Here is a 54,597-nt window from a genome sequence, read left to right as displayed (position 1 = left end):
TCGAACCAGATCGAGCTGACCCGCATCGCGGATTTGCCTTCGCTGAAGGACAGGTACTCGAACAGGTTGTGCACGCCGTCAAGGTAATCGTCATCCAGCGGCAGCGTCTCGCGGGAAATTGCGTCGCCCACGGTGAAAGCCGCCTTCTGGTTGATCCCGTACATGCGGAACGCGTCAAAGATCGAGAACATGGCAAGGAAAGACCAGAACATCACCGGCAGGACGATCATCGCCTCGATGGAGATCGAACCGTCCTGTTTGCGCAGGAAATCGCAGCGCAGGAGTGATTGCAGGCGGAGTTTGAGCAAGGTGGCACGCATCATTTCGGCTCCTGTACAAAGGCGGAGACCGCGATCAGTCGGGCCCGTCCGCTGCCGTCTTTCTCAAGCTCCTTGCCCAGACCTGTGGTGGCGAAGACCGGCTTGAACTTGACGCAGGCCCGCAGGATCATGATCTCGTGCTCGCGGCCCAGGATGAACCCCCGGACCGGCGTGGCCGGAGCAGAGGTGTCCACGCAGTCGGGCGTCTGGTCGAAAGTGGCGAAGGCGCGGGGCAGCAGCGGGATCATTTCCAGCCGCAGGGTGCTTTCGCAATCCTCGATAAAGCCCGCGTTGTCGCAGACGATCTGCTTGATCTGATTGTGCGCGATCGGTGTGTTCGTGCTCAGCCGGATATAGCGGACCGCGATGTCCACGCCCCGGTCGAGATACATCTGGCGCATGGAGTAGAGGCCCATTTCGACCGCCATCATGAACGCGCCGAACAGGATGGGCACCAGGATGCAGAACTCGACCAGAAAGATCCCGCCCTCTTCGTCCCGGCGGAACCGGAACAGGCGTCTGAAGAAAGGCGTCTTCATTGTGTGAGCCTCAGCTGGTTGATCTGGCGTGCGATGGCTTCAAAGGCATCCTCGATCTCCACACCTTCGACCCTGAAGAAGTGGCTGGGCGAGGAGGCGCAGTTGCGCATCACGTCCGCACCGTGATCGGTGACTTCGAAGCCGATGGACCAGATCACGATCCGCGCTTCCTTGGCGGCGTCACAGATGCTGTCCAGCAGGTTGTCGCCCTGGGATGCGTTGTACTTTTCGTAGTAGAAGTCGCTGCGGTAGTAGTAGTTCACGTAGCGGTTCATGTAGTACTGGAGGTTATAGCGGCTCCAGTGCATGATTTCGCTGTCGGAGTTGTAATACCAGTCCGGGATACGCATGGAGCGGTCGTTCTGCCCGTCGGTCATCAGGATCACGGTCTTGAGCGTTTCGGGATCGTTCGTGGCGGACGGCCGGTTGGAAAATGCAGCGTCGACCTTGCCAGAGTTGGACAATGTGGTGATGATCGGGCGGAAGTTCGGCTGCAGCATCCCCACGCCCCATTTCATGCCGAGGAAGATCGACGTACCCGACCGGGGCTTGAACTTGTTGATCTGGGCCTTGAGGGCGGCGGCATTCTGGCTGAAGGCGGTGATCGCCTCGTAATTTTCGTAGGTGTGGCTGTTAAGGTTGCCGTTTTGCGGGCAGACCGTGTCGTGGAGTGTGTTCTGTTGGTTGCCGCTCTCGATCGAGTAGGAGTTCCACTGGAAATGCTGCATCTGATCGTAGCTGCGGTTGATATCGAAGTTGGCACTGCTGAATTCACTGTCCGGAATTTCCACACAATGGGACCAGGGGTGAACCTGGTTGACGTTGAGCTGGTCGAAGATGCCCGGTCCTGCGTTCACATGTTCCGAATAGGGTATGAGCGAGACCGATATCAGGTCTTCGTTCTCCGGCTTCAGCACGGTATCCACAAAGACGCCCGCGGCGTTCTTGAGGTTCTGCATCTTGTTGTTGTTGTTCATCGAGCCGGAGATATCGACCACAAGCGAAATCTCGACCTTCTGGATTTTCTCTTCGGCCTTGGCGTAGGCGGGCACCGAGAGGTTTTCCACCCCGAGGGTATCCATGAACTGTGTCTTGATCGTGTTGGTGGCGTCCACCGTCACGGTGCGGTAGTTCAGCCCCTCGTCGACATTGACCGCCGAGACATAATCGGCCATGCCGGATTTGGCAAAGTAGTCCCGCACCACCGCTTCGGGGTCCAGGGTCTGGTCCAGGTCGGCGGCGGCCAGCACGGCGCGGTCTGACACGGCCTGAAGGCGCGTGCGTTCCATTTCGTGGCGCATCATGTCCACACCGATCCCGCCGATCATCATCATGATCACGACCATGAAGCAGGCGAAGATGGTGATTGAGCCGTCTTCCGTCTTTGAGAAATGGCGAGAGAGTGCCAACAGGTCCCCGGCTGTCAGGCGATTTTCACGTGTCATACGTTTCATATTTGTTAACCTTTTCTACCGAGACACATTTTGCGTGCCGGACTTCGGGCAGACTTTGCCGTTGTCCCGTTGTGATCGGCCAACGTGGCGGAAATTAGGCGGGAAAGTGCCTAAAAACTGCTTATTATTCATGAATTTATGATCAATTGGAGGGGATTTCGGTGTTTGTTTCCGATCCGTAGACGCTGAGCCATTTGAGGTGGCGAATCGCACATTCCGGCAGGGATTCGGGCAGATGTGCTCAATCTGGTCGCACTTTGAAAAAACCGGCCTTAGGGTGGGATTGCCGGGATGCGGCCGTGATGAGTCGCTCTTGAGGCCAGACTGAAATGACTGGAGATGACGATGACCCCATCCAATGAGCCAAGCTTTCGCGAAAGCGTTGATTTGATGTACACCCGCGCGGTGGCGCTGATGGACCTTTCGCCGGGGCTTGAGGAGAAGATCAGGGTTTGCAATGCGACCTACACAGTCCGCTTCGGCGTGCGGCTGCGGGGCAAGATCCATACCTTTACCGGCTACCGCTCCGTCCATTCCGAACATATGGAGCCGGTCAAGGGTGGCATTCGATATTCGCTGGGCGTCAACCAGGACGAGGTCGAGGCGCTGGCGGCGCTGATGACCTATAAATGCTCGCTGGTCGAGGCACCGTTTGGCGGATCCAAGGGCGGGTTGTGCATCGACCCGCGCGAATACGACGAACACGAGCTTGAGCTGATCACACGCCGCTTTGCCTATGAGCTGATCAAACGCGACCTGATCAACCCGGCGCAGAACGTGCCGGCCCCCGACATGGGCACGGGCGAGCGCGAGATGGCCTGGATCGCGGACCAGTACAAGCGGATGAACACCACCGATATCAACGGCGTGGCCTGCGTGACCGGCAAACCGACCCATGCGGGCGGTATCCAGGGCCGGACAGAGGCCACGGGGCGCGGCGTGCAATATGCCTTGCACGCGTTTTTCCGCGATCCCAAGGGCATGAAGCTGGCCGGTCTGACCGGCGAGCTGGATGGCAAGCGCGTGGTGGTGCAGGGTCTGGGCAACGTGGGGTATCACGCGGCCAAGTTCCTGAGCGAGGAGGATGGCTGTCTGATCACCGCGATCATCGAACGCGATGGTGCGCTGTTCGACGACAAGGGGCTGGACGTGGAGCAGGTGCATCAGTGGATCACCAAACATGGCACGATCAAGGGCTACCCCAAAGCGCCGCTTGATCCTGACGGTGCCAAGCTGCTGGAGGCGGAATGCGAAGTTCTGATCCCGGCGGCAATGGAAGGGGTGATCAACCTGTCCAACGCAGACCGGATCCGCGCGCCTCTGATCGTGGAAGCGGCGAACGGACCGGTCACGGCGGGCGCGGATGAGATCCTGCGCAAGAAGGGAACGGTCATCATTCCCGACATGTATGCCAACGCGGGCGGTGTGACGGTGTCCTACTTCGAATGGGTCAAGAACCTCAGCCATATCCGGTTTGGCCGGATGCAGCGCCGCCAGGAAGAAGCGCGTCACCAGCTGGTTGTGGACGAGCTGGAGCGGCTGAGCGCGGACAGCGGCATCGGCTGGCAGTTGAGCCCGAATTTCAAGGACAAGTACCTGCGCGGCGCAGGCGAGCTTGAACTTGTCCGTTCCGGCCTCGATGACACGATGCAGACCGCCTATCAGTCCATGGCGGAGGTCTGGCATGGCCGCGACGACGTGGATGACCTGCGCACGGCGGCCTATATCTGTGCAATCGGCAAGGTCGCGGCCAGTTACCGGGCCAAGGGCATCTGACGGCCGCGCCGCCTCGGGGCGACCATATGGCCCGTAACTTGGCCATATGGTCGCCCCTGAAACACTTTCTGTCGAAAAGCACCGTGCATCTGGTCGGAGGGCATTGCACCTCTGGACGGGACTTGGTTCACTCCGGTCCAGGCAAGGGGAGTTTTCGATGCGGTTTTCAGGATGGCGCGTGCTGCGCGAGGGGCTGACCGGCAACAAGGGCTGGACGCCGCACTGGCGCGATCCGGAACCCAAGCCGGAATATGATGCCGTGATCATTGGTGGCGGCGGGCACGGCCTGTCGACCGCCTATTACCTGGCCAAGAACCACGGCATGACCAATATCGCGGTGCTTGAAAAGGGCTACCTCGGCGGCGGCAACGTGGGCCGCAACACCACAATCGTGCGCGCCAACTACTTTCTGCAGGGCAATTCGGAGTTCTATTCCCATTCGCTGAAGCTGTGGGAGGGGATGGAGAAAGACCTGAACTACAACGCGATGCATTCGCAGCGCGGGCTGATCAACCTGTTTCATTCCGACGGTCAGCGCGATGCCTTTGCCCGGCGCGGCAATGCGATGATCAACCAGGGCGATGACGCGGTGCTGCTGGACCGCGAGGGCGTGCGCCGGTATCTGCCCTATCTCGACTTCGACAATGGCCGCTTTCCGATCTACGGCGGGCTGCTGCATCCGCGCGGGGGGACGGCGCGACATGACGCGGTGGCCTGGGGCTTTGCGCGCGGTGCAGACCAGCGCGGGGTGGACCTGATCCAGCAATGTGAAGTCACCGGAATCGACATCGAGAACGGCAAGGTGCGCGGCGTGCAGACCACGCGCGGGCCGATCCGGGCCAGGAAGGTCGGCATCGTGGTGGCGGGCCGCTCGGGCCAGGTGGCCGCGATGGCCGGCATGCGCCTGCCGATCGAAAGCCATGTCCTGCAGGCCTTTGTCAGCGAAGGGGTGAAACCGGTGATCGACCATGTGGTCAGCTTTGGCATGGGCCATTTCTATATCAGTCAGTCCGACAAGGGCGGGCTGGTCTTTGGCGGCGATCTGGATTTCTACGCCTCCTACGCGCAGCGCGGCAACATGCCGATGATGGAACATGTGATGGAGGCGGGGATGACCCTGATGCCGATGATCGGCAAGGCCAGGGTGTTGCGGTCCTGGGGCGGGATCATGGACATGACACCCGATGGCAGCCCGATCATCGACAAGACCGATACCGAGGGTTTGTTCATAGATTGCGGCTGGTGTTACGGCGGCTTCAAGGCGGTGCCGGGCTCGGGCTTTTCCTTTGCGCATCTGATGGCAACGGGAGAGCACCACGCGCCGGCGGCGAAGTTCCGGCTGGACCGGTTTCGCACCGGCGCCGGGTTGATGGACGAGGAGGGCACCGGTGCGCAGCATAACCTTCACTGAGCCCCACGCCGGCCGCGCGCCCGTGGTGGGCGTTGTGGCGTGTATTTTGGGAACAATGAAACGGGGTGTTGGCACCCTGTCGGAGAGGACGACATGAGGATCGACTGCCCCTTGTGCGGATCACGCGACATGCGTGAATTCTACTATCAGGGCGCTGCGGTGGCCCTTGCGCGACCTGCGCCGGACGCCGGTGAGGCGGCCTGGGACGATTATGTGCATCTGCGCGACAATCCGGCGGGACAGACAAGGGAGCTGTGGCATCACGAGGCGGGATGTTCGGCCTGGCTGGTGGTGACGCGGGACACGGTCAGCCACGAGATATCCAAGGTGGCGCTGGCCGCCGACGTCAAGGAGGCGGGCGCATGAGGATCGCGGGCAAGGGGCTGATCGACCGGGCCAGGCCGGTCACCTTTCGTTTTGACGGGCGGTCCTATGATGGATTCGAGGGCGATACCGTTGCCTCTGCCCTGCTGGCCAATGATCAGAAGCTGATGGGGCGGTCGTTCAAGTACCACCGCCCGCGTGGCGTGCTGACGGCAGGTTCGGAGGAGCCGAATGCGCTGATCACCGTCGGCAGGGGCGCGCAGGCGGACCCCAATCTGCGTGCAACCGTGCAGGAGATTTATGACGGGCTGGAGGTGCGCAGCCAGAATGCCTGGCCCTCGCTCGACTTCGACGTGATGGCGGTGAACGATCTGGCCGCGCCTTTTCTGGGGGCGGGGTTCTATTACAAGACCTTCATGTGGCCCGCGAAGTTCTGGGAAGCGGTCTATGAGCCGATCATCCGGCGCGCGGCCGGTCTGGGGGCGCTGAGTGGCAAGCATGATCCCGACCGGTACGAGCGCGCCTATGCGTTCTGCGATCTGCTGGTAATCGGGGCCGGGCCCACGGGCCTGATGGCGGCGCTGACGGCGGCACGCGCCGGGGCGGATGTGATCCTGGCGGATGAGGATGCGCGTATGGGCGGGCGGCTGAACGCCGAGACCGGGGTGATCGGCGATCAGCCGGGTCATGCCTGGGCCATGGGCATTGTGGCGGAGCTTTCTGCCATGCCGAATGTGCGGCTGATGACGCGTACCACTGTCACCGGAGCCTATGACGGCGGCATGTATGGCGCGCTGGAGCGGGTGAACCACCATGCCGCGCGGCGCGAGGGAGTGCCGCTGGAGACCTTCTGGCGCATCCACGCGCGCCGCAGCATTCTGGCGGCAGGGGCGCTGGAACGACCCGTGGCCTTCCAGAACAACGACCGCCCCGGTGTGATGACCGCCGGAGCGGTGCGGGCCTATCTGAACCGCTGGGGGGTGAGCCCCGGCAAACATGTGACGGTCTTTGGCAACAACGACGATGCCCACCGCACCGCGCGCGATCTGGCGGCGGCGGGGGTGCATGTCGCGGCCCTGATCGACAGCCGCGCCGATGTGCTGGTCGAGGGGGCGGAGTTTCCGTTCTACACCGGCGCGCAGGTCTGCAATGCGGCGGGTCGCAAGGAGCTGGAGGCGATCACCATTCGGACGGCCAGCGGCGAGCAGGCGATCCAGACCGATTGTCTGGCGATGTCGGGGGGGTGGAACCCCACCGTGCATCTGACCTGCCACATGAATGGGCGGCCCCGGTGGGACGCCGCGATTCAGGCTTTTGTGCCGGTGCCGGATGCGGTGCCGGGGATGATCGCGGCGGGGGCCTGCAATGGCGTGTTCTCGACCCATGCCTGTCTGAAGGCTGGCGTCGATGCGGCGGGCGAGGCGCTGTCGGCGCTGGGCAAGAAGGCCGGTTCAGTGGATGTGCCGCGCGCCGAGGATGGAGCTTACGCAATGGAGCCGCTTTGGGCGGTGGCGGGCAAGGGGCGTGCCTGGCTCGATTTCCAGAACGACGTGTCGGTCAAGGATGTGAAACAGGCGGCGGTGGAGAACTTCCGCTCGGTCGAGCATATGAAGCGGTACACGACGCAGGGCATGGCGACGGATCAGGGCAAGAATTCGAACGTGGCCGCGCTGGCGGTCCTGGCGGATGCCACCGGGCGAGGGATACCTGAGACGGGGACCACGACGTTTCGGCCGCCCTATGTGCCGGTGGCGATTGCCGCGATGGGGGCAGGGGCGCAGGGCAAGGGGTTTGCGCCGCAGCGTTTTACCACCTCGCACAGGGCGTCAGTGGCGATGGGGGCACCGATGATCGAAGCGGGGCTGTGGTATCGGCCCAGCTATTTTCCCAAAGCGGGGGAGACCAACTGGCGACAATCCTGTGACCGGGAGGTGGGCTATGTCCGCAAGGCGGTGGGGGTTTGCGATGTCTCCACCCTGGGCAAGATCGACATTCAGGGGCCGGATGCGGCGAAGCTGCTGGATTTCGTCTATACCAACATGTTTTCGACGCTGCCGGTCGGGCGGGTGCGCTATGGTCTGATGCTGCGCGAGGATGGCCATGTGATGGATGATGGCACCACCGCGCGGCTGGGGGAGACGCATTATGTGATGACCACCACCACGGCAGCGGCGGGGCAGGTGATGCGGCATCTGGACTTCGTGAGCCAGTGTCTGCACCCCGAATGGCAGGTCGCCTTTACCTCGGTCACCGAACAATGGGCGCAGTTTGCCGTGGCCGGGCCAAAGTCGCGCGAACTGCTGAATGGCCTGCTGGGTGCCGAAATCGACGGCGAAAGCTGGCCTTTCATGGCCTGCGGCCCGGTCGAGGTTTCCGGGGTTCAAGGGCGGCTCTTTCGCATCTCTTTCTCGGGCGAACATGCCTATGAGGTGGCGGTGCCTGCGCGTTTCGGGGCGAGCCTGTTCGACCTGCTGGTCAAGCGCGCCGAGGCGTTGGGCGGCGGGGCTTACGGAATGGAGGCGTTGAACGTGCTGAGGATCGAGAAGGGGTTCATTACCCATTCGGAAATCCACGGGCGCACCACGGCATTTGACATCGGCATGGGGCGGATGGTGTCGGCCAAAAAGGATTGCATCGGCAAGACCATGGCAGCGCGGCCCGGTCTGGTGGAGGAGGCGCGCGAGCAACTGGTGGGGCTGAAGCCTGTGGGCGCGGTCAGGCAGATCAGCGCGGGCGCGCATCTGTTCGATGCTGGCGCAGAGGCGGTGCGCGAGAACGATCAGGGCTATGTCACCTCGGTCGGGTTCTCGCCCGATCTGGGGCATATGGTCGGGCTGGGTTTCGTCAGGCGCGGCATGGCCCGTGAAGGCGAGGTGATCCGCATGGTGGATCATCTGCGCGGGCTGGAGGCGGATGTGGAGATCTGCCATCCGGTGTTTCTTGATCGTGAAGGGGAGCGGGTGCGTGGTTGAATTGACAGCGAAAACCCCCTGTGACGGGCTGCTGCCGCTGAGCATCGGAGAGGCGCAGCTTACGGAGGTGGCGGCGGGGGTGCTGACCTCGCTGACACCTTTGGGCGATGCGGCGGCATTGGGCGCGGCACTGGAAAAGGCGCATGGGCTGGGCTGGCCCGCGCCGTTGCGGGCGCGTGGCAAGGAAGGCGCGCGTTGCATCTGGTTCGGGCGCGACACGGCGCTGCTGATGGGCCCTGCGCCCGATCCGGCGCTTGGCCGTCATGCCGCTGTTGTGGACCAGTCCGACGCCTGGGCCGTGGTGCAGTTGAAAGGGCCAGGCGCCGTGGCCGTGCTGGCGCGGCTGGTCCCGGTGGACCTGCGCGACGGGACGTTCAAACGCGGCCATACCTCGCGCACGCAGCTTTACCACATGTCGGCGTCGATCACGAAAACCGGGGCGGATAGCTTCATGATCCTTGTCTTTCGGTCGATGGCAGCCACATTGGTGCATGATATGAAAACAGCGATGGAAGCGGTGGCCGCGCGCGGTTAAGGCGGGGCGGCACATGAGTGGAGTAGCCCAATGGTAAAGTATTTCGTGGTTTCAGCGGTTGTTGCAGCGCTCTGCGGCCCGGCGATGGCGGCCAGCAAGAAGGAAACCGATTGCGGGCATCAGGCCGCGGTGGTGGCCGCTGTTCAGAAGGCGCGGATTGACCGGGTGGGCGAACGCAAGGTGCCTGCGCATGTGGCTGCCAATGCGACATGGCCCGACCGCTACAATACCGCCATCACGCTGGTGACCCCCTGGGTCTATGAGATGAAGATGCGTGAGGTGAAGGCAAAGGACCTGTCGGCGGCATGGAAAGAGATGTGCCTGGCACAGTGACTTCCGACCGGTCAGCCTGAATGGCGAGCCTGAACGGGCTGCCGAAATGTGAACCTGTTAATGTGCTGCCACTGCGCCCGCTGGACGATGCCGGGCGCGCCCCGAAGGGGTTTCGCCAAAATTGCCCATTTCTGCGTTAAGAGAGCTTGAAATAGCTGGCTATTCCTGCGTTCTCTTGCCTGGAACTGAGCAATTTTGGACTGAAACGGGTGGTCGACAATGAGTGTCAACACGACCTAGGATATGGTATGAGCCTGCCACCCGGATTCCTGGACGAATTGCGCAGCCGAGCGAGCCTGTCTCAGGTCGTCGGCCGCAAAGTCATGTGGGATCAGCGCAAGTCCAATCAGGGCAAGGGCGACATGTGGGCACCTTGCCCGTTCCATCAGGAAAAATCCGCCAGCTTTCACGTCGATGACCGCAAGGGGTTTTATTACTGCTTTGGCTGTCACGCCAAGGGGGATGCGATCTCTTTCGTGCGCGAGACGGAGAATGTCGGCTTCATGGAGGCGGTGGAGATCCTCGCGCGGGAGGCGGGCATGCCGATGCCTGCACGCGACCCCAGAGCCGCCGAAAAGGCGGACAAGCGCAGCGATCTGGCCGAGGTCATGGAACTGGCGGTGCGCTGGTTCCGCCTGCAATTGCAGACCGGTGCTGCGGCGGAGGCGCGGACCTATCTGGCGCGGCGGGGGCTGGAGGAAAAGGCGCTCGACCATTGGGAAATCGGCTTTGCGCCGGACAGCTGGCAAGGGCTGTGGGACGCGCTGACCGGCAAGGGCGTGTCGGACCAGATGATCCTGGATGCGGGGCTGGCCAAGCCATCGTCCAAGGGCGGCAAACCCTATGACACCTTTCGCGGGCGCATCATGTTCCCGATCCGCGATGCGCGGGGGCGTGCGATTGCCTTTGGCGGCCGCGCGATGGACCCGAACGACAATGCCAAATACCTCAATTCGCCCGAGACCGAATTGTTCGACAAGGGCCGCAGCCTTTACAACGTGCGCGATGCGCGGACGGCGGCGGGCAAGGGGCAGCCGCTGCTGGTGGCCGAAGGCTATATGGATGTGATTGCCCTGCATGGCGCGGGGTTCGAGGCGGCAGTGGCCCCCCTGGGCACCGCGATCACGGAAAACCAGTTGCAGATGCTCTGGCGGATCGACCCGGAACCGATCATCACGCTGGACGGCGATACCGCGGGCCAGCGCGCGGCGCTGCGCCTGATCGACCTTGCGCTGCCCTTGCTTGAGGCGGGCCAGTCGCTGCGCTTTGCCATGATGCCGGAGGGGCAGGACCCGGATGATTTGCTGAAATCAGCCGGAGCGGGCGCGTTTCAGAAGCTGATCGACCAGGCTGTCCCGATGGTGCGCCTTTTGTGGCAGCGTGAAACCGAGGGTCGGGTGTTTGACAGCCCCGAGCGCAAGGCGGCGCTGGACAAGTCCCTGCGCGAGAAGATCAAGCTGATCAGGGACCCGTCGATCCGCAGCCACTACGGGCAGGAAATAAAGGACCTGCGCTGGCAACTTTTCCGGCCCGGTTCCGGGGCACGGACCGGCGCACGCGGTCAGGTGGTGCGACCGGGCGGCAAGTGGCAGGCACCGCCGCTGGCACCTTTGCCCAGCACCAAGGCGTCGGTGCTGGTGGGCGGCGACAACCATGTTGCCCATCACCTGCGCGAGGCGGTGATCCTTGCCGCCATCCTGGGCTGCCCCGAGATCGCCGAGAATTTCGAAAGCGGCCTTGAAAGCATGCCTTGCCGCGACCGCGACCATGCGGTGATGCGCGACATGATTCTGCGTCACGCGGGGCAGGGTGCTGCCGTGTTGCGCGAAAAAATTTCCAGCGCACTGGGGCCGGATGCCCTTGAAAACCTGACCGCACAGCGCCATGTCGCCATCACCCCCTGTATCCGCAATCCGGGCAACACCGAGATGGCCACCATGACCGTGGCCGAGGAACTGGCCAAGCTGGAAGCGGCGCGGGGGCTGAGCGCGGAAATCGCCGAGGCCGAGGAAGACATGGCAGGCACCGCAGACGAGGGCCTGACCTGGCGGTTGAGCGAGGCTGTGCGCAGCGCTGATCAGGCGACGCGGTCGGGGCAGGAAGACAAGGCGGAATACGAGGTGGGCGAGAACGGCGCACGGATGTCCCGCGATGAACGCAGCGCGCTGGACGCGCTGCTTGAGAACATTACCTATGAGAAACCCAAGGGCCGAAGCTGAAAAGTGACCTTTTGGCAGGGTCTTTGGGAAAAAGCAGTACAACGGGTTTAAGAATCACCGCAAACCCCGCATGATTCGCGACAACCGAATCACTCACACTGATTCGCGCAACCGCGCTGGAGGACGTTCAATGGCCGCTAAGGACACCAACGAAGACACGAAACGGGACGACTCCGACAGCGGTCATTCGCTGGATATGAGCCAGGCCGCCGTCAAGAAGATGATCTCCGAGGCGCGGGAAAAGGGCTATATCACCTATGATCAGCTGAACACCGTCCTGCCGCCGGATCAGGTCTCTTCCGAACAGATCGAGGACGTGATGTCGATGCTGTCCGAAATGGGCATCAACATCATCGAGGATGAAGACGCCGAGGAGGAAGACGCCAAGGGGTCCACCGAACTGGCCACCACCGACAGCGCCAAGGAAGTTGCGCTTTCCTCCGGCACCGCCGAAAAGCTGGACCGCACCGACGACCCGGTGCGCATGTACCTGCGCGAGATGGGCAGCGTCGAACTGCTGTCCCGCGAGGGCGAGATTGCCATCGCCAAGCGGATCGAGGCCGGTCGCAACACCATGATCGCGGGCCTGTGTGAAAGCCCGCTGACCTTTCAGGCGATCACCATCTGGCGCGACGAACTGCTGTCCGAGGACATTCTGCTGCGCGACGTGATCGACCTTGAGGCGACATTCGGCAACCAGCTGGGCGACGAAGAAGTAACCTCGCCCGTGGTCGCCCCCGGTGGCGCGACGGAGGCGAAATCGGACGACGACAAGCAGGAACTGGACGCTGACGGCAACCCGATTGCAAGTGACGACGACGATGATGAGGACGAACAGGCCAACATGAGCCTGGCGGCCATGGAAGCGGCGCTGAAACCGCAGGTGCTGGAAGCGCTGGACATCATCGCCGATGACTACGCCAAGTTGAGCGAAATGCAGGACAGCCGTATCTCTGCCACGCTGAACGAGGATGGGTCCTTTTCCAGCAAGCAGGAAGACAAATATCAGAAACTGCGGTCCGAAATCGTGCTGCTGGTCAATGAACTGCACCTGCACAACAACCGTATCGAAGCGCTGATCGACCAGCTTTACGGCATCAACCGCCGGATCATGCAGATCGACTCCGCCATGGTGAAGCTGGCCGATCAGGCCCGCATCAACCGCAAGGAATTCGTCGACGCCTATCGCGGCTACGAGCTTGACCCAAACTGGATGGAGCGGATGGCCGATCGGTCCGGTCGCGGCTGGCAGATGTTCATCGAACGCTCCTCCGACAAGGTTGAAGAGCTGCGCGCGGATATGGCGCAGGTCGGTCAGTATGTCGGCCTCGACATCTCTGAATTCCGCCGCATCGTCCAACAGGTCCAGAAGGGCGAGAAAGAAGCCCGTCAGGCCAAGAAGGAAATGGTCGAGGCAAACCTGCGTCTGGTGATCTCGATTGCGAAAAAGTACACGAACCGCGGGCTGCAATTCCTTGATCTCATTCAGGAAGGCAACATCGGCCTGATGAAGGCGGTGGACAAGTTCGAATACCGTCGCGGCTATAAATTCTCGACCTATGCGACATGGTGGATCAGGCAGGCGATCACGCGGAGCATCGCGGATCAGGCCCGCACCATCCGTATCCCGGTCCATATGATCGAGACGATCAACAAGCTGGTCCGCACCGGCCGCCAGATGCTGCACGAGATCGGTCGCGAGCCGACGCCGGAAGAACTGGCCGAAAAGCTGCAAATGCCGCTGGAAAAGGTCCGCAAGGTGATGAAGATCGCCAAGGAGCCGATTTCGCTGGAAACCCCAATCGGCGACGAGGAAGACAGCCAGCTGGGCGATTTCATCGAGGACAAGAATGCCGTGCTGCCGCTGGACAGCGCCATTCAGGAAAACCTCAAGGAAACGACCACACGGGTACTGGCCTCGCTCACCCCGCGCGAGGAACGTGTGTTGCGGATGCGGTTTGGCATCGGCATGAACACCGACCACACGCTGGAAGAAGTCGGCCAACAGTTCAGCGTGACCCGCGAACGTATTCGTCAGATCGAAGCCAAGGCGCTGCGCAAGCTCAAGCACCCGAGCCGGAGCCGGAAGCTGCGGAGTTTCCTGGACCAATAGGCGGGCGGCCCGAAAGGGTGATAACAGAGATGCAAAGGACCGGCTCTGTGCCGGTCCTTTTCGTTTTCGGGGGCGTTACCGGGCTGCCAGTGCCGCCTTGATCGCGTCCTTCAACGGCGTTGCGGGCCGTCCGATCAGATCTTCAAGATCCGTGCTGTCGGTATCCAGCGCACCCTTGGCGGCCTGCGCGTCGCTGTCCGCAAGAATGCCTGCGAAACCTTCCGGCAGGCCCGCACCGACCAATGCCTGGGCGAAGGTCTCCTGCGGCATGTCCACATAGGCGACTGTGCTGCCAGCCTCGGCGCTCAGGGTCTCTGCGAACTCTTCCAGCGTATAGGCGGGCTGCCCAGCCAATTCGTAAACCTTGCCAGCGGACTCCGCGCTCAGCAGTGCAACGGCGGCAGCTTCGGCATAGTCGTCGCGCGTCGCGGTCGCGAACTTGCCATTGCCAGCTGCACCGAAATGCTGGCCCAGCTTCAGGTCGCTTTCCAGCCCGCCAAGCAGGTTTTCAGTGTACCAGCCATTGCGCAGCAAGACGGTTGGCAGGCCCGAACCGCTCAGCGCGGCTTCGGTCTGTTTGTGTTCCTCGGCAAGCGCCATGGGCGAGGTGTCGGCCCGCAGGATCGACGTATAGGCGATCAGGTCGACATCCGCGGCCCTGGCGGCGTCGATCACGTTTTGATGCTGGGCGGTGCGCTGCCCCACTGCGCTGGAGGAGATCAGCAGCACCTTGTGAACCCCAGCCATTGCGTGGCTCAGGCTGGCGGGATCGGTATAATCGCCCATCCTTGGCTCAACGCCCCTGGCCCGCAGGGCGGCGGCGTCCTCTTCCTTGCGCACAAGGCCCGCGATGGCGGCGTCGGGGGCCAGACGTTTCAGGTGATCTAGAACGCGCTGTCCCAACTGGCCGCTTGCCCCGGTAACAAGAATGGTTTTCGATGACATTTGATTTTCCTTTGGTTCCGAATTGAGTGTAAGTCTCATTTAGAGATCACAATGCCGCACCGAAAGGAGGCAAGTTCATGTCACAAGGTAACCTGGAAGGAACCGCGCCCAAGCAGGGCTCGGCGAGCATGAGTGAATTGCACCCCTCCGCCGAGGGGGCCTGCCCGGTGCGTGACCTGCTTGACCACATTGCAGCAAAGTGGACGACCCTTGTTCTTCTGGCGCTGGAGGAGGAGCCAAGACGCTTCAACGCCTTGCTGCGGATGCTGCCGGATATCTCGCGGCGCATGCTGACGCAAAGCCTGCGTGACCTTGAGAGAGGCGGGTTCATCGAACGGACCGTTTTCCCGACCAAGCCGCCCTCCGTGCAGTATGCCCTGACCCCGTTGGGCCATTCGGTGATGGGACCGATCCGGTCGCTGATCGGCTGGGCCAAGACACATGAAACCGCCCTCAGCGCGGCCCGCGCCCGTTACGACGCTGCGAATGCATGATCCCGGACGGCGCAAAAGGTGACGCAGGTGTGAATAGACTTGGCCGCAGATCGGCCTATTTCTGGGTGGATCAGCGAAGCAAAGGATACGACATGCGATCATTGAGGTTTGCAGCCCTGACAGTGGCAATTTTGACGGGCGGTCTATCGGCTGCTGCGGCTGCCCCATCCTATAAAGCTGTCAATCATCTGAAAGTTTATGGCATGACGCAGACCTCTTTCGAGGTCATTGAATCGCTTGGCGAAGGCGCGCGCGGCATGTGGTGTGCCGCGGCGGATTATGCGATCCACCAGCTTGGCGTGCCGACGACCCAGCGGCTTTATGTCAAATCCCCCCGTGGTCGGTCGCAAAGCGGCGCAGGGCGGATCGGTGTTGTCTTTACCACCGATGTATCCAGTTTGCCGACAGAACCGTCCCGCTCTGTCGCGGTGCGTGTGGATACGCCCGGCCTCGGCCTGCCGGTCTATCACGCCAACCAGTTCTGCAAAGACTACCTGCTTGAATTCGACAACATCCGGTTTCGGCCCGATCTTAACTGAAGCATTCTGAACTGAAGCCGACAGAGGTGGATGCGGGATTGCGTCGATTCACGGGGCGAAGGGCAAATCGGAACCATGCAGAACAGCTTTACCATTTCTACCGGGGGTCAGGGGCTTTATCCCTTTACCGATGACGTTGCGGATTGGGTTGCCGGTCAGGGCGATGGGTTGCTGACGCTGCTGATCCGCCACACCTCGGCCTCTCTTCTGATACAGGAAAACGCCGACCCGGATGTGCAGACCGATCTGCTGGCATTCTACCAACGGCTGGTGCCGCCCGCGAACGACCCCACGATGCGTTATCTTCGGCACCGGATGGAAGGGCCCGACGACATGCCCGCGCATATCAAGGCGGCGATGCTGCCGGTGAACCTGTCCATTCCCGTGGCCGGAGGGCGGCTGCAACTGGGGACATGGCAGGGCATCTACCTGTTCGAGCACCGCGATGCGCCGCACCGGCGGACCGTCGCGGCGCATTTCAGCGCCGACCGGGGCTAAGCCGCGTCACTCTGTCGGCATCGCAGTCGGCCCAGGCCTTGCCCGTTGCCCAGGGGTGAACGGAGGAGGGCAACCGTTGGGTTCAGGCCACATCCTGAAACACAACATGTTGCGGTGCATTTCGCCCCTACCCAAAACCTCGCGTACCCCCTATAAGTTTCGGCAAGAGGGCGTATAGCCCCACAAGTGAGGCAGGTTAAGAAAAGGGGGATGGCCGATGCGGTGCCCATTCTGCGGAAATATTGATACCCAAGTCAAAGACAGTCGCCCGGCGGAGGACCACGTTTCCATCCGGCGCAGGCGGTTTTGTCCGGCCTGTGGCGGGCGGTTCACCACCTACGAGCGGGTGCAGTTGCGCGACCTTGTGGTAATCAAGACCAATGGCAAGCGCGAGGATTTCGACCGCGACAAGCTGGAACGCTCGATCCGGATTTCGATGCAGAAACGCCCTATAGAGCCTGAGCGGATCGACCAGATGATCAGCGGCATCGTGCGGCGGCTGGAAAGCATGGGCGAAACCGACATCGGTTCCAAGCAGATCGGCGAGATCGTGATGGAAGCGCTGAACCGGATCGACACGGTTGCCTATGTGCGCTTTGCCAGTGTTTACAAGAACTTCCAGGCGGCAGATGATTTCGATAAATTCGTCGCCGAGCTGCGGCCCGACCTGCCCAAGGAAGAGTGACCCGGCAGGCGGCCATCGACGCGCGTTTTATGGCGCATGCGTTGTCGCTGGGGCGGCGCGGGCAGGGGCGTGTCTGGCCGAACCCGGCGGTGGGCTGTGTGATCGTGGCGGCAGGCCGGATTGTCGGGCGCGGCTGGACCCAGCCCGGTGGCAGACCCCACGCAGAGACCGAGGCGCTGGCCCAGGCCGGTGCCGCCGCCAGGGGCGCGGATGTCTATGTGACGCTGGAACCCTGTGCGCATCACGGGCAGACCCCGCCCTGCGCCCAAGCGCTGATCGACGCAGGCGTGTCCCGTGTTGTCATTGCGGTTCAGGATCAGGACGACCGTGTCGATGGCCGCGGTGTGGCCATGCTGCGCAAGGCGGGCATCGAGGTGGTGCAGGGGATCTGCGAGGCTGAGGCCACAAGGGATCACGCGGGTTTCTTTAGGCTTGTCCGTCAAGGCCGGCCGCTTGTGACGCTGAAACTGGCGCAGACATTTGATGGCCGCATCGCCACCGGCACCGGCGAAAGCCAATGGATCACCGGGCCGGAGGCACGCCGCGCCACCCACGCCATGCGCGCGCGCCATGATGCGGTGATGGTGGGCGGCGGCACGGCCCGCAAGGACGATCCCAGCCTCACGGTGCGCGATCTTGGGGTCTCATGGCAGCCCGCACGGGTGGTTGTGTCGCGCCGCCTTGACCTGCCGTTGATGGGCAAACTGGCACGCACCGCCGCCGAGGTGCCGCTGATCCTGTGTCATGGCCGGGACGCCGACCCGACCCTTGCGCGCACCTGGCGCGATCTGGGGGCCACGCTGTTGCCCTGCGCCGCGCGGGGCGGGCAGCTTGACCCGGTCGATGTGCTGCAACAACTTGGCGCGCACGGCCTGACGCGGATATTCTGCGAAGGCGGCAGCGCGCTTGCGGCATCGCTGATCGAGGCGGATCTGGTGGACCGGCTCATCGGCTTCAGCGCAGGGCTGATCATCGGGGCAGAGGGGCTGCCGGGCATCGGCGCCATGGGCCTGTCCCGCCTTGCCGCCGCACCGCGCTACACCCTGGGCGAAACCCGCCGTATCGGGGCAGACGCCCTGCACGTCTGGCACCGCGCCTGAGGGGGCCTCACCCGCCTTTCTTTTTGGCTCAAAATATCCATCCCGCATTCACCGCCCGCGCCACAGATGGCTCTGGCTCGCCAGCAGCCCCTGCAGTTTGGACAGCGCCCGGTTGCCAACCCCCGGCGTCGGAAGCGCGCCCGAGGCCAGCCGCGCCACCACGACCTCAACGGGGCAGGGCTGGCCGGTGACCGGGTCCAGATAGCGCGGATAATCAATCAGCGTGGCATGGACCAACCCGTCCAGCCCCGGTTCTGCCCGCCTGCGCGGCGGCACATCGCCCAGATCGCGGGTCAGCCCCCAGCCCGCATAGAAAGGCACGCCCAGCGTGGTGACCGGCACCCCCCGCAGCAGCGCCTCGAACCCCAGCAGCGAGGTCATGGTCCAGACTTCGTCAACCTGTCCCAGCAGCGCAATCGGATCGGCGCGGGCCAGAACGTGATCGGCCAGGGCTGCCGCGGTGTCGCCGCCATTCCGCAACCCGGCCTCCACGTCCGGGTGCGGCTTGTAGAGGATCAGCGCATCCGGATGCGCGGCGCGCACCGCCCGCACCAGATCCGCATTGGTCCGCACCTCATCCGCGCCGGTGCGGATTGAGGCGTCGTCCTCCACCTGTCCGGGCACAAGGATGCGCCGCCCCTTGGGCAGTGCGGAAAGGTCGGCCGCACCTGAAAGGTTGTATTTGCTCAGCCCCGCCTGCCGGATTGCCGCAATCAGGTCCTGGGCGCGCCTGCGTTGGTCGGGGCGCAGATCGGCCCGGCGCTCGATCCATTTTTCCAGCCGACTGGGCCGGGACGGATCGTAATAGATGCCAAGGTCGTCACAGACCAGTGACAGGGGCGGCACCAGTTCCGCGCCCAATCCGCGGGAGCGCAGAAAGCCGTCCTCGATGCGCCAGGCGTCGCCATGGCCGACCTCGGCCTTGCCCGCCCAGACCAGCCAGCGGCGGGGCGCGGCGGCGCGGGCGCGGGCCGGGTCATCCTCGAAGACCATCGGCGTGGTGCGGCCAAAGAACTGTTGCAGGGGTTTGCGTTTCCAAAGGCTGATCTTGGACCCTGTCCACCCAAGGTGGTCTTCGCGCCAGGCGCGGGTCTGGGCGGCCAGCGCCTCCACCGCGTCCTCAAGCGGGCACAGGCGGTCCCGGCAGGGGTCATACCACTTTGGATAGAGGATCATCGCAGCGGCAAAAAGCTGCGCGCGGGTCAGCACCCGCTGGCGGCGCGGGACCGGGAATTCATCCGAGGTCAGCCCCCAACCCGCATAGAAGGGCTGGCCGAAGACGCGCGGCTTATGCCCGGCAAAGATCGCCTCGAAACCCAGTTGCGAGGACACGGTATAGACGCCAACCGCCCCTTCGAACAGCTTCCAGGGGCTGACGGCATCGCCCAGCAGCCGCACCCGGTCGTTGGTGTCTTCCGGCCCGAAGTACCCTGCGCGGTGGCCTTGCGTGGTTTCGGGGTGGCACTTGATCACCACCGGGCAGCCGGGGTGTTCCTCCTGGGCAAAGACCAGCATTTCCAGGAACCGCGCCCGGTCTGCGCCCGAGGCGGTGACAGAGGCGTCGCCGCGGGTCTGGTCGATCACCAGCACGTATCCGGGGGCAGGGACCTCGGCCTCCGGCTCGAACCCGGTGTATTTGGTCAGATGCGCCTCTTGCATCCGGGCGATGGCCCCGCGCGCGCGGTTCAGCAGGTTGGTGTTGTCGAGCGGATGGGTGGCAAGGATGTCCTCCAGTTCGGAGGGTTGCGCCGGGTCGAAATGCAGACCCTTGTGGTCGATCAGCAGGCCCAGTGGCGGCGCGCCATCCGTGCGCCCCGGATGGATCGAGCGCAGCAGCGCGTCCTCGATGCGGACCACCGGCACGCCGCGTTTCGCGGCAACCGAAAGGCCCCGGTGCGCGGTGGGCGAATTGCCCCAGACCGCGACGTGATCGCCCGCGCGCGGCAGGCCAAGGTGCAGCGAATAGCCCGACAGATGCAGGATGCGGCGCAGCCGTTTCTGGGTCAGGAAGCCGCCGTTATAGACAAAAAGCCGCCGGTCCTTTTCAGGGCCGGCGGCGGGGGTGTCATAGGTTTCCGGCCCGAGAGCCATTCAGATCAGTCCGAAAGCGAGGTCAGGCTCGCGGCCGACCCGGCGGTGCCGGTGATGGCGGAAATGACCTTGCTCCACTGGGCAAAGGGGGCTTCGGTCACATAGATGGTATCGCCGTCACGGATGACAAAATCACGGGCCATGAACATGCCATTGGGCTGGGTCAGGTCCAGCACATAGACCATGCGTTGCGCGCCGGACAGATCGTTGCGGCCCAGCACCTGTTCGGCCACTTCCTGTGGTTCATTGCGGAAGACAAAGACGCCGGTGGGGTCCGCAAGGCTGGGGTTCAGGCCGCCAACCTGCGCGATGCCTTCCAGCGCCGACAGGTTCTGCGTTTCGAATGGGACGCGGGCCTGACCGCCGGTCGCACCCAGCGCGGTGAAGGCGCGGGTATCGGCCTCGACCAGAATGCGGTCGCCTGCGCGCAGCGCGATGTCGAGTTCGGGATGCTCATAGAGGTCCTGGAACCAGATCTTGCCGCGTTTTGCCCCGCGAATGATGGTGATCTGCGCGATTTCGGGTTCAATTGCGACGCCGCCTGCGCGGGCCAGCATGGTCGAGAGGGTGCGCGTGGGCCGCTCGATGGGATAGACGCCCTGCGAGCCGATGCCGCCGATCAGCGACACGGTCGAGCCGTCACCGGCCGCGCGGCGGACCTCGACCTGGGGGTCGGGGGTCTGTTCGCCCAGACGTGTGGTGATGATGCGGCGGATCGCGTCGGGGCTGTTGCCCGCCGCCTTGATGCGTCCCGCATAAGGGATAAAGATAAAGCCCGCGCCATCGACCTGCACTTCTTCCAGCAGGGTGGCGGGTGCGCCTTCGACGCCCAGCAGCGGATCATCCACGTTTTCATAGACGGTAATGCCCAGCACGTCACCGGGACGGATGGTGTCTGATCCCAGTTGGGACGCGTTCTTGAAGTCTTCGGAAAAGCCAAGTGCGGGGACCACGGCGGTGGCACGGGTCACACGGTCGTTGACCGCGACGACGAAAGCATCGCCTTCCTTTTGCACCGACCCGGAAAAGATCTGACGTTTGTTGGGGCCTGCCTGTGGCAAGCCGCAGGATGATATCACGGCCAATGCCGCAAGCACTGCGATGGGCCGCGCCCACCGAAATTTTCTGGTTTTCACTGCCCGGTCTCCTCGACCTATTCAATCTGCCTCGGGTTTCGCCGATTTTTTCGACGTATTTGGGGACAGGCTACGTCAGGTAGAATTGAAAATCCAGACAAGTGAGCAGCTTAGATCAGGTAACGACCCGCAACTGTTGCCTTGGGGCCGCGGTCCCGTGTTCCAGCGCGTCATAGGGGTCTTCCTCGGCCAGCATCATGTCGACCACCTGCCGCAGCAATTGCCGCCGCCCGCGCGCGGCGTAAAAACCGCCGGGAATTTGCGAGGTTTCAAGCAGATAGCGCCGAAAATCCTTGTAAGCCTTGTTGTCGGGGCGGTTGGCGCGGGCAAAAAACTCGGGCAGGGGCTGGTCCGAGACGAATTCGGGCTGGGCATAGACCGCGCGGCCAAAGACCTTGAGCGGAATTCCGCGCCAAAGCACCTGTTGGCCTGCGGTCGAGTTCACGGTCACCGCGCTGCGCGCGTCGTTGAGAAGCTGCGCCAGCTTGCCGCCACGCACGTAATGCACCCGGTCCGAGACGCCCAGCTCGCGCGCAAGTCGGCGGATGTCGCGGCGCACCGGCACGCGGCCGTCTTCCAGCGGATGCGCCTTGACCACGAGGTGGTGATGTTTCGGCGCGCCCTTGGCAAAGCCGTCGATGACCATTTCCAGAAAGTCGCTCATCGTTTCGAAGGGCGAATGCATCTGGAAAGAACTGTCATGTTCCAGTTGCAGCAGGGCGAGGTGGTAGGGAAAGCCGCCCAGCCGGATGCGCAGGGTTGCGATCAGACGGTCGGCGGCCAGCACCGGCATCAGCAAGAGGCGCTTGAGGTATAGCTGGAATTCCTTGGTCACCGGCAGGCTGCGGTGCGGGCGGAAATTGCGATAGTCGCCGTTCCGGAACATGACGAACCAATGGTAGAGCGCGCCGTAGAAAATATGGTGGCGCATGTCACCCCAATGTCCGGGGGGCAGCGGGGCCTCCATGTCGGATTTCTCCAGCGCCTCCTGCATCTGCGGGATCGTCATTTCCATCAGGCGTGAGTTCCCGTTCGAGCCGCCGCGCTCGTAGGTCACCCAATAGGGGCGCATATAGCCTTCTTCAAAGACATGAATGGTCACACCGCGCGCCCTGGCCTCGGCCACGGCTTGCGCGTGGATCGGGCGGGTGTCGCCGTAAAGCACGATGTCGGTGATATGCTTGTCGGCGATCAGCGATTTGAAGGTTTCGGGCCAGTCCTGCGCCGTGCCGCGAAACGGAATGTAGCTGCGCGGATGGAACCAGAACGCCCGGTCGCCCGCGTTGAACCCGACGCGCCAGACCTCTGCCCCCGTCAACCGCAGCATCTTGCCCAGGCGGTTGAAGAAGGGGCCATGCGGCCCCTGAAGGAACAGGAATACCCGATTTTCGGGGGCAACGCGGGTCATGTGAATCCTCTGGCAGCTCGGTTCGGGACGGTCATGCCACGCAATGGGGGCGAAAATGTGGCGCAGGCGGCCCTTGCCGTCCGGATGGCGCGGGGTTACCTCGGTGGGCAGGATAGTCAAGGAGCAGCCCATGTTCACAGGGATCATTACCGATATTGGCACTGTTGTCGCGCTGGCGCAGGAAGGCGATCTGCGCGCGCGGATCAAGACCACCTATGCGACCGACCGGATCGACATGGGCGCCTCGATTGCCAGCGACGGGGTTTGCCTGACGGTCGTGGGCCTTGGTGCGGATTGGTACGAGGTTCAGATCAGCGCCGAGACCGTGGACAAGACCAATATCGGCCAGAATGGCTGGCACATTGGCAAACGCCTGAACCTTGAGCGCGCGCTGAAGGTGGGCGATGAACTGGGCGGGCATATCGTGTCGGGCCATGTGGACGGTGTGGCTGAAGTGGTGGCGATGGCGGATGAGGGCGACAGCACCCGCGTGACCCTGCGCGCGCCCAAGGCGCTGGCGCGCTTTATCGCGCCGAAAGGGTCGGTGGCGCTGAACGGCACATCGCTGACGGTGAACGAGGTCGATGGTTGTGACTTCGGGATCAACTTTATTCCCCACACCAAGGAAGCGACAACCTGGGGTGATGTGGCTGTGGGCGACCGGATCAACCTGGAGATCGACACATTGGCACGCTATGTCGCGCGGCTTGGGGAAATGTCATGACGCCAGGCATCGGGCATAATCAGGGGCCGACGATGGAACGCGGCCGGAAATGGCGGACCTTCCAGTGGCAAAAGGCGCGCAATGCGGCCATGCCCAAGGCGATCCCGCTGATGGTCGTCAAGATGCATGTGGCGCGCGCCCGTGCGCTGGGGCTGGATTATCCGACCTATGCGGCGGTGCGCAAGGCGACGGGGCGTGACGTCATGGGGCTGTTGTTCTCTTCCAATGCCCTGAGGGTGGTGCGGATGGAGGCGCCGCAGATGCCGGTGGGCCGCGCGGGCAAGCTGGCGGCGCTGGAAGGCGCGCAAAAGCTGGCGCTGGTGCATCACCCGTTAAGCCCGACGCTGGTGGCGGCGGCGAACCCGGTATTGGATGCGACCGCATCTGCGCCGAAGTTTACCGACAGCTGGGGCGAAATGCGGGCACATCTGGGCGAGGTCATCGCCGCCCAAGGCCTGCTGCGCGACCAGGTGCTTATCATCGGGGACACCGCGCTGGAGCGTGACTGGACCGGTGCGGCACGGGCCGCAGGCTACCTTGAAGCGGGACGGTACTTTTCCTGAACCCGGTCCGATGAGGGCCCTGGGCCTGCGGGGTTGAACCGGGCGGCGATGTGCTTTGCAGGCGGCATGATTGCGTATTTCTGGCATAAAGACGCAGCGGCGCGTGCTCTGGTCAAGGGGCGGTGGCTGGGCTATGTGGGGCGTGCCATACGTGAGGACATGCGATGAATTACGAGACACCGGGACCCGTGGAAGAAGGGCTGTCATCGGCCATATCCCCGATTGAGGAAATCATCGAGGAGGCGCGCCAGGGGCGCATGTTCATCCTGGTCGATCACGAGGACCGCGAGAACGAGGGCGATCTGGTGATCCCGGCGGTGCATGCCGATGCGGACGCGATCAATTTCATGGCGACCCATGGGCGCGGCCTGATCTGCCTGCCGATGACGGCGCAGCGGATTGCGACATTGGGATTGCCGATGATGGCGGTGAACAACTCCTCGCGCCACGAGACGGCCTTTACCGTCAGCATCGAAGCGCGCGAGGGGGTCACGACGGGCATTTCCGCCGCCGACCGCGCCCGCACAGTTGCCGTGGCGATTGACGAACAGGCAGGCGAGGCGGATATCGCCACGCCGGGCCATGTCTTTCCGCTGCGCGCGCGTGATGGTGGCGTGCTGGTGCGCGCGGGCCATACAGAGGCGGCGGTGGACATCAGCCGTCTTGCCGGGCTGCACCCCTCCGGCGTGATCTGCGAGATCATGAAGGATGACGGCACCATGGCCCGGCTGCCGGACTTGGTCGAGTTTGCGGCGAAACATGGCCTCAAGATCGGCACCATCAGCGATCTGATCGCCTATCGTCACAAGCATGACAACCTGCTGGTGGAACGTGACGTGCGGCAGGTGACATCCGCCTATGGCGGCGACTGGCAGATGCGCATCTTTGCCGACAAGATCACCGGCACCGATCACGTGGTTCTGGTCAAGGGCGACATCAGCACGCCCGAGCCGGTGCTGGTGCGGACCCATGCGATCAACGCGCTGGAAGACATCCTGGGCCTTGGGCCCAGCCCCGCCGACGAACTGCCCCGCGCGATGCAGATCATCGCCGAGGAGGGGCGGGGTGCCGTGATCCTGTTCCGGGATCCTTTCCCCCGGCTGCGGCTGGACGAGGACGACGAAGACGGCCCGCGCACGATCAAGCGCACGGGGCTCGGCGCCCAGATCCTGTCTGAGCTGGGATTGCACCAGCTGGTCCTGCTGACGGACAACCCCGAAACCCGGTATCTGGGCCTTGATGCCTATGCCATCGAAATCGTGGGCACGCGCCCCATCACGGAAGGGTAGAACATGGCCTCATCGCAGCAACATACGGTCCTGCCGCGCCCTGTATTCGACGCGCCGGTCAAGGTGCTGATCGTGATGTCGCCCTATTACAGTGACATTGCCCAGGGGCTGCTGGACGGTGCCAAGGCAGAGCTGGAGGCGGCGGGTGCCGCCTATGAGGTGGTCGAGATGCCCGGCGCGCTGGAAATTCCCACCGCCATCGGGATCAGTGACCGGCGCAGCAACTTTGACGGATATGTGGCGCTGGGCTGCGTGATCCGGGGCGAGACGACGCATTACGAAACCGTCTGCAATGACAGCAGCCGCGCGCTGCAAATGCTGGGCTTGCAGGGGCTGTGCATCGGCAACGGCATCCTGACAGTCGAGAACAAGGAGCAGGCCGATGTGCGCGCTGACCCCGATGGCCAGAACAAGGGTGGCGGTGCGGCGGCAGCAGCCTTGCATCTGATCGCGCTCGGCCGTAAGTGGGCGCAAACCAGCAAAGGCATCGGCTTCAGACCGCGCGGCGAAGATACGCTGATGGCGGGAGAGGCCGACGGAAACAACATCGCATGAACACGTCACTGTCGGGCAACCAGAAGCGCAAGATGAAATCGGCGGCACGGCTTTATGCCGTGCAGGCGCTGTTCCAGATGGAACATTCAAGCCAGACAGTCGAGGTGGTGCGCCGCGAGTTCCTGGACCACCGCTTTGGCGCGGTTTACGAGGGCGACGAAATGCAGGATGGCGATATCGGTCATTTTGCCGACGTTCTGGAAACCGCCGTGAACCATCAGGCCGCCATCGACCAGATGACGGACCGTGCGCTGGTGGCCAAATGGCCGATTGCGCGGATTGATCCCACCTTGCGTGCCTTGTTCCGCGCCGCCGGGGCGGAATTGCGGGATACCGGGACGCCCCCACGGGTGGTGATTAACGAATATGTCGATGTGGCGCGCGCTTTCTTTCCCGATGGAAAGGAGCCGAAATTCGTCAACGCGGTGCTGGATCACATGGCCCGCGAGGCGCAGCCCGAAGCGTTCTGATTTCGCTAACCATGCGGTTCGAAAGCACGTGACGCTTTACCTCTTCTGAAGTTCCTGACCCTATCAAGCACCCATAGGCTGCGTGGGGCAGCATCATTATGGGGTGAGACAATGGCGACATTGATCAAGGCAATCCGCAACCGTAGCGCAAAGATCCACATCAATGCAGACAAGCGGCTGAACCGTGCTGTCACGCGGGACGAGATCCAGCAGCTGTTTCGGGAAGAACTGGACGTTCGGACGGTTTGAAATTCCAATGGGGTGGGCGGCAGAGTTTGGTCTTGTGTGACGGGACCACACCTGCCGGTCGGTTTTTATTCCCGAGGACCTGTATATACAGGTGGGCACCAGGTAACCGGACCAGGGCCCGGACAGAGCCAGCTCCCTCGGATTTGCTTAAGGCCACTGGAATGTAACGTCTCACGAACAGGGCAGAACCCGCCACTCCCCTGAGATAGAGGTGGCGGGGCTGTGCGGCAAGGGGTCATGCAGCGATTTCATTCAGATCGGCGCGCATCCGGGCCAGATGCCCGTCCCATCCCGCATCAAGCGACATCAGAACGCTGAACGCGGCCTCGCCTTCGGGCAGTCCCTCGTGCACCAGCGACAGCATCGTGCCGCCCGGCACCGCATCCAGCGTCCATTTCACCACGCTTTCGGCGTCGCCCATCATATTGACGCAAAAGGTATATTCCAGATACTCGGGCGCGCGGGCCACGCGGACCTTTCCCCAGATCAGCTTGTTGCCGCTTTCGGTGCCGAACAGTTCCAGCACGGAGCCTTCGGTCAGCGGCGCTTTCGGGGCGTGAAACCATTTTGCCAGATGTTCGGGGAGGGTCAGATAATCCCAGACCTGTTCGCGCGGGGCGGCCAGCATGATGGTCTTGCGTAGGGTGTTGGCGGTCATTGCCTGTCCTTTTCAATTGCGGATTTCAGTGCGTCCAGACGGTCGTCCCAGAAGCTGTCGAAGTAGTCGAGCCAGCTCAGCACCGGGGCAAAGCCCGTGCGGTTGATACGGTTGACGCGGGTGCGTCCGCGCGTCTCTACCGTGATCAGCCCGCCATCGCTGAGGACGGTCAGGTGCTTCTTGACGGCGGCCCGCGTCATGTCGAACCGCTCGGCGACGTCAGCGATGGTCATCTCGCGACCGGCCAGCAATTGCAGGATGTCGCGCCGCGTCGGGTCGGCCAGGGCGCGAAACGTCATCTGGGCTCGATCGGTCATGCGGTTGTTCCCCGGCTTGCACCGCAACCGCGGGCAGAGTGCAAAGACAAGCGATGGCGGGGGTGGGACATTGAATGGTCTTTCTAAAGTGATACCGTTTGGTATCCTTTAATTAGAAACCAAATGGTATCATGTCAAGCGGTGATTTGGGTGTGCGGTGAGGGCGGTTCCACCCTATTCTGCGTCGATAAAGCCGTAGGCGCGCAGTTCTTCGGGGACCAGAACATAGATTTCATCGGGCGGCGTCACCAGCGCGTGGCGCATGACCAATGGGTCGATGCCCATCTCTTGAAGATAGCCCATGACCTCGCCCTGGCCGCGCTGGATGTTCTCTACGGCGACAAAGGCGGGCAGGATCGTGCTTTCGCCAAAGTAATGCTGATGCACGCCGACGGAGCCACCTTCGGGGATGTCGCGGCTGACCCCGGCGGCCAGCACATAGGGGCAGGCGGAATAGCAGATGTCGCCATCGCGCATCGCGGTTGTCAGACCGGCGGCGCGCAGGCTGCGGCCCAGTTCCAGTGCATCCCGCACAGATCCGCCGGGGGAGTTCAGGATCACCCCTTCAGGCGCTTGGTCCAGTTCCTCGATCTGCCGGGCAATGCGCGCGCCGTCGCCTTCGCTGATTGTCCCTTCCAGCAGGATCGTCTTGCCCGCCTCTATCGCGGTCAGGACCAGCCGGTCAGGCAAGGGGGTGCTGGGCATCGGGCGGCCCGGTGCCGGGGCGCGGTCAGGGCGATAGCGGCGGGTCTGGTCGCCGGGCCGGATCGGTTCGGTGAGCGAGGGCGCGCGGGGGCCAAAGCCGGGCAGGCTCAGCCCGTCGCGCAGATCACCCCAGAACAGCAGCATCCCCAGCCCCAGTTGAAAGATCAGCACGCCCATCAGGATACGTGCAACGGGGTTGCGGCGGACGGTGGTCATGTGGATTTCAGCGGCGTCACCCGCACCGGCTCTTGCGGATCGGTGGTTTCCCTTGGGGTCTGGCGGGAAGGCGACACCGGGGGTGTGGCTGCCTCCATGTCGCGCATCGCGGATAGGGCGGCGCGGATTTCAGCCAGCGTCAGCGTGTCCTCGATCGCCGCCCCCTCACGGCCAGAGCGGATCGCGGTCTGGGTGATGGCAAGAATGAAAACCAGCACCGCAGGCAAGAGGTCAATCGCGATGGCCCCGGCCCAGGAGGGCACGAAGTTGCGGGCATAGAGGATCACCGCATCGGCGCTGGAAATCGGGGTATAGGTGGTTTCCGTTGGCGGCGGCATGGCCAGAACCCCCTGCGCCGCGCGTTCCAGCGTGGCGGCGCGCTGTGCCAGCACTTCGAGCACGGAGGTGATTGTCGCCCCCTGTGCGCCGCGATTCTCGGCGGTGCTGCCGTCTAGTTCGGGCAGAACAACCGAGGCGGAGAGATCCTGTGCCGCGCGTTCCACCAGCGAGGCAACCGAGAGCTGGCGCAACTGGGTGATCAGACCGGCCAGCCGCACCGCCTGTTCGGAAAATTCCACCGAACGCGCCTCGACCGGGCCGGGTTCGACCGTCAGCGCGCGCATCCGGCTGAGGATCTGGTTGCCTTCGGCAAAAGCGGTGGCCACCAGCGGGGTCTGGGTTGCGATCTGCGATTCAAGCCCGGAGAGTTCGGCGGATTTCTGCCGCAGCACCCGGAACACCGCGCCGCGCCCGGCAAGGCCCGAGAGATTGCCGGTGGCCTCTTGCTCGCTGAGATCCTCGAAGGACTGGCGTACGCGGGCCACGTCACGCTCAAGCCCCTGTGCCGACAAGGCAATTTCATGGGCGCGTTCGAGTGAGCCCTGATAGTCCTGCACGGTTTTGGCCAGATGCTGTTCAACCGCCGCAGAGCCGGCGAGGGCAGCCGCGTTCAGCCAGCTCGACATGGCGATGATCGCAACTGACCCCAGCCCCATCGCCCCCAGCAACCCAACGCGGGCGCGCGCGGTGCGTACCGCAGGAAAGAGCCGTAACATATAGGACCAAAAGACAAAAATCCCCACCGACACTGCCACAGAATAGGCAATCGCGGCAAAAGCGGACATCGCCCCATTGTCATCCAGCAGCGAGGAGACGCCGAGATAGGTATAGATGCCCGAGGCCACGGCAAGCACGCCAAGCGCTGTGCCGGAAAAAGTGTCGAGCCATGTCAGGTGTCCTTCCAGCTCGCGGGCGTATCGCACGCCGCGTGCCTGCGCCTGATGCATCGGTTCCTGATCGTCCATGTGCTGCCGCCCCCTCGTTGATCCACCAGCGCACAAGATAGGGTGTGTCGGGATGATTTGCCATTGCCGGGGCCGGGGGCTTGCAAATGTTCACGAAATGTTCATTATTTTCGGCATGACCCAGATCGACCTGACACCGCCCCCGCCCGCCCCGCAACCCGGACAGCTTTTGGCGCGGGGGGTGTGCAGGCACATGGCGAGCCATGGTTTTGCCTGTGTGGAGGAACTGGTGCCTGCCCGTGGCCTGCGGGTGGATGTGATGGCGCTGGGCCCCAAGGGCGAAGTCTGGGTGGTGGAATGCAAATCATCGCGCGCGGATTTCATGACCGACCAGAAATGGGAGGGCTATCTGGAGTGGGCCGACAGGTTCTTCTGGGCGGTGGACGCGGATTTTCCCACCGAATTGCTGCCGGATGAGACCGGTTTGATCATCGGTGACGCTTATGGCGCGGAGATTGTCCGCATGGGGCCGGAAGCCCGGCTGGCCCCTGCGCGGCGCAAGGTCATGGTGCAGAAATTCGCCTTTTGCGCGGCGCGCAGGCTACAGATGCTGCGCGACCCGGATATGCTGCCGGACTGGGGGTAAAGCCTAGCGCTTAACGTTTCTTGCCCTTGCCGCCGCTGACGCGGTGGGCTGCGGCGATGATTTCCTCGGCGATTTCGATGGCTTCCTCGGGGGTGAAGTCCATCGGCAATTCCACACCGCCGCCTTCGACGAACAGCCGCACCATGCCCGCATCGGTCGGCCCGATTTGCAGGTTCGCCTCGATATCGCGTTCCGTATTGATTCCCATGGTGTTCTCCGCCGATGATGGGATGCAGGGCTATCCTGACAGGGCTTGCTTGGCAAGCGGCAGTCGCGTCAGGCTGTGGTCATGACAGAGATCGAGATTCGCTCATTCACCGCAGGGGACCGGGATTGGCTGCTGGAACAGCACGAGGTCCATTACGCGCGCGACGAAGGGTTCGACGCGAGCTTCGGTGTGCTCGTGGCCCAGATCCTCGATGATTTTCTGGCGGGGCATGATCCGACCTGCGAGCGGGGCTGGATCGCATGGCGTGACGGACAGCCACTTGGCTCGATCTTTTGCGTGCGGCTGACGCAGGATTGCGCGAAACTGCGGCTGTTCCTGTTGACGCCGGATGCACGCGGCGAGGGGCTGGGGCGCAGGATGCTGGGCACCTGCATGGGTTTTGCGAGAGATGCCGGTTATCAGCGCATGCAGCTTTGGACCCATGAATCGCACCGCGCGGCGGGCGCGCTTTATGCCAGGTCGGGCTGGACCCTGAACAGCAGCAAACCGGTTGTGTCTTTCGGGAAGCCGAATGTGGAACAGCATTGGTCCATCAGCCTGTAGATTTGGCGCGGTAATGGCTGACCAAGGGTATTGCAATCCCGGTCCTGCTTGGCTAAATCGGCCCCAGTGCCGCCTTAGCTCAGTTGGTTAGAGCGCTTGATTGTGGATCAAGAGGTCCCTGGTTCGAGACCAGGAGGTGGTACCATCCCCCCCCGCCAGACGTCATGAGTTGAAAGCCGTGGTTTTTGTGACGTGAGGGGGACACCCGGTTGAGAGCCTTGGGGCGCTGCCCCAAACCCCGGAGGTATTTCAGGCATAAAGAAATCAGGGGGATGTGATTTGCACAGTCTGGGTGATCTTGCCGGTCAGGCGGTCGAAGATCAGGATCTGGTCCTGATCGGTGACAACGGCGTACCAGCTGTCGCCCTGGGTAAAGGCGCGGGCGGAGGCACCCTGGGGCAGGCTGATCTGATCGGGCAGGCCCGGGGCCTTGCTGCCAAGGCGGGTGACAAGCAGGCCGATCACCACTAGAACGCCGCAGATCATCACCACGGTCAGCACCGTCACCAGCCGCCGCAGGAACCGCAGGTTGGCCGGTTCTGTCACATCGTCATCGGAATCACTCATGTCGCACCGGACCATCACCTTTATCCTGGCGGACAGCCCGCCACCGCGCCTTGATAAGGCGCTGGCCCGCGATGTGCCAGAGCAAGCCGCCCTGTCGCGCACCCGGCTGTCGCGGTTGATCGAGCAGGGGGCGGTCCGGGTCGACGGTCAGGTGCTGCGCGACCCGCGCGCCCAGGTGCAGGCGGGGGCGCAGGTGGAGATCGGGGTGGAGGAGGCGGAAGAAAGCCACATCCGGCCCGAGGCGATCCCGCTGGAGATTCTGTTCGAGGATGCCGATCTGGTGGTGGTGAACAAGCCTGCGGGCATGGTGGTACATCCCGCGCCGGGCACCCCGTCGGGCACGCTGGTGAATGCGCTGATGGCCCATTGCGGTGACAACCTGTCCGGTGTGGGTGGCATGAAGCGGCCCGGCATTGTCCACCGGATCGACAAGGACACCAGCGGGCTGCTGGTGGTGGCCAAATCGGATGCCGCGCATCACGGGCTGGCCGCGCAATTCGAAAAACATACGGTTGAGCGGTATTATCAGGCCCTGGTCTATGGTGTGCCGGAGGCCAGCGATCCGCGTCTGCGCGGGGTCAGGGGCGCGTCATTCGAGCCCGGCAATATCCTGAAACTGACCACGCAGCTTGCGCGGCACCGGACCGACCGGCAACGTCAGGCAGTGTTGTTTCAGGGCGGACGCCATGCGGTGACCCGCGCCCGCACCATTGAACGGTTTGGCACCCCGCCGGTGCTGGCGCTGATGGAATGCTGGCTTGAGACCGGGCGGACCCATCAGATCAGGGTCCATATGACCCATGCCGGTCACGCGCTGGTGGGCGATCCGACCTATGGCGGCAAGCGCAAGCTGGCCAAGACGGCGTTGCCCGAGAGTGTCGCAGATGTCGTGCGCGGCTTTGCCCGGCAGGCGCTGCATGCCGCCGTGCTGGGGTTTGAGCATCCGGTCACCGGTGAGGCGGTGCGCTTTGAAGCGCCATTGCCCGCGGACATGGCCGATCTGCTGGACCTGCTGCGTTTGGCGGGATGACGCGCACAACCGCGTGAGATGGTTGAAAGATAACTGTTTATTCACTCATGTTGTGCCAATCTTAAGAAAACAGGCTCAGGCTGACTTGAAACACCTGTTAGCGCTGACCATATGGATGTTAAGGCCTTAAACATAACTGTAGAACAGGCCCCCCGAGACTGGGAAAGGGACAATTGATGGCAAATTATGCAAATCTGCCGGCACCGACACCTGAAGGCGGGCTGAACCGCTATATGCAGGAAATCCGCAAGTTTCCCCTGCTGGAACCCGAAGAGGAATACATGCTTGCCAAGCGGTGGGTGGAAGAGCAGGACACTGAAGCCGCGCACAGGATGGTCACCAGCCACCTGCGTCTGGCCGCAAAGATCGCCATGGGCTATCGCGGCTATGGCCTGCCGCAGGCCGAGGTGATTTCAGAGGCGAATGTGGGTCTGATGCAGGCCGTGAAACGCTTTGACCCTGAAAAGGGCTTTCGGCTTGCCACCTATGCGATGTGGTGGATCAGGGCGTCGATCCAGGAATATATCCTGCGGTCCTGGTCGCTGGTAAAGCTGGGCACGACTTCGGGCCAGAAAAAGCTGTTCTTCAACCTGCGCAAGGCCAAGAACAAGATCGGCGCGCTAGAGGAGGGCGACCTGCGCCCCGAGAACGTCAAGACCATCGCGACCCAGCTGGGCGTGACCGAGGCCGAAGTGATTTCGATGAACCGGCGGATGTCGGGCGGTGATGCCTCGCTCAATGCCACTGTCGGCTCCGAAGGCGAAGGCACGATGCAGTGGCAGGACTGGCTGGAGGACGAAGACGCCGACCAGGCGGGCGATTATGCCGAGCGGGACGAGCTGGAAACCCGGCGCGAAATGCTGGGCGAGGCGCTGGAAGTGCTGAATGACCGGGAAAAGGACATTCTGACCCAACGCCGGTTGAGCGATGAAACCGTGACGCTTGAGGATCTTTCGGCGCAATACGATGTCAGCCGGGAGCGCATTCGCCAGATCGAGGTGCGCGCCTTTGAAAAGCTGCAAAAGCGAATGCGTGACCTGGCCCGCGAGAAGGGCATGATGGCAGACGCCTGATTACAATGTGACCTGAAACGGACCCCCGCAGCATCCGCTGCGGGGGTTTTTTCTTGTCCGAACTTGTGGCGCAGGGCCAATGCGGTAGGGTCCGCTTACAGCGTCCCGTCCTTGCCTTGACGCAGATCACATCGCCAATGTCTTGAGAGCGCGGAGCGCGCCAGGGTATTGGCGGTTCACCTTCAAGGCGGGACGCTAAACAAGGATCGGAGAAGACATGACCCATTTGCGTTGGGGCGTCCTTGGGGCGTCGAATTTTGCAAGGCAGCACATGGCCCCGGCGATCCACGCCGCCAGGGGCGCGCAATTGGCGGCACTTGCCACCTCCTCGGCTGCTAAGGCGGAAGCGTTTTGCGATTTTGCGCCCGGGTTGCGGGTGCATGACAGCTACGAGGCGCTGCTGGCAGATGCGCAGGTGGATGCGGTCTATATCCCGCTGCCGAATCATCTGCATGTTGAATGGAGCGTGAAGGCGCTGGAGGCGGGCAAACATGTGTTGTGTGAAAAGCCGCTGACGCTGAAGGCGGTGGATTTCGATACCGTGATCGCGGCGCGGGACCGGACCGGGTTGCAGGCCGCCGAGGCCTTCATGATCGTGCATCATCCGCAGATGCAGCGGGCGCGGGACCTTTTGAAGCAGGGCGCATTGGGCAATCTGCGCCATGTCAGCGTGACCTTTTCCTTTTTCAACGACGATCTGGACAACATCCGCAACCAGCCCGGCACCGGCGGCGGGGCCTTGCCTGACATCGGCGTCTATGCCTGCGGCGCGGTGCGGTTCATCACCGAGGCAGAGCCCAAGGCGATTTCCTATGCGGGGATCGAATACCAGCATGGCGTCGATACCACGGCGCGGATCGCGGGCGATTTTGGCGACTTTACCTATGGTGCCATGGTCTCCACCCGGATGGCCCCCCGGCAGGAGATCGTGTTGCACGGTGACAAGGGCATCCTGCGGCTGACCTGCCCGTTCAACGCGGGCGTGTTCGACCAGGCGGAATTGCATCTGGAAACCTCGGCCAGCAGCATTACCGTGGAACGCTTTCCGGCGGTCAATCACTATGTCCTTCAGGTCGAGGCCTTTGGCCGCAGCGTGCTGGAGGGGGCAGATTACCCCTGTCCGCTGGAATTCAGCAAAGGCACGCAACGGATGATCGACATGGTCTATGCCGCAGGCAAGGCCTGATCACTGCACAATCGCAAAGTGCTTTATTTCAACCGGGCGCGCAGCACGCGGATCATGTTGCCGCCCATGACCTTGGCGATCTGATCCTCTGTCAGGCCTTCGGCCAGAAAAGCATGGGTCAGCGCGGCAAGTTCGGAGGTGTCAAAGGCGGTAGTGACCGAGCCGTCAAAGTCTGACCCCAGCGCGACGTGATCCTCGCCCAGCAGGTCGATGGCGGTCCGCGTCATTCTGGCGACCCCGGCGGGGGTGAAATCGCCGCAGGTGACCTCATCCCAGTAGCCCATGCCGATCACGCCGCCGGTGGCGGCAATCTCGCGCATCAGATCGTCCGGGAAGTTGCGCGGCGTTTCGCAATGGGCAGAGACACCGCTGTGGCTGACGATCAGCGGAATGTCCGTGATTTCAAGCACATCGCGGGCCACCGCCGGGCTGGAATGCGCAATGTCGAGCACAAGGCCGCGCTGCGCGACTTCGCGCACCACTTCGCGGCCAAAGTCTGTCAGCCCCTGATCCCCCTTGCCATGCAGCGACCCGCCCAGAGCATTGTCAAAGAAATGTTGCAGGGCGATGACCCGGTGGCCCGCCGCTTCGATCTTGTCGAGATTCGCGATGTCGCCCTCCAACGGGTGCGCCCCTTCGATCCCCAGGATGCAGCCGACGATTTTTTGGCCCGCCGCACGGTCCGCCAGCAGGCTGTCAAGATCGGCGCGCGTGCGGATGATGCGGAACTGGCCGGGCAGGGCGGCTTCGACCGCCTCCAGCTTTTCTGCCTGATAAAGCGCGCGTTCCAGAAGGCTGTTCCAGGTACGCGGCGGCCAAAGCTGGCCGATGGCCAGCGCGGTGATGTTGTCAAAGGCCTCTGCCGAGTTCTCTTCGTAGTTCTGACCGGCGGGCGACTTGGTCACGGCGGTAAAGACCTGCACGGCCACATTGCCTTCCAGCAGGCGGGGGATGTCGACCTGGCCGTAATCGCTGCGCTTGGTCAGGTCGCGATTCCACAGCAGCGGGTCTGCGTGCAGGTCGCCGATGATCAGATTGTCGTGCAACTGCTGCGCCGCGTCAGAGACCGGATAGGGATCATGCGGCAGGACGGCGTTGCGGGATTTTTCGACATATGCCGGCGCAAAGGTGAAAAAGCCGACGAGCGCCAGGACCAGAAGCGACAATAGGATGAGAAGCAGTCTTTTGACGATACGCATGGGGGCCTCCGGCTGTTGTTCCTGACAGGTTAACATCCTTCGGCCCGACGCATAGGGGTGACGTGGCGCGACGGGGTGTTATTCTGTGCAGGACATCGGAGGAATGGACATGGCCGGAGGATGGGCGCGCGACGGCGCGGTATCAGAACAGATCGAAGCCTCGATCAATGACGAACTGGCACGGCTCAGGGCCCGCAAGGTGCCGCAGGGCGAGAGCCTGACGCATTGCGCGGAATGTGAAGAACCGATCCCGGAGGCGCGCCGTCAGGCGCTGCCGGGGGTCAAGCTTTGTGTGGATTGTGCCCAGGAACGTGCGGCAAGCTCGGCGGTGCGGGGTGGGATAAATCGGCGGGGATCGAAGGATTCGCAGTTGAAGTGACAGGCGCGGGACGCCTCCGCACCCTTCGCCACAGCGGCACGACATCAAGTGCCGCGATGTAAAAGCCCGCGGGCAGCATCCACAGGCCCAGAACCGGCAGGAAGCTGAACACGCCGCCGATCATCAGCAGGATGCCAAGGATCAGGCGCAATCCGGGCGGCACATGCAGGCGCACCCAGATCAGCACCCGCAAGATCCGCCGTTTGACCTGTTTTTTGTAAAGTTGCCGCAGCCCGACAGGCATTCCGATGGGCATTTTTTCGCCTTTTCCTGTTCAGGCCTCTTCCATCGCTTCCAGCTCGTCGATGAAACCCTCGATCATCGACAGCCCCTTGTCCCAGAACGCGGGGTCAGACGCATCCAGCCCGAAGGGGGCCAAAAGCTCCTTGTGGTGCTTGGAACCGCCTGCCTTGAGCATGTCGAAGTATTTCTCTTCAAAGCCTTCCTCGCCCTCGGCGTAGACCGCGTAAAGCGCATTCACCAGACCGTCGCCAAAGGCATAGGCATAGACGTAGAAGGGCGAATGCACGAAATGCGGGATATAGGCCCAGAAGGTCTCGTATCCGTCCATGAATTCAAAGGCGGGGCCAAGGCTCTCGCCCTGAACGCTCATCCACAACGCATTGATGTCATCGGGGGTCAACTCCCCGCCCCGGCGCGCCGCGTGCAGTTTGCATTCGAAATCGTAAAAGGCGATCTGGCGCACAACCGTGTTGATCATGTCCTCGACCTTGCCCGCCAGCAGGACCTTGCGTTCCGCCTGGGATTTGGCCCCGTCCAGCATCTTGCGGAAGGTCAGCATCTCGCCAAAGACAGAGGCGGTTTCGGCCAGTGTCAGCGGGGTGGAGGACAGCATCTCGCCTTGTCCCGCCGCCAGCACCTGATGCACGCCGTGGCCCAGTTCATGCGCCAGCGTCATCACGTCGCGCGGTTTGCCAAGGTAGTTCAGCATCACATAGGGGTGAACGTCCGTCACGGTGGGATGGGCAAAGGCGCCCGGCGCCTTGCCCGGCTTCACGCCCGCGTCGATCCAGCCCTTGCGGAAAAACGGCTCGGCCAGTTCACCCATGCGCGGATCGAAGGCGGTATAGGCCTCCATCACCGTCTTTTCGGCCTGCGCCCAGTCGACGATGCGGGGGTCTTCCATCGGCAGGGGGGCGTTGCGGTCCCAGACCTGCATCTTGTCCAGACCCAGCCATTTGCGTTTCAATTCATAGTAGCGGTGGCTGAGGCGCGGATAGGCATCGACCACGGCGTTGCGCAGCGCCTCGACCACTTCGGGTTCGACGTGGTTGCTGAGGTGGCGACCGGTCTGGGCTGTCTCCATCCCGCGCCAGCGGTCGATGACTTCCTTTTCCTTGGCCTGGGTGTTGTGCACGCGGGCAAATGTCTTGATCCGGTCGGAAAACACCTCTGCCAGCGCGCGGGCTGCCGCCTCGCGGGTGTCGCGGTCGGGGTCGGTCAGCAGGTTCAGCGTGCCCTCGATGCCAAGGGTGTCGCCCATCACCTCGAATTCCAGCCCTGCGATGGTCTCGTCAAAGATGCGCTCCCAGGCGTCGCCGACAACGCCCAGATCGTGCAGGAAATGTTCCAGCTCGTCCGACAGTTGGTAGGGCTTCATCGCGCGGATGCGGTCAAAGACGGGCTTGTAACGCGCCAGATCCGCATTCTGCGCCAGCAGCTTGTCCAGGTGGTCGTCGGGCAGCTTGTTCAGTTCCAGCGTGAAAAACACCAGCGGCGTGGTGAAATTGGTGATCTTTTCCTGAAGGTCGGACATGAATTTTGCCCGGCCCGCATTGGTGGTCAGCTGATAGTAGCGCAACCCGGCAAAGGACATGATGCGCCCGGCGATCTGGTTGATCTTTTCATTGCGAAGCACGCAGTCGAGCAACCGGGCGGCGTCGAGATCGGCCAGCTTGCCCTCGTAGTCGGCAGCAAAACTTGCGCAGGCCTCTTCCAGCCAGTCGAGATCGCGCTTCAGTTCGGCTGCGTCCTCGCCGGTGTAAAGGTCGCTCAGGTCCCACTCCGGCAGGTCGCCCAGGTTCTTGTTGCCGCCGGTGGCGTTGGCATCGTGGACGGGGAAGGGAAGCTGAAACATGTGAGTGACCTCGTGTTGATTTGCACACTACCTAAGGCGCGTGACGCGCGGGGACAAGGCGGGGGAGGCTGTCTGCCTCCCCCGAACCCCCACCGAGGAATATTTGAGGCCAAAAAGAGAGGATCAGCCGTATTGTCGCAGCATCTCGTTCAGATCGTCGAGGGTGTTCGCCTCTTGCAGGGGTTTGTCCTGGCGCCAGCGTTTCATCCGGGGAAAGCGCAGGGCGACCCCTGACTTGTGGCGCGGGCTGGGCTGGATGCCTTCGAAGGCGATCTCGAAGACATGATGCGGGGTCACTTTGCGGACCGGGCCAAAGCGTTCCAGCGTGTTCTTGCGCACCCAGGCAGTGATCTGGCGGAATTCGGCGTCGGTCAGGCCGGAATAGGCCTTGGTGAAAGGCACGAGGTCGTTGCCGTTCCAGACCGCAAAGGTGAAGTCCGTGAACAGATTGGCCCGCCGCCCCGAACCTGACTGCGCATAGATCATCACCGCGTCGATGGTCAGCGGGTCCAGCTTCCATTTCCACCAGTCGCCTTTCTTGCGCCCGGCAAGGTAGGGGCTGTCGGCGCGTTTGAGCATCAACCCCTCTGCCTGTGCGTCGCGCGCGGCGGCGCGGTGTGTGGCAAGGTCGGCCCACGAGCCGAAAGGGATTTGCGGCGACAGGCGAAGGGGCGCATCGGCGGGCAGGTCGGCGCAGGCCTCCTCCAGCAGGGCGCGGCGGGTTGCAAAGGGGTGGTGGCGGATGTCCTCGCCCTGCCATTCCAGCAGGTCATAGGCGTGCAGGACCACGGGTGCCTCGGCCAGCAGCTTTTTCGGCACTGTCTTGCGGCCGATCCGGGCCTGCAAGGCGTTGAAGGAGGCCGGGGTGTCGCTGCCCGGCAGCCAGACCAGCAATTCGCCGTCCAGCACCGTGCCCGGCGGCAGGTGGTCGATGGTGCGGGCAAGCTCGGGGAAGCGGTCTGTCATCAGCTCTTCGCCGCGCGACCAGACGTAATAATCGCCGTCGCGCAGGATCAGCTGGCCCCTGATCCCATCCCATTTCCATTCCGCGCGCCAGTGGTCGGGGTCGCCCAGGCTTTCCGGTCCGTCCTCCAGCCCGTAGGCAAGGTAGAACGGATAGGGCCGCGAGGCATCGGCAGAGGCATCCGCCGCCTCGATCAGCGCGTGCCAGGTGGTATCATCGGGGTGCCAGTTGCCCATCAACCGGTGCGCCAGTTCGGTTTCCGGCATGCCGGTGGCGCGTGCCAGGGCACGGGTCATCAGCTTCTGGCTGATGCCGACCCGGAAGCCGCCGGTGATCAGCTTGTTGAACAGGAACCGTTCGGTGCCGCCCAGCGCGGCCCATGCGGCCAGCACAAAGGCCTTGCGCTGCGGCTCCGCCACCTCGGCAAGACCGCGCAGTTCGGTGATCCAGTGTGTCAGCGACCGGTTGTCGCTGGAGGGGTTCGGCGGCAGCACCAGCGCGATGGTTTCTGCCAGATCGCCAACGATGGCATAGCTGTCCTCGAACAGCCACAGCGGGATATCCGCCTCCTCGGCCGCCCATTCACGCAGGCGGGTGGTGGTGACCGCGCGTCTGGGCCTGCGGCCAGAGAACAGGGCGATTGTCCACAGGCGGTCCGCATCCGTCGCGTCGCTGAAGTAATCGGCCAATGCAGCAACTTTCACGTTTGTCCTTGTGCTTTGGTCGATGGTGTTGAAGAGGGCGGCAAAGCGTTTCATGTCGCCTCTCCTGACTCGAGGGCCTCGCCTTCGAATTGTGTCGGGATGACCTGTGCCTGCCAGCCATTTTCGTTCAGGTAACGGGTGAAGACATCTGTGTAACCATGTGTCACATATATGTTTTCAGCGCCTGTATCTTTGATGGCGGTCAGCAGCCCGGACCAATCGGCATGGTCCGAAATCACGAAACCCCGGTCACCCGCCCGGCGGCGGCGCACGCCGCGCAGGGCCATCCAGCCGGAGGCAAAGGCGCTTTCCTGCGGGCCGAACCGCCGCGCCCATTTGCTGCCAAGCGCGGAGGGCGGTGACACCACGATCGCGCCTGGATGGTCTTTTGGATTAAGCTCTGCCGTGGCGTGGACCGTGGCGGGCAGTGTCAGCCCCTGATCGCGCAACACCGCATTGGTCGCTTCGAGCGCGCCATGGGTCAGGATCGGGCCGATCTGCGGGTCCAGCATCGACAAAAGGCGCTGCGCCTTGCCCAGGGCATATGCCCCCAGGAAGGCGGTCTTGCCCGCTGCGGCACATGTCGCCCACCAGTGGTTGATCTGGGCGGCGACATCGCGCTGGGGTGCCCAGCGGAACACCGGCAGGCCAAAGGTGCTTTCGGTGATGAAATGATGGCACTTCACCGGCGCGAAAGGTTCGGTGAACCCGTCGTCGACCAGCTTGTAATCGCCCGAGGCCACCCAGACCTCTCCGCCCACAGCGACCCTGATCTGCGCGGACCCCGGCACATGCCCTGCGGGATGAAAGGACACCTCGGCCCCTCCGATCCGGCGGCCCTCGCCAAATGCGATGCCCTCTGCCCGGATTTCGCCCAGGCGGTGGCGCATGACGGGCAGGGCGGCATGGGTTGCCAGGTAAGACCCCATGCCGCTGCGGGCGTGATCGGCGTGGCCATGGGTGATCAGCGCGCGGTCCACTGGCCGCCACGGGTCGATGTAGAAATCGCCGGCCGGGCAGTAGATGCCATTTTCGGTGAATGTCAGAACAGGTGTGCGTGCCATGGCGGGCAATATAGCTGGCCGCTGCGCCTTAGCGAGTCACCGTGCCCAGAAACAGCTTTTCCATGCCGTCCATGATGGCGCTGCGCTGGCTGTCGGACCCCATCAGGACCTCATGCTCGGCACCCTCTACCATTTCCAGCCGTCCGCCTTTCCAGCTTTCCATCCGGGCATGCACATGGGGTGTATTCACAATGCGTTCCTTGCTGCCCAGCCATGTGACGGCGGGCAGGCTGGGGGCCGCACGGCCTGCCAGATGCGCGGTCTCGGCCAGCGCCTCGCGCAGCCAGATGTAGCTGGGGCCGCCCAGGGACAGTTCGGGATGCGCGCGCAGCTGGTCACGCATCATGTCGTACATCTGCGCGTCGGTGGTCAGCATGTTGTCGTCGAATGGCGCGGTCAGAACATAAGGCTCCTTGACCGTGCCGGGCGGCAGGCTGAGCCCCCGTCCCAGACGTGGCATGTTGCGCGCAAGAACACCGGCGATAAAGCGCAGCTGCGGCTTGATGTAGATGCCCCACATCGGCCCGGTAAAGGCGGCGGCCTGAACCCCCAGCCCCTCCATCACGGCGCGCAGCCCGATGCAGCCGCCCATGGAATGGGCCAGCAGGAAATAGGGTCGGGGCAGACCAAGCTCGCGCGCGGCGCGCATCATCGCAGAGACGTCCTTTTGATAGTCGGAGAATGCCCCCACATGACCCACAAGCGGGTCGTCGATCAACCTGTCGGCCAGCCCCTGGCCGCGCCAGTCGACGGTCATCGTCGCCAGTCCGCGCGCGGCGAGTTCACGGGCAGTCACGCCGTATTTCTCGATATATTCGGTGCGGCCGGGAAACAGCAGCACGGTGCCGCGCGCATGGTCCAATGGCCAGGAACCCACCCTGATCCGCTTGCCGTCGGAGGTCATGGCCCAATGGGCCTGACCGCCGTCAGGCCCCGGCATCACATCCGTAAACAGGGGGGCGGGTTCCAGTTGCATCAGGCCAGGACAGCGGCCAGTTTCATTGCCATACCCATGTCGCCATCCACGGCCAGCTTGCCGGACATGAAGGCGGCAGTGGGGTTGGTATCGCCCTCGATGATCGACTGGAAGGTGTCGGCGTCAGCGCTGAGGGTCACATCCGCGGGCTCATCTCCGGCACGCGCACCGGTGCTGTCCATCATGATCGCGCCTTCACCCTGGATGTCGAACTTCGCGGTGCCGTCAAAATCAGCCGCGTTCAGCTTTTCGTTCAGGATCACAACGGCTTGGTTCACAATATCGCTCATTTCGGGCCCTTTTTGTCAAATTGGCTCCGACACGTCTGGATTTGCGGCGGCAGCCTGTTACATTCACTTTTGTTATGCGTATGTTCAGCGTCAACCTCAAACGTCACCTTACGGCACTTGGCACACTAGTGTTGCTTAGTGGCATGACTGTGGCGGAAACCGTGCCCCCCGAACTGCTGGAGAAGCTGCGCACTGCGCCCGAGGGCGAGGCCCGCCGCGTGGCCCGCGAGGTGGAGACCACCTGGGGGCGGTCCGGCTCTGCCGCAATGGACCTGCTGCTCAAGCGGGGGCGCGATGCGATGGAGCAGGAAGACTATGCGCTGGCGATTGATCATTTCACCGCGCTGACCGATCATGCGCCGGATTTCGCCGAAGGCTATCACGCGCGGGCAGAGGCGTTTTTCCGGGCAGAACGATATGGCCCCGCGCTTGCCGATCTGGAGCGGACCCTGGCCCTTAACCCCCAGCATTTCGAGGCGATTTTCGGTTTTGCCGTCATGGTTCAGGAGTTCGGCAACCTGCATCGCGCTGCCGAGCTTTATCGGCGTGTGCTGGCCCTTTATCCCCACCATCCTCACGCGGGCGAGGCGCTGACACGGCTGCAGCGCGACGGGATCGGGCGCGAACTCTGATCGGAGACATTTCTTGGAGCGTGACGCAAGGATCGTGGCCGTTCTGGGCCCGACCAATACCGGCAAGACGACCTATGCCATTGAGCGGATGCTGGCGCACCGGACCGGGGTGATCGGCCTGCCGCTGCGCCTGCTTGCGCGCGAGGTTTATGACCGGATCGTGGCATTGCGCGGCCCCTCGGTGGTGGCGCTGGTCACGGGGGAGGAACGCATCGTGCCGCCGCGCACCCAGTATTGGGTCTGCACGGTCGAAGCCATGCCGGAGGGCATGGGGACCGATTTTGCCGCGGTGGACGAGATTCAGCTTTGTGCCGATCCCGAGCGCGGCCATGTCTTTACCGACCGCCTGCTGCGCATGCGCGGGCAGCACGAGACGCTTTTCATGGGCTCGGACACCATGCGCGGCACCATTGCGGCGCTGGTGCCCAAGGTGCAGTTCATGCATCGCGAGCGGATGTCCGAATTGATCTATTCAGGTCAGAAAAAGATAAGCAGAATGCGCCCGCGCAGCGCAATTGTCGGGTTTTCGGTTGAGAATGTATATGCGATTGCCGAGCTGATCCGCCGCCAGAAGGGCGGTGCGGCGGTGGTGATGGGCGCGCTTTCGCCGCGCACGCGCAATGCGCAGGTCGATATGTACCAGAACGGCGAGGTTGATTTCCTGGTGGCGACAGATGCCATCGGGATGGGCCTGAACCTGGATGTGGATCATGTCGCGTTCTCCAGCCTGTCGAAATTCGATGGCCGCCGGATGCGCCCGCTTGCCCCCAATGAGCTGGCGCAGATCGCGGGCCGCGCCGGGCGCGGGTTCAAATCGGGCACTTTCGGCACCACCGGCGATGCGCCTGCACTGGACGATGGCGTGGCGCGGGCGATCATGGATCATCAGTTCACCCCCCAGAACAAGATCAACTGGCGCAACCACGCGCTGCAATTCGGGTCCATCGACCGGCTGATCCAGACGCTGGAGGCGAAGCCCGAGGATGAACGCCTGGTCAGGGCGCGCGAGGCAGACGATCTGCGCGCGCTCAAGGCGCTGGGGCAGGTGACAGAGGTGTTCGCCCGCGCCAGCGATGGGCCGTCGGTGAAATTGTTGTGGGACGTCTGCCGCATTCCCGATTTTCGCGGCATCAGCCACGCCGAACATGCCGACCTTCTGGAACGCATTTTCTGCGACCTGCACCAGTCCGGCCAGATCCCCGATGACTGGCTGGCGCGACAAATCAAACGCATAGATCGAACCGATGGGGACATTGATGCGTTGTCAAAGCGACTGGCGTTTATCCGCACATGGACCTATGTGGCGCAACGCAAAGGGTGGACGGGCGACGAAAGTCATTGGCGCGGGGCCACCCGTGTCGTAGAAGACCGACTGTCGGACGCCTTGCACGAACGTCTGACCCAAAGATTTGTAGATCGGCGCACATCCGTGCTTTTGCGCCGGCTGGGACAAAAGGAAGCCATGGTGGCCGATGTAAACGAGACCGGTGAAGTGACTGTTGAAGGCGAATACGTAGGCAAGCTGGACGGGTTCCGTTTCCGCGCCGACAAGGGTGCAGGCGGGGCTGAGGAAAAGACCATCAAGTCCGCCGCTCTTCAGGCGCTGGCCCCGCAGTTTCATCTGCGGGCGGATCGGTTCTACAACGCCCCTGATACGGAAATCGACTATACCGAGCAGGGCGGCCTCATGTGGGGCAATGCGGCGGTGGGCAAGCTGGTGCCGGGTGGTGACGCGCTCAAACCCCAGGTTGAGGTTTTCGTCGATGACGTGGCCGGGGCGGAGGTTGCCCAGAAGGTGCAGCGCCGGTTACAGCATTTCATCGACCGCAAGATTGCCGCCCTGTTCGAGCCTCTGTTGGCGCTGGCACGGGATGAGGCGCTGACGGGTCTGGCCAAGGGCTTTGCCTTTCAACTGGTCGAGAATTTCGGCATCATCCCCCGTGCTCAGGTTGCCGAGGATGTGAAAGCGCTGGATCAGGATGCCCGTGGCGCGCTGCGCAAACATGGTATTCGTTTCGGCCAGTTCACCATCTTCATGCCGTTGCTGCTGAAGCCTGCCCCCACACGGTTGCGGCTGGTGCTGTGGTCCCTGGCCAAGGGGCTGAATGAATTCCCTGAATCGCCCCCTCCCGGATTGGTCACGATCCCGGTCGAGGTGGACGCGCCGCAAGGGGCCGACACGATGGCCGGCTATCGCAATGCGGGCGCGCGTGCGATCCGTATCGACATGCTGGAACGGCTGGCCGACATGCTGCGCGGCGAGGATTCGCGCGGCGGATTCGAGGCCAAGGCAGACATGCTGTCGATCACCGGCATGACGCTGGAGCAATTTTCCGAGCTGATGCAAGGTCTTGGCTACAAGGCCGAAAAGGGCGAGCGGGAAAAGGTGAAACCGGTCGATATGACAACGCCCAAGGATGGCACGCATAAAGTGATGGACGAAGCTGCCGACACGCAAGTGCCGGAGAAATCAGCAAGCGATGCCGCCACCGACGACGCGCCGGACAAGCCGGTGATGGATGTGGCGGCGGAAGAACCCGCAGGCGGGATCACGGCAGACCCCGCAGCGGCGGACCCCGCTGACGTGCCGGAACCTGTGGCCGATATACCTGCCGACGGCATCGCCCCGGTGGCAGAGGATGCGCCCGAGGTGCCGAAAGCGGAGGAACACATCCCGCAGGTATCCGAAGGGGAAACGCCGCAGGGGACCGCCGCTGACGCCAGCATCGCAGCCCCCGAAACAGAGGTGTTTTACACCTTCACCTGGGGCCGCGCCCCGCGTGCCAACAACAACCAGCGGCGCGGCGCGGCCGGGGGCGACCGGCCCAAGGGCAAGGGCAAGCCCCGCAAGGGTGCGCCGCGCGGTGACAAGGGGGCCAAGGCGCAGAACTTCTCGGCGCGACCGCCCAAGAAGGAAAAGCCGATCGACCCGGACAACCCCTTTGCCGCAGCCCTCATGGGGCTGAAGGACAACAAGTAAATGTCAGACCCCGCGCCGAAACTGCGCGTGGACAAATGGCTGTGGCAGGCGCGGTTCTTCAAGACCCGGTCGCTGGCGGCGGCGCGGGTCTCTGACGGGGCGGTGCGGATAAACGGGGCGGTCACGACAAAAAGGGCCAGCATGGTCAGCCCGGGTGATGTGCTGACCTTCGCCACCGGGGATCATATTCGCGTGATCCGGGTGGAGGCATTGGGCACAAGGCGCGGCCCGGCTGTCGAGGCGCAGGCGCTTTACACCGATATGTCCCCGCCAGCCCCCCGATCAGAGGACAAGATGCCTGAAAATCCGGCCTTTGACGGAAAAGGTCGCCCGACAAAGAAGGACCGCCGCATGCTTGATCTTTCTAAGTCCCGGCACCTTGAATGATCCCCTGTGCTGATTTACTCAGACCCCGAGCGACCCTGACAGAGATCCCCGCATGACCTATATCGTGAACGATGCCTGCATTGCCTGCAAATACACCGACTGCGTCGAGGTATGTCCGGTGGATTGCTTCTATGAGGGTGAGAACATGCTGGTCATCCACCCGGATGAATGCATTGATTGCGGCGTCTGCGAACCGGAATGTCCTGCCGATGCGATCCGCCCGGACACAGAGCCGGATATGGAAAAGTGGGTGGAGTTTAACCGAAAGTATTCAGAGCTTTGGCCGGTGATCATCACCAAGAAAGACCCGCTGCCCGAGGCAGAGGAACGCGATGGTGAATCCGGCAAGCTGGAAAAGTACTTCTCGGAAAGTCCCGGCGAGGGCGGGTGATTCGCAAAGTTTCTTCATGTGCAACATGAAGAAACACCTGTAATCCATTGTTATTTAATGTCACGCGTCAAGTTTACCAGGGGTCACCTTTCGGATGCCCTATTTTTGTGCTATGATGCAGCAACGCTGACAATGACGGTCAATCACTTCCGATGCGGACTTTCAAATTTTCTGCCGCCATCAGGGGTTTAAAACACCATTCCACGATCAAGCGCAGCCGGATGTGGCAAGAGACCGCCGCAGGCCGAATGCACGTTTGACCGTCGGTTCAGCACCGCAATCAACAGCGGGAGATCCCCGCGCTTCAGGAGCCGCCACATGACCAAATCGAAAAAGCTTGATTTCCGCCCCAATGAGTTTGTTGTCTACCCCGCCCATGGCGTCGGGCAGATCATCTCGATCGAGGAGCAGGAAGTCGCCGGCATCTCGCTGGAGCTGTTCGTGATTTCATTCGAGAAAGACAAGATGACCCTGCGTGTGCCGACCCACAAGGCGACCGAGATCGGGATGCGTGCGCTGTCGTCGCCTGACGTGATCACCCATGCGATGAAGACGCTCAAGGGCAAGGCCAAGGTCAAGCGCGCCATGTGGTCGCGCCGGGCCCAGGAATACGAGCAAAAGATCAATTCCGGCGACCTGATTGCGATTGCCGAGGTCGTGCGCGACCTGCACCGCACCGATGACCAGCGCGAGCAGAGCTATTCCGAACGCCAGCTTTATGAAGCGGCACTTGAGCGTCTGACCCGTGAAGTGGCCGCTGTCAGCGGTGGCGATGAAAACGCAGCAGCCAAACAGGTTGGCGACGTGCTGGACAGCCGCGTCGCGGCCTGATCCGGTCTGAGGTACAGAATTGCGCCGCGTCCCCGCCGGGGGCGCGGCGTTTTGCATTTCAGCTCAGGGTGAACGCGCAGATCGAAAGCAGGCAGCCGACTTCGACAATCTGCTGTGTGGCCCCCAGCACATCGCCGGTCTGGCCCGCAATCTTGGCCCGTGCCAGCAGGCCCATTGCGAGGGTCAGCAGGACGCTGACAAGGATCGTTGCAAACCAACCTGCGGTGAACAGGGCGGCACATGATCCGATGACAACAGCCCCCATCAGGGCAGGCGGCGCAGGTTTCCCGGTTTGCCGTGACAGGCCCGTGTCCCTGGCATGGGGCAGGCGCGCCATCGTCCAGACCATGGCGGCGCGCGACACCATTGCCGCCGGGATCAGCGCCGCCGCCAGCGCCCCGGCCCCGATCAGCAGTGTGATCAGTTGCCAGCGCAGGATCAGCGTCAGCGCAAGGGCGATCACCCCATAGGTGCCGATCTGGCTGTCCTTCATGATTTCCAGCCGCCGCTCACGGGTCCAGCCACCCCAGAACCCATCGGCACAATCGGCCAGCCCGTCCTCGTGCATGGCACCGGTCAGCATGACCGTCACGGCGATCACGAACAGCGCCTGCACCGGGGCGGGCAGGCCCAGACCATCCAGCAGGCAGGCCAGGATCACGCCCGCGACAGCGACTACCAGACCAACCAGCGGATAGGCCCAGGCGGCCTGCGCGGCCGGGCGGCTGTCCGGCGCGGGAAAGGCACGCATGGGCAGGGGCAGGCGGGTCAGCAGCCCCAGCGCGATGGCAAGGTCACCGGGCTGGAACGCCTGCCGCCATCCGGGAATATCGCTTCTATCCAAAATTCAGCCCCTTGTGCCCTTTCCGCCGCCAGGCGCTGTCGATAGACAGGGGCAATTCATCATTCAAGTCGAGCATGCCCATGACCCAGCCTTTTGCAAGCCTCTCTGCGTTCCGCGATCTTTTGTCCGAGCCCGAGGCCATGGACGCGGCGGCCCTTGCAGCGGCGGCGGATCACAACGGCCAGTTGACCAAGCCGCCCGGATCGCTGGGACGTCTGGAGGATCTGGCGCAGTGGTATCGTGGCTGGCGCGGCGGTGAAAGGGCCGGGATTGCAGCGCCCCAGGTCATCGTCTTTGCGGGCAACCACGGTGTTGCGGCGCGCGGCGTGTCGGCCTTCCCTGCGGAAGTGACGGCGCAGATGGTGCTGAACTTTCAGGCGGGTGGCGCGGCGGTCAACCAGTTGGCGCGGGTGGTGGGGGCCTCCATGACGGCTGTGCCGCTGGACCTCGACAGGCCTACGGCAGATTTCACGGCGGGTCCGGCGATGGAGGAGGCCGAGCTTGTCGCCGCCCTTGCCGCAGGTTGGGACGCAGTGGATGCATCCGCCGATTTGCTGGTGGTGGGCGAGATGGGCATCGCCAATACCACAAGTGCCGCCGCGCTGGCCTCTGCGCTGCTGGGCGGCGACGCGGCGGATTGGACCGGGCGCGGCACCGGGGTTGACGATGCAGCACTGGCGGTCAAGACAGAGGTGGTGCGCACGGGCGTGGCCCTGCATGGCGGACAGGGTGACGGGTTGGAGACCCTGCGCCGCCTGGGCGGGCGCGAGTTGGCCGGGATGGCCGGTGCGATGGCGCGGGCCCGCAGCCTGCGCATCCCGGTGATCCTGGACGGGTTCATCTGCTGTGCGGCGGCCCTGTGCCTTGAACATACCCAGGCCGGTGCGCTGGATCATGCAGTCGCGGGCCATCTGAGCGCCGAAGGCGGCCATGAGCGCCTGTTGCAGGCGCTGGGCAAGGAGCCGTTGTTGCAGTTGGGTCTGCGGCTGGGGGAAGCCTCGGGCGGGACGCTTGCGATTTCCGTGCTCAAGGCGGCGCTGGCCTGTCATACCGGGATGGCGACCTTTGCGCAGGCGGGTGTCAGCGACGGCTGAACCCCGGGAACGTGCGCCGATGGCGCTTTCGGAAAGACCAGACTCACCTGGCGCTGCTTTACAGCGTCCCGCCTTTAACCTGATACACTCCGTATCGCCGATGTCCCGAGAGCGCGAAGCGCGGCAGGGTATTGGCGATTCAAGTTTAAGGCGGGGCGCTTTAGAATGAAGTGCCAGGCAATTCTAACCCAAACCGGCCTTTCGACGCGGGGTGCGCGAGGGGCTGCCGTGCGGGACAAAACTGCCGCTTGATCACTGGGAACCAAAGCCCGGAATCAAGCCGAAGGCGCCGGGCCATCGCCTGCCCGCCGGTCGGGCGGGCGATTTGGTGAGGCTGGGTATGACTCTGAGAGGTATCATCATGGCTGAGAAATCAAGTGGCATGGACAAAGGTCAGGATCGCCCACCCCGGGCAGGCGACGGCCCGGCTTGTGCTTGATGTCGGCGGTGGAGGCGGCTCGATCCCGCCCTTCGCGGCATTCTCACGACTGACCGCTTGGCCCCGCCCCGACCATCGGACGTAGCGCCGCGCTCTGGCCCAGGGATGTGACACAACGCCCGGTTTGTCTTACACCCACAGCGTATCGGGACAAACCTGCAACACCGCACATCACTTTTCGCGTTCGACCGAAGGGAGAGACAGCGAACAAGTGATCCAAGTATATCCCGGATCGCTTTTTACAGCGTCCCGCCTTTAACCTGATACACTCCGTATCGCCGATGTCCCGAGAGCGCGAAGCGCGGCAGGGTATCGGCGATTCAAGTTTAAGGCGGGGCGCTTTAAGCGCGCTTTTTCTCGTCCTCGTCGCCACGGTTGAGAAAAGCGGTTTCGAGGTCCTTCTGCAATTCCTTTGCACGGGTTACATAGGCCTTGTTCTGCGAGGGGTCGATGTCCGGACGCCAGAGGGCCGCCAGTTCGCGCACCGACTTGCGGTCATGGGCATAGAACATGCGCTGCGCCTCGGCGGCCTCGTATTCGGACAGGCCCAGATTTTCCAGAACATAGCGGCCGGCCCTGAGAGAGCTGTCGAACATCTCGCGTACAATGTCGTCGGCACCGGCCTGATACTGGCGGTAGACGTCGGTGCGGTCATGGGCGCGGGCCACGATATGCAGATCGGGCCGTTCCTTGCGGGCATAGGTGATCAGTTGCAGTGCCGATTTCTGATCATCCAGCGCGACGACCAGCACGCTGGCCTCGCGCAGACCGGCCTTGCGCAGGATGTCGGGGCGGGTCGGGTCGCCCAGAAACGCCTTGAACCCAAAGCGGCGCATCACCGCGATCGTGTCGGGGTTGTGGTCCAGCACCACGGTCTGGAACCCGCTGGCCTGCACCAGCCGGTTCACGATCTGGCCGAACCGTCCGATGCCGGCAATGATCACCGGCCCGGATTCGTCGATCTCATCCGGGGTGAGGGGGCCGTGTTTGACGTCCATGCGCCTGCTGATCCGGTCATATAGAATGAACAGCAGCGGCGTGATCAGCATCGACAGCGCGATCACCAGCAGCAATGTCTCTGCTATCGCGTTTGGCATGACCCCGGTGGCGACCGAAAAGCTGACCAGCACAAAGCCGAATTCGCCCGCTTGCGCGAGGCTAAGGGCAAACAGCCACTGGTCCCGCCCCCTGAGCCGGAAGATACGCCCCAGCACGCCCAGGATCAGCCCCTTGACCACGATGACCAGCACCGCCATCCCGACCAGCAGGATCGGCTTGCTGAACAGCAGCTCAAAGTTGATCCCGGCCCCCACTGTGACAAAGAACAGGCCCAGCAGCAGGCCCTTGAAGGGTTCAAGGTCGGTCTCAAGCTCGTGGCGGAACTCGGACGAGGCCAGAACCACGCCCGCCAGAAACGCACCCAGTGCCGGGGACAGGCCCACCACCATCATCAGAAATGAAATGCCAACGACGATCAGCAGGGCCAGCGCGGTATACATCTCGCGCAGGTTGGCGGAGTGGATGAAGCGGAAAACGGGGCGGGTAAAGAACACGCCGACGATGATGATCGACAGGACCGCCCCGATGGTGACCAGCGTGATGCCCCAGCCCGGCAGGCCCTGGACAAAGTCGAAGGCAGCCGTTGCGGCAGCAGGCCCATGTTCGCCCGCTTCCGCGCCATGGGCCGCATCCACCTGTTCGGGATTGAGCGAAATCGACCCGTCCGGCAGGATGCCACCGACCGTGCCACTGGCCAGAAGCGGCAGCAGCGCCAGGATCGGGATCACCGCGATGTCCTGGGTCAGCAGCACCGAAAAGACGCTGCGCCCGCCGCCTGTCTGCATCAGGTTTTTCTCGGACAGGGTCTGCAACACGATCGCGGTCGAGGACAGTGCCAGCGTCAGCCCGACCGCCAGCGACACGTTCCACGGCTGGCCATATGCCATCGCGACACCCATCAGAGCGGCCGTGGTCAGGATGATTTGAAGACCCCCCAGCCCCAGCAGCCGGTGCCGCATGTCCCACAGCGCCTTGGGCTCAAGCTCAAGCCCGATCAGGAACAGCATCATCACAACGCCGAATTCCGCGAAATGCTGCAAGTCCTTTGTCTCGGACCCGACAAGGCCCAGCACCGGGCCGATCAGGATGCCTGCCGCCAGATACCCCAGCACCGATCCCAGCCCCAGACGCGCCGCAATGGGCACCGCAATCACCGCAGCTGCAAGATAGATCGAGGCCTGGAACAGGAAACCTTCCATGGGGGTCCTTTCAAAAGGGTCAGGTGGGCAAGGGCCCATCGCGTTTGAGCTGGTCCATCACGATCTGGCTGTGCACCCTGGAAACAGCGGGATGCGGCAGCAAGACTTCGTGAATCAGCCGGTTCAGGCTGGGTAAGTCCTCACAATAGACACGCAGCAGGTAATCCGCATCCCCCGTCATGGTCCAGACGCTCACTATCTCGGCCCGACTGGCCATAAGTCGCGCAAAACTTCGTGAATGGTCCGGGCCATGGGTGCCCAGGTGGACCTGGACAAACCCCTGTACGTTCAGGCCCAGGCGCACCGGGTCCAGCCGGGCGGTATAGCCCTGGATATAGCCTTCGCTTTCCAGCCGCTGCCGCCGCCTGCCTGCCTGTGAGGGGGACAGGTTCAGCGCCTCTCCCAACTCCTGCGCGGTCAGGTGGGCGTCGCGCTGCAGGGCGGCCAGCAATCTTGTGTCGATATCATCCAGCATGATGCGCATTTCCCGCGTGATATGGATGGATCATGCGGCATTTGCGTGGAAATTGCCAGAACCTTTCCCAATTATGCGCAGCATTGGCAGGCATCGGAACGTATCTTGCTTCCAACAGTTTCACACTTGTAGAGGAGGCTTCTCATGGGACCTTTCCCGCACGACGCACCGAAATCGAAAATCACCGCCGAGAACCCCGCAGGCACGGACGGGTTCGAGTTTGTCGAATTCGCTTCGGAAAACCCGCAGGAATTGCGCGACCTCTTTGCCCGTATGGGATATGCCCATGTGGCCAACCACAAGACCAGGAAGATCGAGCTTTGGCAGCAGGGTGACATCACCTATGTGCTGAATGCCGATCCTGACAGCTTTGCCGCCAGCTTCGTGGCCAAACACGGCCCCTGCGCCCCCTCGATGGGCTGGCGCGTGGTCGATGCCAAACGCGCACTTGAACATGCGCTCGCCAACGGGGCCGAGGAATATACCGGAGACGGCAAGGTGCTGGACGTGCCTGCAATCATGGGGATTGGCGGATCGCTGCTCTATTTCGTGGATCAGTACTACGACACCTCGCCCTACAACTGGGAATACGACTGGATCGCGCAATCCAAGCCGGAAGGCGTGGGGTTCTACTATCTCGACCACCTGACCCACAACGTGTTCAAAGGCAACATGGACGTCTGGTTCAAGTTCTACGGCGACCTGTTCAACTTCCGCGAAATCCGCTTTTTCGACATCGAGGGCAAGTTCACCGGGTTGACCAGTCGCGCGCTGACCTCGCCCTGTGGCCGCATCCGCATCCCGATCAACGAGGACCGCGACGAGAAGGGCCAGATCGTGGCCTACCTCAAGAAATACAAGGGCGAGGGGATTCAGCACATCGCCGTTGGCGCGCGCGACATCTATGACGCCACCGATGCCATTGCCGACAAGGGCGTGCAGTTCATGCCCGGCCCGCCCGAGACCTACTATATCATGAGCAAGGACCGCGTGACCGGCCACGAAGAGCCGCTGGACCGGATGCAGAAACACGGCATCCTGATCGACGGCGAAGGCGTGGTGGACGTCGAGGGCAAACCGGGGGGCGAAACACGCATCCTGTTGCAAATCTTCTCGAAAACCGTGATCGGCCCGATCTTTTTCGAATTCATCGAACGCAAGGGCGATGACGGCTTCGGCGAGGGGAACTTCAAGGCGCTGTTCGAAAGCATCGAGCAGGAACAACTCGACAGCGGCGAATTGAAAGCCTCCTGAGCGGCGCATGCCGGAATGATGATGAGGGGCGGGCCTGCGGGTGCCGCCCCTTTCAGCCTCTTGGCATTGTCAGCACGACGGAGCGGCCACCCTTGGTATAGCGCAGTTCGGCATCCCCGATGGCAGAGACACGTCCGCCGTCGATCCTGTCCCCCACGACAACCTTCTTGTACCGCCCGTTG

Annotated in this window: 56 protein-coding genes, 1 tRNA gene and 1 other RNA gene (2 of these 58 running past the window's edge); 33 read left to right on the top strand and 25 right to left on the bottom strand. The window is 63.0% G+C overall.

Annotated elements, in window-relative coordinates; genetic code table 11:
• The 3 genes in view from A8B82_RS05650 to A8B82_RS05640 are tightly spaced (each overlapping or abutting the next) and all read right to left on the bottom strand, a layout consistent with a single transcriptional unit that may run on beyond the window.
• Positions 1–323: the 5' portion of a TadE/TadG family type IV pilus assembly protein gene (locus A8B82_RS05650; RefSeq protein ID WP_235604622.1), read on the bottom strand. 253 nt of this gene lie to the left of the window's left edge; 323 of the gene's 576 nt are visible here — the first part of the coding sequence; it begins with the start codon at positions 321–323; its stop codon lies beyond the left edge, outside the window.
• Positions 320–859, bottom strand: coding sequence for a TadE/TadG family type IV pilus assembly protein (locus A8B82_RS05645; RefSeq protein WP_067289287.1), 540 nt, complete (start codon positions 857–859; stop codon positions 320–322). The genes A8B82_RS05650 and A8B82_RS05645 overlap by 4 nt, the downstream gene beginning before the upstream one ends.
• Positions 856–2,313 (bottom strand): Tad domain-containing protein, encoded by a 1,458-nt coding sequence (locus A8B82_RS05640; protein WP_067289285.1) that lies wholly within the window; start codon positions 2,311–2,313, stop codon positions 856–858. The genes A8B82_RS05645 and A8B82_RS05640 overlap by 4 nt, the downstream gene beginning before the upstream one ends.
• Positions 2,314–2,658: 345 nt before the next feature.
• On the opposite strand from A8B82_RS05640, the gene A8B82_RS05635 reads away from it, so the two are divergent.
• The 8 genes from A8B82_RS05635 (at position 2,659) to rpoD (ending at position 13,996) form a co-directional block, all read left to right on the top strand.
• Positions 2,659–4,089, top strand: coding sequence for a Glu/Leu/Phe/Val family dehydrogenase (locus A8B82_RS05635; RefSeq protein WP_067289535.1), 1,431 nt, complete (start codon positions 2,659–2,661; stop codon positions 4,087–4,089).
• Between the two features lie 157 nt (positions 4,090–4,246).
• Entirely contained in the window at positions 4,247–5,500 is a 1,254-nt protein-coding gene (locus A8B82_RS05630) for a sarcosine oxidase subunit beta family protein (protein WP_067289283.1), read from the top strand.
• A gap of 93 nt (positions 5,501–5,593) precedes the next feature.
• Positions 5,594–5,866 carry a sarcosine oxidase subunit delta gene (locus A8B82_RS05625; RefSeq protein WP_067289280.1) on the top strand — a complete coding sequence of 91 codons (273 nt, stop codon included), beginning with the start codon at positions 5,594–5,596 and terminating at the stop codon, positions 5,864–5,866.
• On the top strand, positions 5,863–8,796 hold the full coding sequence (locus tag A8B82_RS05620) for a sarcosine oxidase subunit alpha family protein (protein ID WP_067289278.1): 2,934 nt from the start codon (positions 5,863–5,865) through the stop codon (positions 8,794–8,796). Before A8B82_RS05625 ends, A8B82_RS05620 begins: the two co-directional genes overlap by 4 nt.
• Positions 8,789–9,331, top strand: a complete 543-nt coding sequence (locus tag A8B82_RS05615) for a sarcosine oxidase subunit gamma (protein WP_067289275.1) — start codon at positions 8,789–8,791, stop codon at positions 9,329–9,331. Before A8B82_RS05620 ends, A8B82_RS05615 begins: the two co-directional genes overlap by 8 nt.
• Before the next feature lie 30 nt (positions 9,332–9,361).
• On the top strand, positions 9,362–9,664 hold the full coding sequence (locus A8B82_RS05610) for a hypothetical protein (RefSeq protein WP_067289274.1): 303 nt from the start codon (positions 9,362–9,364) through the stop codon (positions 9,662–9,664).
• Between the two features lie 248 nt (positions 9,665–9,912).
• Entirely contained in the window at positions 9,913–11,883 is a 1,971-nt protein-coding gene (gene dnaG / locus A8B82_RS05600; protein WP_067289269.1) for a DNA primase, read from the top strand.
• A 130-nt stretch (positions 11,884–12,013) separates the two neighbouring features.
• Complete coding sequence (gene rpoD / locus A8B82_RS05595) at positions 12,014–13,996, top strand: RNA polymerase sigma factor RpoD (protein ID WP_067289267.1); 1,983 nt, start codon at positions 12,014–12,016, stop codon at positions 13,994–13,996.
• A 75-nt stretch (positions 13,997–14,071) separates the two neighbouring features.
• On the opposite strand, the gene A8B82_RS05590 is transcribed toward rpoD, so the two are convergent.
• Positions 14,072–14,941: an SDR family oxidoreductase gene (locus tag A8B82_RS05590; protein ID WP_067289261.1), complete on the bottom strand. Its 870-nt coding sequence runs from the start codon at positions 14,939–14,941 to the stop codon at positions 14,072–14,074.
• A 77-nt stretch (positions 14,942–15,018) separates the two neighbouring features.
• On the opposite strand from A8B82_RS05590, the gene A8B82_RS05585 reads away from it, so the two are divergent.
• From A8B82_RS05585 to ribD, 5 genes are all read left to right on the top strand, one after another.
• The gene (locus tag A8B82_RS05585) at positions 15,019–15,435 is read left to right on the top strand and encodes a winged helix-turn-helix transcriptional regulator (protein ID WP_067289258.1); all 417 of its coding nucleotides are present in this window, start codon (positions 15,019–15,021) and stop codon (positions 15,433–15,435) included.
• 203 nt (positions 15,436–15,638) lie between these two features.
• On the top strand, positions 15,639–15,974 hold the full coding sequence (locus A8B82_RS05580; protein ID WP_235604621.1) for a hypothetical protein: 336 nt from the start codon (positions 15,639–15,641) through the stop codon (positions 15,972–15,974).
• 75 nt (positions 15,975–16,049) lie between these two features.
• Entirely contained in the window at positions 16,050–16,472 is a 423-nt protein-coding gene (locus A8B82_RS05575) for a secondary thiamine-phosphate synthase enzyme YjbQ (protein WP_067289533.1), read from the top strand.
• A 217-nt stretch (positions 16,473–16,689) separates the two neighbouring features.
• Positions 16,690–17,157 carry a transcriptional regulator NrdR gene (gene nrdR / locus A8B82_RS05570; RefSeq protein WP_067289253.1) on the top strand — a complete coding sequence of 156 codons (468 nt, stop codon included), beginning with the start codon at positions 16,690–16,692 and terminating at the stop codon, positions 17,155–17,157.
• Between the two features lie 29 nt (positions 17,158–17,186).
• Positions 17,187–18,257, top strand: a complete 1,071-nt coding sequence (gene ribD, locus A8B82_RS05565) for a bifunctional diaminohydroxyphosphoribosylaminopyrimidine deaminase/5-amino-6-(5-phosphoribosylamino)uracil reductase RibD (RefSeq protein WP_067289531.1) — start codon at positions 17,187–17,189, stop codon at positions 18,255–18,257.
• A 48-nt stretch (positions 18,258–18,305) separates the two neighbouring features.
• Here ribD and A8B82_RS05560 read toward each other — a convergent pair whose 3' ends face one another.
• From A8B82_RS05560 to A8B82_RS05550, 3 genes are all read right to left on the bottom strand, one after another.
• Entirely contained in the window at positions 18,306–20,348 is a 2,043-nt protein-coding gene (locus A8B82_RS05560; protein WP_067289251.1) for a capsular polysaccharide biosynthesis protein, read from the bottom strand.
• A 5-nt stretch (positions 20,349–20,353) separates the two neighbouring features.
• Positions 20,354–21,484: a polysaccharide biosynthesis/export family protein gene (locus tag A8B82_RS05555; RefSeq protein WP_201120743.1), complete on the bottom strand. Its 1,131-nt coding sequence runs from the start codon at positions 21,482–21,484 to the stop codon at positions 20,354–20,356.
• A gap of 115 nt (positions 21,485–21,599) precedes the next feature.
• The gene (locus A8B82_RS05550; protein ID WP_067289526.1) at positions 21,600–22,892 is read right to left on the bottom strand and encodes a capsule biosynthesis protein; all 1,293 of its coding nucleotides are present in this window, start codon (positions 22,890–22,892) and stop codon (positions 21,600–21,602) included.
• A gap of 130 nt (positions 22,893–23,022) precedes the next feature.
• Between A8B82_RS05550 and A8B82_RS05545 the strand changes: the two genes are divergently transcribed.
• From A8B82_RS05545 to A8B82_RS24140, 6 genes are all read left to right on the top strand, one after another.
• Entirely contained in the window at positions 23,023–23,616 is a 594-nt protein-coding gene (locus tag A8B82_RS05545) for a riboflavin synthase (protein ID WP_067289248.1), read from the top strand.
• On the top strand, positions 23,613–24,179 hold the full coding sequence (locus A8B82_RS05540; RefSeq protein ID WP_067289245.1) for a hypothetical protein: 567 nt from the start codon (positions 23,613–23,615) through the stop codon (positions 24,177–24,179). Before A8B82_RS05545 ends, A8B82_RS05540 begins: the two co-directional genes overlap by 4 nt.
• 164 nt (positions 24,180–24,343) lie before the next feature.
• A complete protein-coding gene (gene ribB / locus A8B82_RS05535; protein WP_067289242.1) occupies positions 24,344–25,468 on the top strand; it encodes a 3,4-dihydroxy-2-butanone-4-phosphate synthase in 1,125 nt (374 codons plus the stop codon).
• Between the two features lie 3 nt (positions 25,469–25,471).
• Entirely contained in the window at positions 25,472–26,023 is a 552-nt protein-coding gene (locus A8B82_RS05530; RefSeq protein ID WP_067289240.1) for a 6,7-dimethyl-8-ribityllumazine synthase, read from the top strand.
• Complete coding sequence (gene nusB / locus A8B82_RS05525) at positions 26,020–26,493, top strand: transcription antitermination factor NusB (protein WP_067289237.1); 474 nt, start codon at positions 26,020–26,022, stop codon at positions 26,491–26,493. Before A8B82_RS05530 ends, nusB begins: the two co-directional genes overlap by 4 nt.
• Before the next feature lie 111 nt (positions 26,494–26,604).
• Positions 26,605–26,742 (top strand): hypothetical protein, encoded by a 138-nt coding sequence (locus tag A8B82_RS24140; protein ID WP_161489424.1) that lies wholly within the window; start codon positions 26,605–26,607, stop codon positions 26,740–26,742.
• A 38-nt stretch (positions 26,743–26,780) separates the two neighbouring features.
• Here A8B82_RS24140 and ssrS read toward each other — a convergent pair.
• The 5 genes from ssrS to A8B82_RS05505 form a co-directional block, all read right to left on the bottom strand.
• A non-coding RNA gene (ssrS, locus tag A8B82_RS24750) (6S RNA) lies at positions 26,781–26,934 on the bottom strand.
• A gap of 43 nt (positions 26,935–26,977) precedes the next feature.
• Positions 26,978–27,400, bottom strand: a complete 423-nt coding sequence (locus tag A8B82_RS05520) for an SRPBCC family protein (protein WP_067289234.1) — start codon at positions 27,398–27,400, stop codon at positions 26,978–26,980.
• On the bottom strand, positions 27,397–27,717 hold the full coding sequence (locus tag A8B82_RS05515; RefSeq protein ID WP_067289231.1) for an ArsR/SmtB family transcription factor: 321 nt from the start codon (positions 27,715–27,717) through the stop codon (positions 27,397–27,399). Before A8B82_RS05515 ends, A8B82_RS05520 begins: the two co-directional genes overlap by 4 nt.
• 174 nt (positions 27,718–27,891) lie before the next feature.
• Positions 27,892–28,638, bottom strand: a complete 747-nt coding sequence (locus A8B82_RS05510) for a hypothetical protein (RefSeq protein ID WP_067289229.1) — start codon at positions 28,636–28,638, stop codon at positions 27,892–27,894.
• Positions 28,635–29,942 (bottom strand): hypothetical protein, encoded by a 1,308-nt coding sequence (locus tag A8B82_RS05505; protein WP_067289226.1) that lies wholly within the window; start codon positions 29,940–29,942, stop codon positions 28,635–28,637. Before A8B82_RS05505 ends, A8B82_RS05510 begins: the two co-directional genes overlap by 4 nt.
• Positions 29,943–30,057: 115 nt before the next feature.
• Between A8B82_RS05505 and A8B82_RS05500 the strand changes: the two genes are divergently transcribed.
• Positions 30,058–30,528, top strand: coding sequence for an MmcB family DNA repair protein (locus A8B82_RS05500; RefSeq protein ID WP_067289523.1), 471 nt, complete (start codon positions 30,058–30,060; stop codon positions 30,526–30,528).
• Positions 30,529–30,538: 10 nt separating this feature from the next.
• On the opposite strand, the gene A8B82_RS05495 is transcribed toward A8B82_RS05500, so the two are convergent.
• Positions 30,539–30,736, bottom strand: coding sequence for a DUF6324 family protein (locus A8B82_RS05495; protein ID WP_067289222.1), 198 nt, complete (start codon positions 30,734–30,736; stop codon positions 30,539–30,541).
• Between the two features lie 81 nt (positions 30,737–30,817).
• On the opposite strand from A8B82_RS05495, the gene A8B82_RS05490 reads away from it, so the two are divergent.
• Both A8B82_RS05490 and A8B82_RS05485 read left to right on the top strand, forming a co-directional pair.
• On the top strand, positions 30,818–31,300 hold the full coding sequence (locus tag A8B82_RS05490; protein ID WP_067289520.1) for a GNAT family N-acetyltransferase: 483 nt from the start codon (positions 30,818–30,820) through the stop codon (positions 31,298–31,300).
• Between the two features lie 68 nt (positions 31,301–31,368).
• Positions 31,369–31,445: transfer RNA gene (locus A8B82_RS05485), tRNA-His, on the top strand.
• 119 nt (positions 31,446–31,564) lie between these two features.
• Here A8B82_RS05485 and A8B82_RS05480 read toward each other — a convergent pair.
• The gene (locus A8B82_RS05480; RefSeq protein ID WP_067289220.1) at positions 31,565–31,867 is read right to left on the bottom strand and encodes a DUF6476 family protein; all 303 of its coding nucleotides are present in this window, start codon (positions 31,865–31,867) and stop codon (positions 31,565–31,567) included.
• Between A8B82_RS05480 and A8B82_RS05475 the strand changes: the two genes are divergently transcribed.
• The 3 genes from A8B82_RS05475 to A8B82_RS05465 all read left to right on the top strand — a co-directional run bounded on the left by A8B82_RS05475 (position 31,866) and on the right by A8B82_RS05465 (position 35,156).
• On the top strand, positions 31,866–32,897 hold the full coding sequence (locus tag A8B82_RS05475) for an RluA family pseudouridine synthase (RefSeq protein WP_067289217.1): 1,032 nt from the start codon (positions 31,866–31,868) through the stop codon (positions 32,895–32,897). The genes A8B82_RS05480 and A8B82_RS05475 overlap by 2 nt on opposite strands.
• A gap of 176 nt (positions 32,898–33,073) precedes the next feature.
• Positions 33,074–33,970, top strand: a complete 897-nt coding sequence (rpoH, locus tag A8B82_RS05470) for an RNA polymerase sigma factor RpoH (RefSeq protein WP_067289215.1) — start codon at positions 33,074–33,076, stop codon at positions 33,968–33,970.
• Positions 33,971–34,187: 217 nt separating this feature from the next.
• Positions 34,188–35,156, top strand: coding sequence for a Gfo/Idh/MocA family protein (locus tag A8B82_RS05465; protein ID WP_067289212.1), 969 nt, complete (start codon positions 34,188–34,190; stop codon positions 35,154–35,156).
• Positions 35,157–35,179: 23 nt separating this feature from the next.
• Here A8B82_RS05465 and A8B82_RS05460 read toward each other — a convergent pair whose 3' ends face one another.
• Positions 35,180–36,355, bottom strand: coding sequence for a dipeptidase (locus A8B82_RS05460; protein ID WP_067289209.1), 1,176 nt, complete (start codon positions 36,353–36,355; stop codon positions 35,180–35,182).
• 109 nt (positions 36,356–36,464) lie between these two features.
• Here A8B82_RS05460 and A8B82_RS23470 point away from each other — a divergent pair, with 109 nt between their 5' ends.
• Positions 36,465–36,734, top strand: coding sequence for a DksA/TraR family C4-type zinc finger protein (locus tag A8B82_RS23470; RefSeq protein WP_082899161.1), 270 nt, complete (start codon positions 36,465–36,467; stop codon positions 36,732–36,734).
• Here A8B82_RS23470 and A8B82_RS24410 read toward each other — a convergent pair.
• The 6 genes from A8B82_RS24410 to A8B82_RS05430 form a co-directional block, all read right to left on the bottom strand.
• Positions 36,637–36,978 (bottom strand): hypothetical protein, encoded by a 342-nt coding sequence (locus tag A8B82_RS24410; RefSeq protein ID WP_201120749.1) that lies wholly within the window; start codon positions 36,976–36,978, stop codon positions 36,637–36,639. The two genes, A8B82_RS23470 and A8B82_RS24410, sit on opposite strands and share 98 nt — an antisense overlap.
• A 30-nt stretch (positions 36,979–37,008) precedes the next feature.
• Positions 37,009–38,832, bottom strand: a complete 1,824-nt coding sequence (locus tag A8B82_RS05450; RefSeq protein WP_067289204.1) for a M3 family oligoendopeptidase — start codon at positions 38,830–38,832, stop codon at positions 37,009–37,011.
• A 123-nt stretch (positions 38,833–38,955) separates the two neighbouring features.
• The gene (locus tag A8B82_RS05445) at positions 38,956–40,554 is read right to left on the bottom strand and encodes an ATP-dependent DNA ligase (protein ID WP_067289201.1); all 1,599 of its coding nucleotides are present in this window, start codon (positions 40,552–40,554) and stop codon (positions 38,956–38,958) included.
• Positions 40,551–41,564, bottom strand: coding sequence for a ligase-associated DNA damage response exonuclease (locus A8B82_RS05440; RefSeq protein WP_067289199.1), 1,014 nt, complete (start codon positions 41,562–41,564; stop codon positions 40,551–40,553). Before A8B82_RS05440 ends, A8B82_RS05445 begins: the two co-directional genes overlap by 4 nt.
• 28 nt (positions 41,565–41,592) lie before the next feature.
• Complete coding sequence (locus A8B82_RS05435) at positions 41,593–42,540, bottom strand: alpha/beta fold hydrolase (protein ID WP_067289196.1); 948 nt, start codon at positions 42,538–42,540, stop codon at positions 41,593–41,595.
• Entirely contained in the window at positions 42,540–42,830 is a 291-nt protein-coding gene (locus A8B82_RS05430) for an SCP2 sterol-binding domain-containing protein (RefSeq protein WP_067289193.1), read from the bottom strand. Before A8B82_RS05430 ends, A8B82_RS05435 begins: the two co-directional genes overlap by 1 nt.
• A gap of 74 nt (positions 42,831–42,904) precedes the next feature.
• Here A8B82_RS05430 and A8B82_RS05425 point away from each other — a divergent pair, with 74 nt between their 5' ends.
• The 5 genes from A8B82_RS05425 to A8B82_RS05405 all read left to right on the top strand — a co-directional run bounded on the left by A8B82_RS05425 (position 42,905) and on the right by A8B82_RS05405 (position 48,051).
• Positions 42,905–43,462: a tetratricopeptide repeat protein gene (locus A8B82_RS05425; RefSeq protein ID WP_138069680.1), complete on the top strand. Its 558-nt coding sequence runs from the start codon at positions 42,905–42,907 to the stop codon at positions 43,460–43,462.
• Between the two features lie 34 nt (positions 43,463–43,496).
• Complete coding sequence (locus tag A8B82_RS05420) at positions 43,497–46,442, top strand: helicase-related protein (protein WP_082899153.1); 2,946 nt, start codon at positions 43,497–43,499, stop codon at positions 46,440–46,442.
• Positions 46,443–46,829, top strand: a complete 387-nt coding sequence (locus A8B82_RS05415) for an RNA-binding S4 domain-containing protein (RefSeq protein ID WP_067289188.1) — start codon at positions 46,443–46,445, stop codon at positions 46,827–46,829. It begins immediately after the preceding gene.
• Between the two features lie 52 nt (positions 46,830–46,881).
• Entirely contained in the window at positions 46,882–47,220 is a 339-nt protein-coding gene (gene fdxA / locus A8B82_RS05410; RefSeq protein ID WP_067289186.1) for a ferredoxin FdxA, read from the top strand.
• A gap of 318 nt (positions 47,221–47,538) precedes the next feature.
• On the top strand, positions 47,539–48,051 hold the full coding sequence (locus tag A8B82_RS05405) for a CarD family transcriptional regulator (RefSeq protein ID WP_067289183.1): 513 nt from the start codon (positions 47,539–47,541) through the stop codon (positions 48,049–48,051).
• Between the two features lie 58 nt (positions 48,052–48,109).
• On the opposite strand, the gene cobS is transcribed toward A8B82_RS05405, so the two are convergent.
• Positions 48,110–48,895 (bottom strand): adenosylcobinamide-GDP ribazoletransferase, encoded by a 786-nt coding sequence (gene cobS, locus A8B82_RS05400; protein ID WP_082899152.1) that lies wholly within the window; start codon positions 48,893–48,895, stop codon positions 48,110–48,112.
• Between the two features lie 80 nt (positions 48,896–48,975).
• Between cobS and cobT the strand changes: the two genes are divergently transcribed.
• Positions 48,976–49,989: a nicotinate-nucleotide--dimethylbenzimidazole phosphoribosyltransferase gene (gene cobT, locus A8B82_RS05395; protein ID WP_067289182.1), complete on the top strand. Its 1,014-nt coding sequence runs from the start codon at positions 48,976–48,978 to the stop codon at positions 49,987–49,989.
• Between the two features lie 780 nt (positions 49,990–50,769).
• On the opposite strand, the gene A8B82_RS05390 is transcribed toward cobT, so the two are convergent.
• On the bottom strand, positions 50,770–52,686 hold the full coding sequence (locus tag A8B82_RS05390; RefSeq protein WP_067289179.1) for a cation:proton antiporter domain-containing protein: 1,917 nt from the start codon (positions 52,684–52,686) through the stop codon (positions 50,770–50,772).
• A gap of 19 nt (positions 52,687–52,705) precedes the next feature.
• Complete coding sequence (locus tag A8B82_RS05385; RefSeq protein WP_067289512.1) at positions 52,706–53,161, bottom strand: Lrp/AsnC family transcriptional regulator; 456 nt, start codon at positions 53,159–53,161, stop codon at positions 52,706–52,708.
• 144 nt (positions 53,162–53,305) lie between these two features.
• Here A8B82_RS05385 and hppD point away from each other — a divergent pair, with 144 nt between their 5' ends.
• Positions 53,306–54,415, top strand: a complete 1,110-nt coding sequence (hppD, locus tag A8B82_RS05380; protein ID WP_067289175.1) for a 4-hydroxyphenylpyruvate dioxygenase — start codon at positions 53,306–53,308, stop codon at positions 54,413–54,415.
• A 52-nt stretch (positions 54,416–54,467) separates the two neighbouring features.
• Here hppD and A8B82_RS05375 read toward each other — a convergent pair whose 3' ends face one another.
• Positions 54,468–54,597: the final stretch of a hypothetical protein gene (locus A8B82_RS05375; protein ID WP_067289172.1), read on the bottom strand. It continues 2,741 nt past the right edge of the window; the window shows 130 of its 2,871 coding nt (coding positions 2,742–2,871); its start codon lies off the right edge, out of view; its stop codon occupies positions 54,468–54,470.

Origin of the sequence: Sulfitobacter sp. EhC04 (assembly GCF_001650875.1) — a bacterium.
Lineage (GTDB): Bacteria > Pseudomonadota > Alphaproteobacteria > Rhodobacterales > Rhodobacteraceae > Sulfitobacter.
This window is presented reverse-complemented; position numbering and strand designations above follow the sequence as displayed.

What these genes read in the sequence shown, in the direction of transcription:
- A8B82_RS05645 (WP_067289287.1), bottom strand. Translation starts at nt 859, where the DNA reads ATGAAGACGCCTTTCTTCAGACGCCTGTTCCGGTTCCGCCGGGACGAA.
- A8B82_RS05640 (WP_067289285.1), bottom strand. Translation starts at nt 2,313, where the DNA reads ATGAAACGTATGACACGTGAAAATCGCCTGACAGCCGGGGACCTGTTG.
- A8B82_RS05635 (WP_067289535.1), top strand. Translation starts at nt 2,659, where the DNA reads ATGACCCCATCCAATGAGCCAAGCTTTCGCGAAAGCGTTGATTTGATG.
- A8B82_RS05630 (WP_067289283.1), top strand. Translation starts at nt 4,247, where the DNA reads ATGCGGTTTTCAGGATGGCGCGTGCTGCGCGAGGGGCTGACCGGCAAC.
- A8B82_RS05625 (WP_067289280.1), top strand. Translation starts at nt 5,594, where the DNA reads ATGAGGATCGACTGCCCCTTGTGCGGATCACGCGACATGCGTGAATTC.
- A8B82_RS05620 (WP_067289278.1), top strand. Translation starts at nt 5,863, where the DNA reads ATGAGGATCGCGGGCAAGGGGCTGATCGACCGGGCCAGGCCGGTCACC.
- A8B82_RS05610 (WP_067289274.1), top strand. Translation starts at nt 9,362, where the DNA reads ATGGTAAAGTATTTCGTGGTTTCAGCGGTTGTTGCAGCGCTCTGCGGC.
- dnaG (WP_067289269.1), top strand. Translation starts at nt 9,913, where the DNA reads ATGAGCCTGCCACCCGGATTCCTGGACGAATTGCGCAGCCGAGCGAGC.
- rpoD (WP_067289267.1), top strand. Translation starts at nt 12,014, where the DNA reads ATGGCCGCTAAGGACACCAACGAAGACACGAAACGGGACGACTCCGAC.
- A8B82_RS05590 (WP_067289261.1), bottom strand. Translation starts at nt 14,941, where the DNA reads ATGTCATCGAAAACCATTCTTGTTACCGGGGCAAGCGGCCAGTTGGGA.
- A8B82_RS05585 (WP_067289258.1), top strand. Translation starts at nt 15,019, where the DNA reads ATGTCACAAGGTAACCTGGAAGGAACCGCGCCCAAGCAGGGCTCGGCG.
- A8B82_RS05580 (WP_235604621.1), top strand. Translation starts at nt 15,639, where the DNA reads ATGACGCAGACCTCTTTCGAGGTCATTGAATCGCTTGGCGAAGGCGCG.
- A8B82_RS05575 (WP_067289533.1), top strand. Translation starts at nt 16,050, where the DNA reads ATGCAGAACAGCTTTACCATTTCTACCGGGGGTCAGGGGCTTTATCCC.
- nrdR (WP_067289253.1), top strand. Translation starts at nt 16,690, where the DNA reads ATGCGGTGCCCATTCTGCGGAAATATTGATACCCAAGTCAAAGACAGT.
- ribD (WP_067289531.1), top strand. Translation starts at nt 17,187, where the DNA reads ATGGCGCATGCGTTGTCGCTGGGGCGGCGCGGGCAGGGGCGTGTCTGG.
- A8B82_RS05560 (WP_067289251.1), bottom strand. Translation starts at nt 20,348, where the DNA reads ATGGCTCTCGGGCCGGAAACCTATGACACCCCCGCCGCCGGCCCTGAA.
- A8B82_RS05550 (WP_067289526.1), bottom strand. Translation starts at nt 22,892, where the DNA reads ATGACCCGCGTTGCCCCCGAAAATCGGGTATTCCTGTTCCTTCAGGGG.
- A8B82_RS05545 (WP_067289248.1), top strand. Translation starts at nt 23,023, where the DNA reads ATGTTCACAGGGATCATTACCGATATTGGCACTGTTGTCGCGCTGGCG.
- A8B82_RS05540 (WP_067289245.1), top strand. Translation starts at nt 23,613, where the DNA reads ATGACGCCAGGCATCGGGCATAATCAGGGGCCGACGATGGAACGCGGC.
- ribB (WP_067289242.1), top strand. Translation starts at nt 24,344, where the DNA reads ATGAATTACGAGACACCGGGACCCGTGGAAGAAGGGCTGTCATCGGCC.
- A8B82_RS05530 (WP_067289240.1), top strand. Translation starts at nt 25,472, where the DNA reads ATGGCCTCATCGCAGCAACATACGGTCCTGCCGCGCCCTGTATTCGAC.
- nusB (WP_067289237.1), top strand. Translation starts at nt 26,020, where the DNA reads ATGAACACGTCACTGTCGGGCAACCAGAAGCGCAAGATGAAATCGGCG.
- A8B82_RS24140 (WP_161489424.1), top strand. Translation starts at nt 26,605, where the DNA reads ATGGCGACATTGATCAAGGCAATCCGCAACCGTAGCGCAAAGATCCAC.
- A8B82_RS05520 (WP_067289234.1), bottom strand. Translation starts at nt 27,400, where the DNA reads ATGACCGCCAACACCCTACGCAAGACCATCATGCTGGCCGCCCCGCGC.
- A8B82_RS05515 (WP_067289231.1), bottom strand. Translation starts at nt 27,717, where the DNA reads ATGACCGATCGAGCCCAGATGACGTTTCGCGCCCTGGCCGACCCGACG.
- A8B82_RS05510 (WP_067289229.1), bottom strand. Translation starts at nt 28,638, where the DNA reads ATGACCACCGTCCGCCGCAACCCCGTTGCACGTATCCTGATGGGCGTG.
- A8B82_RS05505 (WP_067289226.1), bottom strand. Translation starts at nt 29,942, where the DNA reads ATGGACGATCAGGAACCGATGCATCAGGCGCAGGCACGCGGCGTGCGA.
- A8B82_RS05500 (WP_067289523.1), top strand. Translation starts at nt 30,058, where the DNA reads ATGACCCAGATCGACCTGACACCGCCCCCGCCCGCCCCGCAACCCGGA.
- A8B82_RS05495 (WP_067289222.1), bottom strand. Translation starts at nt 30,736, where the DNA reads ATGGGAATCAATACGGAACGCGATATCGAGGCGAACCTGCAAATCGGG.
- A8B82_RS05490 (WP_067289520.1), top strand. Translation starts at nt 30,818, where the DNA reads ATGACAGAGATCGAGATTCGCTCATTCACCGCAGGGGACCGGGATTGG.
- A8B82_RS05475 (WP_067289217.1), top strand. Translation starts at nt 31,866, where the DNA reads ATGTCGCACCGGACCATCACCTTTATCCTGGCGGACAGCCCGCCACCG.
- A8B82_RS05480 (WP_067289220.1), bottom strand. Translation starts at nt 31,867, where the DNA reads ATGAGTGATTCCGATGACGATGTGACAGAACCGGCCAACCTGCGGTTC.
- rpoH (WP_067289215.1), top strand. Translation starts at nt 33,074, where the DNA reads ATGGCAAATTATGCAAATCTGCCGGCACCGACACCTGAAGGCGGGCTG.
- A8B82_RS05465 (WP_067289212.1), top strand. Translation starts at nt 34,188, where the DNA reads ATGACCCATTTGCGTTGGGGCGTCCTTGGGGCGTCGAATTTTGCAAGG.
- A8B82_RS05460 (WP_067289209.1), bottom strand. Translation starts at nt 36,355, where the DNA reads ATGCGTATCGTCAAAAGACTGCTTCTCATCCTATTGTCGCTTCTGGTC.
- A8B82_RS23470 (WP_082899161.1), top strand. Translation starts at nt 36,465, where the DNA reads ATGGCCGGAGGATGGGCGCGCGACGGCGCGGTATCAGAACAGATCGAA.
- A8B82_RS24410 (WP_201120749.1), bottom strand. Translation starts at nt 36,978, where the DNA reads ATGCCTGTCGGGCTGCGGCAACTTTACAAAAAACAGGTCAAACGGCGG.
- A8B82_RS05450 (WP_067289204.1), bottom strand. Translation starts at nt 38,832, where the DNA reads ATGTTTCAGCTTCCCTTCCCCGTCCACGATGCCAACGCCACCGGCGGC.
- A8B82_RS05445 (WP_067289201.1), bottom strand. Translation starts at nt 40,554, where the DNA reads ATGAAACGCTTTGCCGCCCTCTTCAACACCATCGACCAAAGCACAAGG.
- A8B82_RS05440 (WP_067289199.1), bottom strand. Translation starts at nt 41,564, where the DNA reads ATGGCACGCACACCTGTTCTGACATTCACCGAAAATGGCATCTACTGC.
- A8B82_RS05435 (WP_067289196.1), bottom strand. Translation starts at nt 42,540, where the DNA reads ATGCAACTGGAACCCGCCCCCCTGTTTACGGATGTGATGCCGGGGCCT.
- A8B82_RS05430 (WP_067289193.1), bottom strand. Translation starts at nt 42,830, where the DNA reads ATGAGCGATATTGTGAACCAAGCCGTTGTGATCCTGAACGAAAAGCTG.
- A8B82_RS05425 (WP_138069680.1), top strand. Translation starts at nt 42,905, where the DNA reads ATGCGTATGTTCAGCGTCAACCTCAAACGTCACCTTACGGCACTTGGC.
- A8B82_RS05415 (WP_067289188.1), top strand. Translation starts at nt 46,443, where the DNA reads ATGTCAGACCCCGCGCCGAAACTGCGCGTGGACAAATGGCTGTGGCAG.
- fdxA (WP_067289186.1), top strand. Translation starts at nt 46,882, where the DNA reads ATGACCTATATCGTGAACGATGCCTGCATTGCCTGCAAATACACCGAC.
- A8B82_RS05405 (WP_067289183.1), top strand. Translation starts at nt 47,539, where the DNA reads ATGACCAAATCGAAAAAGCTTGATTTCCGCCCCAATGAGTTTGTTGTC.
- cobT (WP_067289182.1), top strand. Translation starts at nt 48,976, where the DNA reads ATGACCCAGCCTTTTGCAAGCCTCTCTGCGTTCCGCGATCTTTTGTCC.
- A8B82_RS05390 (WP_067289179.1), bottom strand. Translation starts at nt 52,686, where the DNA reads ATGGAAGGTTTCCTGTTCCAGGCCTCGATCTATCTTGCAGCTGCGGTG.
- A8B82_RS05385 (WP_067289512.1), bottom strand. Translation starts at nt 53,161, where the DNA reads ATGCTGGATGATATCGACACAAGATTGCTGGCCGCCCTGCAGCGCGAC.
- hppD (WP_067289175.1), top strand. Translation starts at nt 53,306, where the DNA reads ATGGGACCTTTCCCGCACGACGCACCGAAATCGAAAATCACCGCCGAG.